The 55375-nt window shown below is 73.7% G+C and carries 52 protein-coding genes and 1 pseudogene (1 of these 53 only partly in view); 20 read left to right on the forward strand and 33 right to left on the reverse strand.

All coding sequences use genetic code 11. The annotated features are described in order from the left end of the window. The 3 genes in view from ABT403_RS05495 to ABT403_RS05505 are tightly spaced (at most 41 nt apart) and all read left to right on the forward strand, a layout consistent with a single transcriptional unit that may run on beyond the window. Positions 1-588 carry the 3' portion of a GNAT family N-acetyltransferase gene (locus ABT403_RS05495; RefSeq protein WP_344160087.1) on the forward strand. Its footprint begins 378 nt before the window's first position, so the window shows 588 of its 966 coding nt (coding positions 379-966); its start codon lies off the left edge, out of view; the stop codon is at positions 586-588. An 18-nt stretch (positions 589-606) separates the two neighbouring features. Beyond that, entirely contained in the window at positions 607-1371 is a 765-nt protein-coding gene (locus tag ABT403_RS05500) for a hypothetical protein (protein ID WP_344160084.1), read from the forward strand. A 41-nt stretch (positions 1372-1412) separates the two neighbouring features. Beyond that, complete coding sequence (locus tag ABT403_RS05505) at positions 1413-1958, forward strand: YcxB family protein (protein WP_344160081.1); 546 nt, start codon at positions 1413-1415, stop codon at positions 1956-1958. A gap of 7 nt (positions 1959-1965) precedes the next feature. On the opposite strand, the gene ABT403_RS05510 is transcribed toward ABT403_RS05505, so the two are convergent. Next, complete coding sequence (locus ABT403_RS05510; RefSeq protein ID WP_344160078.1) at positions 1966-2658, reverse strand: TetR/AcrR family transcriptional regulator; 693 nt, start codon at positions 2656-2658, stop codon at positions 1966-1968. Between the two features lie 157 nt (positions 2659-2815). Between ABT403_RS05510 and ABT403_RS05515 the strand changes: the two genes are divergently transcribed. Then, a complete protein-coding gene (locus ABT403_RS05515) occupies positions 2816-4228 on the forward strand; it encodes a DHA2 family efflux MFS transporter permease subunit (RefSeq protein WP_344160075.1) in 1413 nt (470 codons plus the stop codon). A gap of 6 nt (positions 4229-4234) precedes the next feature. Here ABT403_RS05515 and ABT403_RS05520 read toward each other — a convergent pair whose 3' ends face one another. The 6 genes from ABT403_RS05520 to ABT403_RS05545 all read right to left on the reverse strand — a co-directional run bounded on the left by ABT403_RS05520 (position 4235) and on the right by ABT403_RS05545 (position 9598). Beyond that, on the reverse strand, positions 4235-5359 hold the full coding sequence (locus ABT403_RS05520; protein ID WP_344160072.1) for a Vgb family protein: 1125 nt from the start codon (positions 5357-5359) through the stop codon (positions 4235-4237). A 156-nt stretch (positions 5360-5515) separates the two neighbouring features. Beyond that, the gene (locus ABT403_RS05525) at positions 5516-5929 is read right to left on the reverse strand and encodes a PPOX class F420-dependent oxidoreductase (RefSeq protein ID WP_344160069.1); all 414 of its coding nucleotides are present in this window, start codon (positions 5927-5929) and stop codon (positions 5516-5518) included. 73 nt (positions 5930-6002) lie between these two features. Beyond that, the gene (locus ABT403_RS05530) at positions 6003-7211 is read right to left on the reverse strand and encodes a DUF1266 domain-containing protein (protein ID WP_344160066.1); all 1209 of its coding nucleotides are present in this window, start codon (positions 7209-7211) and stop codon (positions 6003-6005) included. Positions 7212-7299: 88 nt separating this feature from the next. Beyond that, complete coding sequence (locus ABT403_RS05535) at positions 7300-8541, reverse strand: MFS transporter (RefSeq protein WP_344160063.1); 1242 nt, start codon at positions 8539-8541, stop codon at positions 7300-7302. A 52-nt stretch (positions 8542-8593) separates the two neighbouring features. Beyond that, positions 8594-9253: a hypothetical protein gene (locus ABT403_RS05540; RefSeq protein WP_344160061.1), complete on the reverse strand. Its 660-nt coding sequence runs from the start codon at positions 9251-9253 to the stop codon at positions 8594-8596. Between the two features lie 33 nt (positions 9254-9286). Further along, entirely contained in the window at positions 9287-9598 is a 312-nt protein-coding gene (locus ABT403_RS05545) for an antibiotic biosynthesis monooxygenase family protein (protein WP_344160058.1), read from the reverse strand. A gap of 145 nt (positions 9599-9743) precedes the next feature. On the opposite strand from ABT403_RS05545, the gene ABT403_RS05550 reads away from it, so the two are divergent. Continuing rightward, positions 9744-10958, forward strand: a complete 1215-nt coding sequence (locus tag ABT403_RS05550; RefSeq protein ID WP_344160055.1) for an FAD-dependent monooxygenase — start codon at positions 9744-9746, stop codon at positions 10956-10958. Between the two features lie 123 nt (positions 10959-11081). After that, a complete protein-coding gene (locus tag ABT403_RS05555) occupies positions 11082-12965 on the forward strand; it encodes a C1 family peptidase (protein ID WP_344160052.1) in 1884 nt (627 codons plus the stop codon). Positions 12966-13033: 68 nt separating this feature from the next. Here ABT403_RS05555 and ABT403_RS05560 read toward each other — a convergent pair whose 3' ends face one another. Next, positions 13034-14209 (reverse strand): DUF418 domain-containing protein, encoded by a 1176-nt coding sequence (locus ABT403_RS05560; protein WP_344160049.1) that lies wholly within the window; start codon positions 14207-14209, stop codon positions 13034-13036. 163 nt (positions 14210-14372) lie between these two features. Between ABT403_RS05560 and ABT403_RS05565 the strand changes: the two genes are divergently transcribed. Together ABT403_RS05565 and ABT403_RS05570 are read left to right on the forward strand one after the other, a co-directional pair. Next, on the forward strand, positions 14373-15038 hold the full coding sequence (locus tag ABT403_RS05565; RefSeq protein ID WP_344160046.1) for a GntR family transcriptional regulator: 666 nt from the start codon (positions 14373-14375) through the stop codon (positions 15036-15038). After that, the gene (locus ABT403_RS05570; RefSeq protein ID WP_344160043.1) at positions 15035-16414 is read left to right on the forward strand and encodes an MFS transporter; all 1380 of its coding nucleotides are present in this window, start codon (positions 15035-15037) and stop codon (positions 16412-16414) included. The genes ABT403_RS05565 and ABT403_RS05570 overlap by 4 nt, the downstream gene beginning before the upstream one ends. Before the next feature lie 119 nt (positions 16415-16533). Here ABT403_RS05570 and ABT403_RS05575 read toward each other — a convergent pair whose 3' ends face one another. Continuing rightward, complete coding sequence (locus ABT403_RS05575; protein ID WP_344160040.1) at positions 16534-17361, reverse strand: maleylpyruvate isomerase family mycothiol-dependent enzyme; 828 nt, start codon at positions 17359-17361, stop codon at positions 16534-16536. A gap of 139 nt (positions 17362-17500) precedes the next feature. On the opposite strand from ABT403_RS05575, the gene ABT403_RS05580 reads away from it, so the two are divergent. Continuing rightward, complete coding sequence (locus ABT403_RS05580) at positions 17501-18280, forward strand: carbon-nitrogen family hydrolase (RefSeq protein WP_344160037.1); 780 nt, start codon at positions 17501-17503, stop codon at positions 18278-18280. Positions 18281-18324: 44 nt separating this feature from the next. Here the strand turns inward: ABT403_RS05580 and ABT403_RS05585 are convergent, their stop codons facing one another. After that, the gene (locus ABT403_RS05585; RefSeq protein ID WP_344160034.1) at positions 18325-18840 is read right to left on the reverse strand and encodes an LURP-one-related/scramblase family protein; all 516 of its coding nucleotides are present in this window, start codon (positions 18838-18840) and stop codon (positions 18325-18327) included. Positions 18841-18871: 31 nt separating this feature from the next. Here ABT403_RS05585 and ABT403_RS05590 point away from each other — a divergent pair, with 31 nt between their 5' ends. Then, the gene (locus ABT403_RS05590) at positions 18872-19681 is read left to right on the forward strand and encodes an ATP-grasp domain-containing protein (RefSeq protein WP_344160031.1); all 810 of its coding nucleotides are present in this window, start codon (positions 18872-18874) and stop codon (positions 19679-19681) included. On the opposite strand, the gene ABT403_RS05595 is transcribed toward ABT403_RS05590, so the two are convergent. Beyond that, positions 19644-20792: an acyltransferase family protein gene (locus ABT403_RS05595; RefSeq protein WP_344160028.1), complete on the reverse strand. Its 1149-nt coding sequence runs from the start codon at positions 20790-20792 to the stop codon at positions 19644-19646. The genes ABT403_RS05590 and ABT403_RS05595 overlap by 38 nt on opposite strands. Before the next feature lie 35 nt (positions 20793-20827). After that, positions 20828-21535, reverse strand: coding sequence for a hypothetical protein (locus ABT403_RS05600; protein WP_344160025.1), 708 nt, complete (start codon positions 21533-21535; stop codon positions 20828-20830). A 277-nt stretch (positions 21536-21812) separates the two neighbouring features. On the opposite strand from ABT403_RS05600, the gene ABT403_RS05605 reads away from it, so the two are divergent. The 4 genes and pseudogenes from ABT403_RS05605 to ABT403_RS05620 all read left to right on the forward strand — a co-directional run bounded on the left by ABT403_RS05605 (position 21813) and on the right by ABT403_RS05620 (position 26131). Continuing rightward, a complete protein-coding gene (locus tag ABT403_RS05605) occupies positions 21813-23378 on the forward strand; it encodes a recombinase family protein (protein WP_344160022.1) in 1566 nt (521 codons plus the stop codon). Between the two features lie 72 nt (positions 23379-23450). After that, positions 23451-23798 (forward strand): annotated as a pseudogene (locus tag ABT403_RS05610) (Scr1 family TA system antitoxin-like transcriptional regulator); the annotation flags it as partial. A gap of 230 nt (positions 23799-24028) precedes the next feature. Further along, on the forward strand, positions 24029-24241 hold the full coding sequence (locus ABT403_RS05615) for a DUF7848 domain-containing protein (RefSeq protein WP_037921379.1): 213 nt from the start codon (positions 24029-24031) through the stop codon (positions 24239-24241). A gap of 54 nt (positions 24242-24295) precedes the next feature. Next, entirely contained in the window at positions 24296-26131 is a 1836-nt protein-coding gene (locus ABT403_RS05620; RefSeq protein WP_344160016.1) for an NHL domain-containing thioredoxin family protein, read from the forward strand. Between the two features lie 42 nt (positions 26132-26173). Here the strand turns inward: ABT403_RS05620 and ABT403_RS05625 are convergent, their stop codons facing one another. The 3 genes from ABT403_RS05625 to ABT403_RS05635 all read right to left on the reverse strand — a co-directional run bounded on the left by ABT403_RS05625 (position 26174) and on the right by ABT403_RS05635 (position 30283). Further along, positions 26174-27466 (reverse strand): M18 family aminopeptidase, encoded by a 1293-nt coding sequence (locus ABT403_RS05625; RefSeq protein WP_344160014.1) that lies wholly within the window; start codon positions 27464-27466, stop codon positions 26174-26176. A gap of 102 nt (positions 27467-27568) precedes the next feature. Then, positions 27569-28303 (reverse strand): hypothetical protein, encoded by a 735-nt coding sequence (locus tag ABT403_RS05630; RefSeq protein ID WP_344160011.1) that lies wholly within the window; start codon positions 28301-28303, stop codon positions 27569-27571. A 153-nt stretch (positions 28304-28456) separates the two neighbouring features. Further along, entirely contained in the window at positions 28457-30283 is a 1827-nt protein-coding gene (locus ABT403_RS05635; protein WP_344160841.1) for an acyl-CoA dehydrogenase, read from the reverse strand. A 176-nt stretch (positions 30284-30459) separates the two neighbouring features. On the opposite strand from ABT403_RS05635, the gene ABT403_RS05640 reads away from it, so the two are divergent. Beyond that, on the forward strand, positions 30460-30921 hold the full coding sequence (locus tag ABT403_RS05640) for an SseB family protein (protein WP_007265129.1): 462 nt from the start codon (positions 30460-30462) through the stop codon (positions 30919-30921). A gap of 119 nt (positions 30922-31040) precedes the next feature. Further along, positions 31041-32048 (forward strand): pirin family protein, encoded by a 1008-nt coding sequence (locus ABT403_RS05645; protein ID WP_344160005.1) that lies wholly within the window; start codon positions 31041-31043, stop codon positions 32046-32048. Here the strand turns inward: ABT403_RS05645 and ABT403_RS05650 are convergent. Both ABT403_RS05650 and ABT403_RS05655 read right to left on the reverse strand, forming a co-directional pair. Continuing rightward, on the reverse strand, positions 32045-33136 hold the full coding sequence (locus tag ABT403_RS05650) for an AI-2E family transporter (protein WP_344160002.1): 1092 nt from the start codon (positions 33134-33136) through the stop codon (positions 32045-32047). The two genes, ABT403_RS05645 and ABT403_RS05650, sit on opposite strands and share 4 nt — an antisense overlap. 36 nt (positions 33137-33172) lie before the next feature. Continuing rightward, on the reverse strand, positions 33173-35398 hold the full coding sequence (locus ABT403_RS05655) for a SpoIIE family protein phosphatase (RefSeq protein ID WP_344159999.1): 2226 nt from the start codon (positions 35396-35398) through the stop codon (positions 33173-33175). A 148-nt stretch (positions 35399-35546) separates the two neighbouring features. On the opposite strand from ABT403_RS05655, the gene aspS reads away from it, so the two are divergent. Beyond that, positions 35547-37364 (forward strand): aspartate--tRNA ligase, encoded by a 1818-nt coding sequence (gene aspS / locus ABT403_RS05660; protein WP_344159996.1) that lies wholly within the window; start codon positions 35547-35549, stop codon positions 37362-37364. Positions 37365-37458: 94 nt separating this feature from the next. On the opposite strand, the gene ABT403_RS05665 is transcribed toward aspS, so the two are convergent. The 5 genes from ABT403_RS05665 to ABT403_RS05685 all read right to left on the reverse strand — a co-directional run bounded on the left by ABT403_RS05665 (position 37459) and on the right by ABT403_RS05685 (position 44274). Next, positions 37459-39015 carry a VWA domain-containing protein gene (locus tag ABT403_RS05665; protein ID WP_344159993.1) on the reverse strand — a complete coding sequence of 519 codons (1557 nt, stop codon included), beginning with the start codon at positions 39013-39015 and terminating at the stop codon, positions 37459-37461. A gap of 311 nt (positions 39016-39326) precedes the next feature. Continuing rightward, on the reverse strand, positions 39327-40586 hold the full coding sequence (locus ABT403_RS05670) for a sensor histidine kinase (protein WP_344159990.1): 1260 nt from the start codon (positions 40584-40586) through the stop codon (positions 39327-39329). Further along, positions 40574-41290, reverse strand: a complete 717-nt coding sequence (locus ABT403_RS05675) for a hypothetical protein (protein WP_344159987.1) — start codon at positions 41288-41290, stop codon at positions 40574-40576. Before ABT403_RS05675 ends, ABT403_RS05670 begins: the two co-directional genes overlap by 13 nt. 87 nt (positions 41291-41377) lie before the next feature. Beyond that, positions 41378-43375, reverse strand: coding sequence for an FUSC family protein (locus ABT403_RS05680; protein WP_344159984.1), 1998 nt, complete (start codon positions 43373-43375; stop codon positions 41378-41380). A gap of 71 nt (positions 43376-43446) precedes the next feature. Continuing rightward, entirely contained in the window at positions 43447-44274 is an 828-nt protein-coding gene (locus ABT403_RS05685; protein WP_344159981.1) for a hypothetical protein, read from the reverse strand. A gap of 149 nt (positions 44275-44423) precedes the next feature. On the opposite strand from ABT403_RS05685, the gene ABT403_RS05690 reads away from it, so the two are divergent. Beyond that, the gene (locus ABT403_RS05690; protein ID WP_344159979.1) at positions 44424-44834 is read left to right on the forward strand and encodes a hypothetical protein; all 411 of its coding nucleotides are present in this window, start codon (positions 44424-44426) and stop codon (positions 44832-44834) included. Positions 44835-44952: 118 nt separating this feature from the next. On the opposite strand, the gene ABT403_RS05695 is transcribed toward ABT403_RS05690, so the two are convergent. From ABT403_RS05695 to ABT403_RS05725, 7 genes are all read right to left on the reverse strand, one after another. Beyond that, positions 44953-45141, reverse strand: coding sequence for a hypothetical protein (locus ABT403_RS05695; RefSeq protein WP_344159976.1), 189 nt, complete (start codon positions 45139-45141; stop codon positions 44953-44955). A 58-nt stretch (positions 45142-45199) separates the two neighbouring features. Further along, the gene (locus tag ABT403_RS05700) at positions 45200-45556 is read right to left on the reverse strand and encodes a hypothetical protein (protein ID WP_344159973.1); all 357 of its coding nucleotides are present in this window, start codon (positions 45554-45556) and stop codon (positions 45200-45202) included. Positions 45557-45668: 112 nt separating this feature from the next. Next, a complete protein-coding gene (locus ABT403_RS05705) occupies positions 45669-46256 on the reverse strand; it encodes a class F sortase (RefSeq protein ID WP_344159970.1) in 588 nt (195 codons plus the stop codon). Between the two features lie 223 nt (positions 46257-46479). Further along, the gene (locus ABT403_RS05710) at positions 46480-47511 is read right to left on the reverse strand and encodes a PucR family transcriptional regulator (RefSeq protein WP_344160839.1); all 1032 of its coding nucleotides are present in this window, start codon (positions 47509-47511) and stop codon (positions 46480-46482) included. A gap of 147 nt (positions 47512-47658) precedes the next feature. Further along, on the reverse strand, positions 47659-47904 hold the full coding sequence (locus ABT403_RS05715; protein WP_344159967.1) for a hypothetical protein: 246 nt from the start codon (positions 47902-47904) through the stop codon (positions 47659-47661). A 52-nt stretch (positions 47905-47956) separates the two neighbouring features. Next, complete coding sequence (locus ABT403_RS05720) at positions 47957-48709, reverse strand: CbtA family protein (RefSeq protein ID WP_344159965.1); 753 nt, start codon at positions 48707-48709, stop codon at positions 47957-47959. 41 nt (positions 48710-48750) lie between these two features. Next, complete coding sequence (locus ABT403_RS05725) at positions 48751-48966, reverse strand: CbtB domain-containing protein (protein ID WP_344159961.1); 216 nt, start codon at positions 48964-48966, stop codon at positions 48751-48753. Positions 48967-49206: 240 nt separating this feature from the next. Between ABT403_RS05725 and ABT403_RS05730 the strand changes: the two genes are divergently transcribed. Next, positions 49207-49662 (forward strand): histidine phosphatase family protein, encoded by a 456-nt coding sequence (locus tag ABT403_RS05730; RefSeq protein WP_344159958.1) that lies wholly within the window; start codon positions 49207-49209, stop codon positions 49660-49662. A 78-nt stretch (positions 49663-49740) separates the two neighbouring features. Here the strand turns inward: ABT403_RS05730 and pucL are convergent, their stop codons facing one another. Both pucL and ABT403_RS05740 read right to left on the reverse strand, forming a co-directional pair. Next, complete coding sequence (pucL, locus tag ABT403_RS05735; RefSeq protein WP_344159955.1) at positions 49741-50658, reverse strand: factor-independent urate hydroxylase; 918 nt, start codon at positions 50656-50658, stop codon at positions 49741-49743. A gap of 271 nt (positions 50659-50929) precedes the next feature. Beyond that, positions 50930-52279, reverse strand: coding sequence for an aspartate aminotransferase family protein (locus ABT403_RS05740; RefSeq protein WP_344159953.1), 1350 nt, complete (start codon positions 52277-52279; stop codon positions 50930-50932). A gap of 443 nt (positions 52280-52722) precedes the next feature. Between ABT403_RS05740 and ABT403_RS05745 the strand changes: the two genes are divergently transcribed. After that, positions 52723-53151 carry an ATP-binding protein gene (locus ABT403_RS05745; protein ID WP_344159950.1) on the forward strand — a complete coding sequence of 143 codons (429 nt, stop codon included), beginning with the start codon at positions 52723-52725 and terminating at the stop codon, positions 53149-53151. Between the two features lie 31 nt (positions 53152-53182). On the opposite strand, the gene ABT403_RS05750 is transcribed toward ABT403_RS05745, so the two are convergent. Continuing rightward, positions 53183-54082, reverse strand: coding sequence for a sigma-70 family RNA polymerase sigma factor (locus ABT403_RS05750; RefSeq protein WP_344159947.1), 900 nt, complete (start codon positions 54080-54082; stop codon positions 53183-53185). Positions 54083-54194: 112 nt separating this feature from the next. Beyond that, positions 54195-55175 (reverse strand): LuxR C-terminal-related transcriptional regulator, encoded by a 981-nt coding sequence (locus tag ABT403_RS05755; RefSeq protein WP_344159944.1) that lies wholly within the window; start codon positions 55173-55175, stop codon positions 54195-54197. Positions 55176-55375: the final 200 nt, after the last annotated feature.

Consider the following 55375-nt stretch of genomic DNA (forward strand, 5'->3'; position numbering starts at 1 on the left):
GCCTGGCGCCGGGAGGCCGCCGCACGGGCCGGCCTGACCCGGGGGATCGAGCGCCTGCGCTACGAGTGGACCCGCCCCCAGCTACCGCCGGGGGGACCCCCCACCGCCGGTACCGCCGCACCCACCGGCCGGCTCGTCTTCCGGGAGGGCACCGACGAGGAGTTCCTCGACGCCTTCGTCCGGCTCTCGCGCGGCAGCCTCGACCTGGCCACCCGCTACGAGCTGGAGACGATGACCGAGGAGGAACTCGCCCGCGAGGACCTCGCGTTCTACCGCGACTGCCCCGGCGAACGCTCCTGGTGGCGCCTGGCCCACCTGCCCGACGGCACCCTCGCCGGCATGGCGATCCCCTCGGCGACCCCCTACCACCGCAACGTCGGCTACCTGGGCGTGGTCCCCGAACAGCGCGGCAAGGGCCTGATCGACGAGATCCTCGCCGAGATCACCCGCTTCCACGCCGCCGGGGGCGCCGGGCGGATCACGGCCACCACCGACACCGTCAACCTCCCGATGGCCGCCGCCTTCGACCGCGCCGGCTACGAGGTCACCGGGATCCGCCTCGTCCTGGAGGCCCCGCCCGGGACGTGAGGCGGTAGCCTCCCGGCCATGCCCATCGCCGAGTTGCAGGTGTATTCCGTGGAGGAGGCCGACGGGACCGGCGGGGTGTGCCTCGTGCGGTGCGTCGGCGGCACGGCCCGGGCCGGGCAGGTGTTCGCGGCCGGGGAGTCGCGCCTGTGGCTGCGCGGGATAGAGCGGTACGGGAGCACGGTCGGCTCCTTCGGCGCCGGCCACACCGCCCGGGTGCGCCTCGCGGGTGCCGTGGTCGCGCTGCTCAGCCGTGGTCAGGTGCTGACCTCCGTACCGCCCGACGGGCACGGCCTCGCGGAGCTGGAGGCCTGGCTCGCCACCGTCCCGCCGCTCGCGGACGAACCCCTGCCGCGCACCCTGCGCTCCCTGGCCGTCGGCGGGATGCGGGACGAGCGGCTGCCGGACGCGGTCCGGCTGCGCTGGGGCCGGCTGGCCCTGACGGCGGTGCACCGCTGCGCGGCGGCGGAGGGGGCGCCCGCCCTGGTGCGGGGGATCGAGCTGGCCTCCGTACGGGCCTACCTGCTCCGGGAGTTCGGGCCCGGGCCGGGCGGTGACCCGGCCGTGCTGGGCCGGGAGGCGCTCGCGCTGATCGACCTCACCCCGGCCGAGGCGGCGGCCCGCGCCCGGGACTGGCGCGCGCTGCCCCGGGAGCGGATCCTGCACCTGCGGCGGATCAGGAACCTGCTGCGGTGGGCGGGTGCGGCCCGGCCCCACCTGGCGCCCGGGGATCCCCTCGCCGAGGCGTTGGAGGCCTGGTCACGGGTGGGCAGACGGTTACCCTGAGGCCTTTTCCAGCCACCGTGGCTCGTATACGCTCCGCTGCCATGCAGACAGGCGGGGACATCAGCGGCAGCACAGGCGCCACCACCACCACCATCGAATTCGTGTACGACCCCACACCGGAGGACTACCGGACGGCGTTCTGGCGCTTCCACTTCGGGACCTGGCCCGGCCGGGGCAGCCTCCTGACCGGGCCCGTCGTGGGCATCGGGCTGGGGAGCCTGATCTCCTGGCTGCGGGGCTTCTCGGCGAACGCCACGGCCTTCGTACTGGTCTCCGTGAGCCTGGCGCTGTGCGTGATCGTCCCCCGGCATGGCGCCCGCAAGGCGCGCGAGCAGTACGAGGACATGGAGGCGTACGGGACCTGCCGGACGACGGTCACCGAGGAGGGGCTGACCACGACCGGCGGCGAGCTGAGCAGCACCCTCGAATGGCGGGTGTTCCCGAGGTACTTCGAGACCGACGCCCTGTTCGTGATCATGACGAAGCAGACCGGGATCTTCTTCGCCCTGCCCAAGCGGGGCGCGCAGGACCCGGCCGACGTCGACCGGGTGCGCGAGGTCCTCGACCGGAACCTGAAGCGGCTGTGACGGCCCCTCAGCGGGCGCGGTAGGCGCGCAGGAAGGCGGCGGCGCCGCCCCGGACGAGGCGGTCGGTCTGCGCCTCCGGCAGGGGCAGCACCCCGTAGTGGGAGAGCTGGGCGACGGAGGTGGAGGTCAGCGCCGTGAACTGGGTGGCCGCCAGCTCCGCGTCGCCGTACAGGTCGAGCAGTCCGGCCCGTTCCAGGCCGGCCAGGGCGCCGGCGAGGGCGTCGGCGACCGGGGCGGGGCCCGCGGCCTTCCAGGCGGCCAGCACCTCGGGCGGCACGTGGTCGGCCTCGGCGTGGATGTGGCGCACGAGCGCGAAGTGGTCGGGGTGCTCCGTCATCACGTCGATCAGCGCCCGGGCCAGGGCGGCCAGGTCCCGTTCCAGGTCGTCGGGGTGTGGCGGGCGCGCGGGGTCCAGCAGGGCCCGGACGGTGGCCACGTGGGCGTCGCGGACCTCGCCCGAGCTCCAGGTGACGACGGCCCGGAAGAGCTCCGACTTGCCGCCGGGGAAGTGGTTGTAGAGCGTCCGCGTCGAGACGCCGGCCGCCGCGGCGAGGGCGTCGACGGAGGCGCGCGCGTACCCCTCGTGGCCGAAGACCGCGCAGGCGGCGCGGGCGAGGGCGATGCGCTTGGCCAGCTTCCGGGGCGGGAGCGGCGCGTCCGCCGTCCCCTCCGTCACGCGGCCCGGGGCCTGCCCGTCCATCACGCCTCCAGCGGCTCTTGAGTGACCCTCTACAACGGCCGTTGTGCGAATTACAACGGTCGTTGTACTTTACCGGAGGGCCGTAAAAACCAACCGCCTGGTCCGATTCTGAAAACAAACCGCACGGTCTGGTTTTCCGAGGGAGGGACGTGGCACGATGCCGACCGCACCCACCGCCGAGGACTCCCCGGCGGCGTTAGCGACCGCGCCCGGAGGGCTCGGGCGCATCCTCACCGTCGTGATCACCGGCGCCGTCATGTCGGTCCTCGACATGACCATCGTCAACGTGGCGCTCGGCAGGCTCTCCGAGTCCTTCGGCGCCCCGCTGGAGACCATCCAGTGGACCGCCACCGCCTACACCCTGGCCCTGGCCGCCGTCATCCCGGCGTCGGCCTGGGCGATGGGCCGGATCGGCGCCAAGCGCACCTACCTCACGGCCCTGTCCCTCTTCACCCTCGGCTCCCTGCTCGCCGCCTGCGCGTGGAGCGCCGGCAGCCTGATCGCCTTCCGCGCCGTCCAGGGGCTCGGCGGCGGACTGCTGATGCCGGTCGGCATGACGATGGTGATGCGGGCCGCCGACCGTGGCCGCCTCGGGCGGGCGATGGCCCTGCTGGGGCTGCCCGTGCTCGTCGGCCCGGTGGCCGGACCGGTCCTGGGCGGCTGGCTGGTCGACACCGCCTCCTGGCAGTGGATCTTCCTGGTCAACCTGCCCGTCGGAGCGGTCGCCCTGATACTCGCGGCGAAGCTGCTGCGCCCGGATTCCCCCCCGGGCGCCGCGGCTTCGCCGCGGCTCGACCTCCCCGGCCTGCTGAGCCTCTCCCCCGGCCTCGCGCTGCTCCTGTACGGGCTCTCCCGGGGCGGTGAGAGCGGCGAGTTCGGCTCCGCCGGGGTGCTGCTGCCCCTGCTGGGCGGCGCCGTCCTCGTCGCCGCCTTCGTCCGCCGCGCGCTGCGGGTGCCGGAGCCGCTGCTCGACCTGCGGCTGCTGCGCGACCGCACCTTCGCCGCCGCCGTCGCCACCCTCGCCCCGTTCACCTGCGGCTACTTCGGCTCGATGCTGCTGGCCCCGGTCTACTGGCAGCAGGTGCGCGGGATGAGCGCGAGTGCGGCGGGGCTGCTGGTGGCACCCGTCGGCCTCGTCGTCGGGGTGACCATGCAGATCGCCTCCCGGCGCGTGGACACGGTCTCCCCGCGCCGGCTGATCCCCGCCGGGGTGGCGGTGGCGGCCCTCGGCATGCTGCTCACCGGGCTGCGGGCGGGCACCCCCGGGGCGCCGGCCTGGCAGGTGGTGGGCTCGCTGATGGTGATGGGCGTCGGCGCCGGGATGGTGCTGATGCCGACGATGACCACCGCCGGCCGGGACCTGCCCGCCGCGCGCATGGCGGCGGCGAGCACGGCCCTCAGCATCAACTCCCAGCTGTGCGCCTCGGTCGGGACGGCCCTGACCTCCGTGGTCCTGGGCGCGTCGGGCACCGGCCCGGGCGGCTTCCGCACCGCGTACGCGGTGGCGGCGGGGCTGATCGCCCTGTCCCTCGCGGCCGCCCTGCGGCTGCCGGGGCGGCGGCGGGGGTAGGGCGGACTACCGCAGGCCCTTCTGCCGGAGCAGGCGTTCCAGGCCGGGGTTGAGGTGGCCGGGGCGGTGTCCGGCGGGCGCCGTCTGCCGGGCGGGGGCGGGGAGCGTCTTCGCTGGGGCCGGCAGGGTCGTGTGGCCGGAGCCCCGGCCCGGGAGGGCCTGGACGCGGCCGACGGCGCCGGCCAGCAGCTCGCCGAACCAGATGTTCCGGTCGGGCCCGGTGGTGATGTCGAACGGGACCTTGTCGGCCCCGCCCGGGACCGGGTACGTGGTGATCGCACCGCTCCGGGTGATCCGGCCGACGCGGCCCGCCTGGTCGGTGAACCACATGGCGCCGTCCGGGCCGCGGGTGATGTCGTAGACCAGGCTGTCGGCGGCCACCGGGAAGAGCTTGATCTCACCGTTGCGGCTGATCCGCCCGATCGCGTTCATCCCGCCCGCGGTGAACCAGACCCCGCCGGGTCCGGCCGCGATGCCGGAGGGGAACGAGAAGGCGTTGCCCAGCGGGTACTCCGTGATCTGCCCGGTCAGGCTGATCCGGCCGATCTTGCCGGCGGACTGCTCGGTGAACCACAGGGAGCCGTCGGCCGCGGTGGTGATGTAGTACGGGATGCTGTCCGGGGTGGGGACCGGGTACTCGGTCACCCGGCCGTCGGCCGTCATCCGCCCGATCGCGTTCGTCCCCGGCTCGGTGAACCACAGGGCGTGGTCGCCGCCCACCGCGATGCCCAGCGGGAAGCGGCCCGTACCGGGCAGGGGGTACTCGGTGATCGCGCCCTTCGTCGTGATCCGGCCGATCCTGTCGCCGAAGCCCTCGGTGAACCACAGGGCGCGGCCCGGGCCCGGGACGATGCTCTGGGGGAAGCTGTCCGGCGTCGGCAGCGGGTACTCGGTGACGGCGCCCTCACGCGTGACGCGGGCGATCCGGTTGACCCCGGACTCCGCGACCCACACGGCCCGGTCCGGGCCCGCCGTGAGGCCTGCGGGGAAGCTGTCGGGGGTGGTGAGGGGGAACTCCGTCACGTCCCCCACGTGCCCCGCCCCGGCCTGGGCCGGGGCGGTGGCGGCGGCTACGGCGAGCAGCGCGCCCAGGGACGCGGTGAGCAGCCCGCGCAGGCGTCGTCGGATCATCTTCGGCAGGTGCGGCATGGACCGGGGTCCCTCTCGGTGGGCGGCAAGCGGGAGTCGTATGACCACATATCAGCCCGCGCCCCGGGCCCGCCCCGACCGCCCGCGCGGCTCGCCCGCGAACCGCCCGCCTGCCGTACCGCCGTGCCGCCGCCCGGCCTACGCCTTGGCGGCGTTGCCGAGCACCTTGGACGGGGTGATGCGCAGGACCACCCGTACCGCCCCGTCGTCGGTGTTCCCGTACTCCTTGCCGGCGCCCGGCCCCAGGTACTCCTCGGCGATCCGCACGGCGACGGCCCGGCCGGTGTCCTCGCTGATGGTGGCGGTGCCGCGGATCTCGGCGTAGAGGTACGGGTTGGCCGGGTCGAAGACGGTCAGCCCGACCCGGCCGTCACGGGCCAGGTTCCGCTCCTTGCGGCGGCCGCGCTCGGTGGACACCAGCAGGTCACCGCCGTCCCGGGTCACCCAGACCACCGAACTCTGCGGGCTGCCGTCGGGGTTGAGGGTGGAGAGCACGGCGGGGTGGGGGGAGTCGAGCAGCTGTCGTACGGCGTCGTTCAGCGCAATCGTCATGCGGCCGAGGCTAGTCGGCCCGCGCCGGGTTCGGCAGGGTGCGGGGCGACGGCCGCCGACTACCAGAAGTCGCTCATCTCCAGGGGATGTTGAGGAACGGGCTGGCCGGGTCGGTGGTCAGCGTCAGGTGGGTGGCGAGGGAGGAGGCGTACCAGCTCCCGAACTCCTCCCCGTCGAAGTGCAGGCACCGCGCGAGCGCGTACCCGGCGGAGAACTCCGCCCACGAGCCGTACGTCCGCACGGCCTGCTCGCCCGCCCGGAGCACGGCGCGCTCCGCGTCCTGGACGGTGCAGTAGCGGGTGGCGACGCCCCAGCGGGCCATCTGGGAGGCCCGCCCGTAGTCCCACGCCGTGACCGAGCGGACCCAGCCGTCCTCGGGGAGCAGGCCGTCGGCACGGAAGCGCTGCTCGTAGCGGGTGATGCGGCCGATGAGCCGGCGGACCCCGGCTATCTCGCCCTCGACCTCGGCGGTGGGGCGCGGCTGCGCGACGGTGACCCCGTCGGGGGTCAGCCGCGGCTGGGCGGCCTGCTCGGCGCTGCGGCGCAGGCCGGCCTCGGCGGCGTGCCGCCAGTGCTCGACGTCGACCGGTCCGGCGAAGTCGGAGGCGAGGACGCGGCGCAGGCGGAGCGCGAACTCCCAGACGGGGCTGACGACCTCGGCCTCCAGCATCCGCTGGAGCAGGTCGAACCAGCCGGCGGCGTCGGTGACGTCCCACATCTCGCGCAGCCGCGCGCGCTCACGGGTGTAGCCGTCGCCGTGGTAGGCGAGGGCGTTCCAGAACTCCCCGTTGGAGACGGCCAGATGGGCTCCGACGGCCAGCCCCCGGGCCACCGGCCCGTGCAGCGGGCCACCGGTGTGCAGGGCGTGCACGGCGCCGGGGGCCAGACCCCAGGAGGGGGCGGCGTCCCAGTGGGCCCGCCAGCGTGCGAGGTCGGCGGGGGAGGTGGTGAGGTACGCCTCGACGGGGCTGCCGGGGTTCACGGCGAGGTGGGCGGGGTCCCGGGGGTCCCAGGCGTTGGCGAACCAGGCGAGGCTCTGGCGGAGGTAGACGGTGTGGGCGTCGGGAGCGGGCAGCATGCCCCGGGTGTAGACGGCGAGGGTGTTGTTCGCGGAGGGGTGGAAGCGGGCGGCGGAGGGGTCGGCGTCGATCTGTGCGCGGGGCTGCGGCAGGAACAGCTCGGCCCGGGCGAGGGCGTCCATGTAGCCGGGCCAGTCCCCGCGCGCCTTCGCCTCGTACAGCTCGCGCTCGATCACACTCGGCGCCGTCCACGACTCGTCCACACGGGGGACCCTATACGCCACCCCGCCGGCCCCGGCCGGGCCCCGGGAGGGCGCACCCGGCCGTACCGCTCCGCGCCCCCGGGGCGTGTCAGGCGCCCGGCTGCCGCGTGCGGCGGTTGACGTGGTGGACGGCCGGGACGCAGAGGTTGAGGGCGGCCGCCGCGGCGATCAGGGCGGCGCAGGCCAGGAGGACGGTGCGGCTGTCCCACGCGTGCGCCGCCAGGGCGGTGATGAGGTAGCCGAGGGGGATCGCCAGGCGTTCGCCGACGCCGTTGAACGCGCTCATGCGGCCCTGCTCCGCCTGCGGGACGTGCTGCTGGAAGGCGGTGCTCCAGGTGACGATCGCCAGGTCCAGGCCGATCCCCGCCAGCAGGGCGGCCGCCAGCACGAGGGGCAGGGGCAGGCCGGTGCCCAGGGCGGTCAGCGGGAGCGCCAGCGCACCCGACGCGGCGACCGCGACCGCCAGCAGGCGGTACGGCTTCCAGCGCAGGCACACCAGGGTTCCCGCGAGCAGCCCGCAGGAGAAGGCCGCCTGGATCAGGCCCCAGTCGCGGGCCCCGGAGTAGTGCCGGGCGGCGACCAGGGGGCCCAGGAGCTGGAAGCCGGCCAGCCAGGCCGCGACGAGGACCGTACCGGCGGCCGTGTACGTCCACAGCCAGGTACGGGACCGGAAGCCCGCCCAGCCGGCCCGCAGGTCGGCCAGGACCCCGTCGGCGGCGGCCGGCGGGGCCTCCAGGCGCAGGCCGAGGAGCAGGAACGCGGCCACGGCGAACGTGAACGCGTCCCAGGCCAGCGCCCAGGCGGCCCCGCTCGCGGCGACCACGATCCCGCCGGCGGCGGGGGCGAGCACCTTGACCACGTTGCCCGGAAGCCTCAGCAGCGCGTTGGCCCGCTGGAGGTGCTCCCGCGCGACGATCTGCGCCACGGCGCCCTGCGCCGCCGGGACGATGAAGGACGCGGCCGTGCCCGAGACGAGCCCGCAGGCGGCGATGGACGCCGTCGACGCCGCTCCCGTGGCCACGGTGACGGCGAGCGTCCCCTGCGCGGCGGCGGCGAGGAGGTTCCCGAGGAAGAGGATCCGGCTCCGGGAGAGGCGGTCCGCGTAGACGCCGCCCATGAGGAGGAAGGCGATCGTGGGGAGGGTGTTCGTGGCGAGGACGAGGCCGAGGGAGCCGGCCCCGCCGCCCCGCTCGATCACGGACCAGGCCAGTGCGAGCGGGGCCATCGCCGACCCTGCCGTCGAGATCAGGCTGGCCGAAACGAATCGCCGGAATGCGGCGTTCCGCCACGGTGTGACGGCGGTCGGCGGCGGTGCGGTGGCGCTCTTCACGGTCCCCCTCGGTATCGGCGAGGCGAGCACCCTAGTGCAGTCGCGCCGGGTCTCAGCGGCCGAGGGTGGCGCACCAGGCCAGGGTGGAGACGAGCTCGGCGCTGAACGCCTCGCACCGCGCGAGCGCCTCCCGTCCGGCGTCGGTGCCGGCCAGCTCCGCGCCCGGCGGCAGGCCGGCGGTGAGGTCGTGGCAGGCGTCCTCGACGGCGCGGTTGCGGGCCTCGTGGTAGCCGGTGCCGGCCGGTGCTGTCGCGAGGTACCGGGCGTGTGCGTGCGCGGCCGGGTGGTCCCACAGGACGTCCTCGACGATGCGGTCGAGCGAGCGGGACACCTCCCGGGCGAGGCGGACGGTCCGCTCGGTCTCCTCGGCGTACGGCTCCCGGGTGGCGGGCCATGCGTGCAGCCCGGCCAGGACCTCCAGCTGGACCGCCGCGACGACGCCCTCCGGCTCCCCCTCCGGGATGTCCGTGAGGAACGGCACGGGATCCGCCGTCGGCCCGTCGTACCCGGGGGTGAGCATTTCGCGGAAGACCGCTTCCGCGGCCGTCCGGTGGATCCCCCACGCGGGGTCGAGCCCGAGCATCAGCAGCGGCGCCCGCAGCCGCCACAGGGCCAGCAGGGCCGTGTGGCGTCGAGGGCCGGCGGCCATGGCCCCGCACCGCGCCGCGAGCCCGTCGCGGCCGTCCTCGTCCAGCTCCCCGGGTCCGTCCATGCGCCCGACCCTACGGCGGGCCGGCCCGGCCGGTCAGGCGGGGCCCACCTGGGCCGTGAGGTGCACCTTGACCTCGAACACCGCCAGGGCCGGCTCGGCGCCCGCGTCGCGCAGGAGGCGGGGGGCCGGGGCGCCGCCCGGGGCGGAGCGTACGGCTTCCAGGGCGGCCCGGTCCCGCCAGAGGGTCTGGATCCGCCAGTGTCCGTCGGGGCCGCCCAGCAGCTCCGTGCGTACCAGCCCGTCGGGCAGCGGGCGGGTCACCAGCTCCCGGTACGCCGCGACGAGGCCGGCCTCGCGCCCGGCGGCGACGACCCCGCTGACCTCGCTCAGCACCTGTCCGGTCATGGTCCTCATCTCCTCGCCCCCTTCCACGCTACGCGCGGGCCGGGCGTTCGGCGCGTGAGGCCGGATCCGTCGCGTCGGGCCGGGGTGGGCGTTCGCGTCAGTACGCTGGCCGGTCAGGGCAACTCGGCGGCGGGTGGAGGGTGTTATGCGGGGTGGCACGGTCGCGGTGGTCGGCGGGAGCATCGCCGGGTGTGCGTTCGCTTCGGCGGCGGTGCGGGCGGGGGCCGGGGAGGTCGTCGTACTCGAACGGACCGGCGGACGGCTCGCGGACCGGGGGGTCGGGCTGTGCGTCCACGACGACCGGGCCGCGGAGCTGGTGGCGGCCGGGGCGCTGCCCCCGGGCATCCCCGCGCACCGGCTGGAGCGGCGGCGGTGGGTGGTGCGGGACGCCTCGGCGGGGGCGGGCGGGCGGCTGATCTGGGAGCAGCCGTTCCCGTTCCACTCGTACCACTGGGGGCTGCTGTGGCGGGGGCTGCGGGAGGCCGTGCCGGGGGCGGTGGACTACCGGCAGGGCGTGGCCGTCGCGGGAGTGGAGGGCGCCGGAGACGGGGTCGACGTGAGGTTCGCGGACGGGGACACCGCGCGGTTCGACCTCGTGGTCGGGGCGGACGGGTACCGGTCGGTGGTGCGGGAGGCGGTGAGCCCGGGGGCGGCCCCGGACTACGCCGGGTACGTGTGCTGGCGGGGGAACTTCGACGCGGGGCTGCTGGACGGCCTGGAGGGGGCGCCGTCGCACCCCGGCTCCGTGACCACCGTGTGCTTCCCCGGGGGGAGTTGCGTCATCTACCGGATCCCCGGCCCTGCGGGGCCGCGGGTGAACTGGGTGCTGTACGCGGCGCCGCCGGCCGGCGGGGGGCTGCGGTTCGACGATCCGACGAGCTTTCCGCCCGGCGCGCTGGGGGAGGAACTCTCCGGTCACCTGCGGGCGTTGCTGGAGCGGGAGTTCCCGGAGTACTGGGGGCGGGCGCTGGCGCTGACGGCGCCCGCGGACACGTTCGTACAGCCCATCTACGACCTGGTGACCGAGCCCGCCGCGACGGGACGGCTGCTGCTGGCCGGTGACGCGGCGAGCGTGGTGCGGCCGCACAACACGAGCGGGGCGGCGAAGGCGCTCCAGGACGCTACCGCCTTCGGCGCGGCGTGGGGGCGGGCGGGGTCCTGGGAGGAGCTCGTCGCCGGCTACTGGGCGGCGCGGGGCGGGGCCGGCCGGGACCTGGTCGCGCTCGCGCGGCGGCTGGGGCGGGCGCAGGTGGAGCGGACGCCGCAGTGGGCGGAGATGAGCGCCGCCGACGTCGCGCGGTGGTGGGAGGAGCAGCTGGCGGGGGCCCCGGGGATCGGGGGCCAGGCCATGTCCTCGTAGGGACGGGCGGGGCCCGGGCGTACGACCCCCCGTGCGTCCGCGCGACCGTGCGGACACCCTTGACGGGGGTCGGCGGCGGGGAGACGCTCCCCGGGCTCACAACCGAGTGGCTGGGGGGCCGGGATGCCGGAGGAGTCTGTCCAGACGGTGGGGGAGCTGCGGGCGCTGCTCGCGGCGCGCGGGGCGCGGTGGTCGGTCAGTGAGCACCTCGCCGACGGGGACCCCCTGCCGAGGCCCTCGCTCGGCCTGGAGCCGGGGCTGAACCTGACGCCCGCCGCCGAGGCCGGGACGGTCGACCTGCGGGCGCTCGTGGGGCGGGAGAGCGGGAACCCCAACCTCAGCAGGCGCCGGGCCGCCAACGGGCTGCTGCCGGGGACGGCCCCCGGCGCGGGGCGGCCCGTGGCCGTGGACTGGCGGAGCCGGTGGGGGTGGCCCTGGCTGACCAAGGTCAAGGACCAGAACCCCTGCGAGTCCTGCTGGGCGTTCGGCGCGGCCGGGCTCGTCGAGTCGATGGCCCGCATCGAGCACGACGTCTGGGCCGCCCGCTCCGAGGGCGACGTCCACGACGGGCTGAAGGCGGCCTGCGGGCAGGGCGGGAACCCCGAGACGGCCCTCGACTGGGTCAGGGAGAACGGCGGCCTCGCCGACCCCGGCTGCTGGCCGTACGGCACCCCGCCGCCCGGTCTGCCCGCCGAGCGGCGCGAGGCCTGGCGGGCCGAGTACACGCCCGGCTGGGACCGTTCGGGCCGGACCGTCCGGATCACCGGCCACGTCCGCCTCGGCGACGTCGAACAGCAGAAGGTCTGGCTGGACACGGTCGGCCCGCTCACCGCCTGCTTCGACGTCTACGAGGACTTCTTCGCACTCGGCGCCGGGGTCTACCACCGCACCGCCGGCCGGCTCGCGGGCGGGCACTGCGTGCTGGTGGTCGGCTACGACGACGCGGCGGGCTGCTGGCTGTTCAAGAACTCCTGGGGCACCGGCCACCACGTCGGCGGCTACGGCCGGATCGCGTACGGCGAGGTCAACATCGACTACTGGGCCAAGTGCGGCCTGCACGGCACCGACGTCGACCCGTGGAGCAAACGCCGCCTGCACTCCGGCAGCGTCTACGAGAGCGGCAACGGCCGCGCCCACCGCAACTTCGAGATGGCCGCCACCACCGGCGGCGGCCGCCTCCGGCACTGGTGGCGCGAGGGCGACGCCCCCTTCGCCTGGACCCGCGCCGAGACCTTCGCCGGGGACGCCTCCGGCCAGCCCGCCTTCACCGGCACCACCTACAACCGGAACATGGAGACCCTGCACGTCACCACCGGCGGCCGGCTGCGCCACTGGTACTACGAGCAGGCCGTCGGCGTGTGGCGCGACGGCGGCGCCTTCGGTCCGGGCGACGCCGCCGTCGGCTCGACCCCGGCCTTCATCCAGAGCGACTACGGGCAGCCGGGCAACTTCGAGGTGGTCGTCCGCACCGCCGACGGCCGCCTCAACCACTGGTGGCGGATCAACGGCGCCCCCTGGACCTGGAACGACGGCGGCCGCTTCGGCTCCGGCATCGCCCACTACGGCCCCGCCCTCGTCCAGACCCGCGCCCGCACCCTCGACCTGGTCGCCGCCCGCACCGACGGCCGGATGCAGCTGTGGTGGCGCGACGACCCGAACGGCTTCGCCTGGAAGCCCGGGGAGGTCTTCGGCAGCGGGGCGACCTCGGCGCCCTGCTTGATCGAGGGCCAGTACGGGGCGGCCGACGAGGACATGGCCGGGAACTACGAACTGTGCGTGGCCGTCGCCGGCGGGCGGATCGAGCACTGGTGGCGGGGTAACGCCGCCGGCGCCCCCTGGACCCGCAGCGCCGTCTTCGGGCACGACGTGCTGGCCGTCACCGGGATGCTCCAGGGCAGCTTCGGGTTCAACCTGGAGGTCGTCGTCCTGCGCACCGACCGCCTGCTCCAGCACTACTGGCGCGACGGCGGGGGCTGGCACGAGGGGACGGTCATCGGCCCGGCCTGAGCCGTGAGGGAGGCAGCGGGTGGAGGTGCGCGACGTCGTGCTCGGCGCCGGCGAGTCCCGCGGGGCCGTCACCGGCGGGGCCTGAGCACCCGGTGCTGGAGGGCCTCCAGCGGACCCCGGTCGAAGCGGCGCAGCCACAGCCCCGACGCGGCCACCAGGGTCAGCGACACCGCCGCCCACAGGCCCATCACCCACCAGGGCCCGGAGCCGGCCATCCGCTCGGCGAGGCCGAGCCCGATCCCGTAGCAGAGCAGCACGCACAGCAGGTTCTGGCCGACGTAGCAGGACAGGGCGGTGCGCCCGACGGAGGCCAGTGCGCGGGCCCCGGGGACGGCGCCGCGGTCCAGCGCCCAGCCGATCAGGCCGGCGTAGCCGAGGGCGATCAGCGGGGCGAGGACGTAGCGGCCGAGGAGGAAGAAGTCGTCGCCGCCGAGGGCCGCGGCCGCGCCGAGCGGCAGGCCGAGGCCGAGCCCCCAGGCGGCCAGCCGGACCCGGATCCGGCGCCCGGCGGCGGTCGGGCCGAAGGCGCCGGCCCGGTACAGGCGGACACCGAGGAGGAAGAGGAAGACCAGCAGGCCGAAGGTGAAGACGGGCTCGACGCGCAGGGCGAGGGCGTGGTCGAGCCGGAAGCCGATCTGCTCGGCCCAGCCGCCGTGCGCGTACAGCCGGACCGCCTCCGGGTCGGGCGCCTGCGGCCCGGGGTCGGCGGTGAGCAGGCCGCCGAGGGTGACCAGGCCGATCAGGGTCAGGTGGAGTCCGCCCGCCACCCACATGACCACCCGCCGCACCCGCTCGGAGCGGGCCAGCAGCCAGGCCGTCAGCAGGGCCGTGACGGCGTACCCCATCAGCACGTCCCAGGCGAAGAGGAGGACGAAGTGGAAGGTCCCCTCCAGGAAGAGGAACGCGGCCCGCCGCGGGTAGCGGCCGGGCCACCGCTCGCCCCGGCGGGCGGCGGAGTCGTACTGGATGGCCAGGCCCACCCCGAACAGGACGGTCAGGAGGGAGAGGAACTTCCCGTCGGCGAGGAAGCGGAAGAGGGCCTCGGCGGCGGTGGCGGCCGAGGGGTCCGCGAGCGGGTCGGGCACGTGGAGACCGCCCTGGGCCACGCTCCACTCCGAGCCGGGGGAGGTGAAGATCCAGACGTTGGTCATGAGCGTGCCGAGGATGGCGGCGCCGCGCAGGACGTCGAGGAGCGGGAGCCGGGTCGCGGTCACCCCGGGGGCGACGAGGGTGGTGTGGGCCATTCCCTCAGCCTCCCGGCGGGCCGGGCCCGTCACGTCCTGCCGCCGGACGAAGCCGCGCTACATCCTTCGGCGGAGCGGCGGGTGTCCGCGTTCCGCAGCACGGGCGAGGTCCACATCCCGGACGGGAGGGCGCGTGTATCCCTCATGTATCTATCCTGTGCGCATGCCCGCCACCGCCCCGCCGCCCGCCGCCCCGTCCCCCACCGCCGCCGAACGCGTCTACCGGCACGTCAAGCAGAGCGTGCTCGACCGCCGTTACGAAGGCGGGGTGCTCCTCACCGAGGGCGAGCTCGCCCTGGCCGTCGGGGTCTCGCGGACCCCGGTCCGCGAGGCGCTGCTGCGGCTGGAGACCGAGGGGCTGCTGAAGCTGTACCCGAAGAAGGGCGCGCTGGTCCTGCCGGTCTCCGCGCAGGAGATCGCCGACGTGGTCGAAACCCGGCTGCTGGTGGAGGAGTTCACCGTCCGCAGGGCCGTCCCGGCGCCGCCCGCGCTGCTGGAGCGGCTCGCGGAGCTGCTGGAGGAGCTCCGGCGGTGCGCGGACCGGGGCGACCTCGCCGCGATGATGGCGGCCGACCGCTGCTTCCACGCCGAGATCGTCCGGCACGCCGGCAACCAGATCCTCTCCCGCCTCTACGACCAGCTCCGCGACCGCCAGCTGCGCATGGGCGTGGCCCTGCTGCACGCCCACCCCGACCGGGTCGAGCGCACCCTCGCCGAGCACGCCGAGATCCTGGACGCGCTGCGCGCCGGCGACCGGGAGGCCGCCGCCGCGGCCGTGCGCGGACACATCGGGCGGGTCGAGGCACTGGTGCGGGGGGCGGACCGATGAGCGCGCCGTCCGCGTCGTCGCCGTCGTCGTCCGCGTCCCCGTCCGGGATCCCGGCCCTCCAGGACCCGCCCGGCGGGCGGCGGGCCGTGGCCGTCTGGTCCATCGGCGTCGCCGTCTACTTCGTCGCGGTGATCTTCCGGACCAGCCTGGGCGTGGCCGGACTGGAGGCCGCCGACCGCTTCCACGTCAACGCCTCCGCCCTGTCGACGTTCTCCCTCCTCCAGCTCCTCGTCTACGCGGGCATGCAGGTCCCCGTGGGGCTGATGGTGGACCGCCTCGGCACCAAGAAGGTGCTGACGCTCGGCGCCGTCCTCTTCACCGCCGGCCAGATCGGCTTCGCGCTCTCGCCGACCTACGCGATGGCGCTGGCCGCCCGCGCCCTGCTCGGCTGCGGTGACGCGATGACCTTCATCTCCGTCCTGCGCCTCGGCACCCGCTGGTTCCCCGCCCGGCGCGGACCGCTGATGGCGCAGCTGGCCGGGCTGGTGGGGATGGCGGGGAACCTCGTCTCCACCCTCGTCCTCGCACCCGTCCTGCACGGCGCGGGCTGGGTGCCGGCCTTCGCGGGCAGCGCCGTGGCCGGGCTGGTCGTCCTGGTCCCGCTCACCCTGTTCCTGCGCGACCACCCCGAGGGCCACGCCCTGCCGCCCGCCGCCTCCGGGGGCGGCGGGTTCGTCCGCCGCCAGATACGCGACTCCTGGCGGGAGCCCGGCACCCGGCTGGGGCTGTGGGTGCACTTCACGACGCAGTTCCCGGCGATGGTGTTCCTGCTGCTGTGGGGCATGCCGTTCCTGGTCGAGGCACAGGGCCTGGACCGGACCGCCGCCGCCGGACTGCTCACCCTGATCGTCGCCGCGAACATGGGCTGGGGACTGGTCTACGGCCAGATCATCGGCCGCCGCCCGGCCGCCCGGCTCCCGCTGGCCCTGGGCACGGTCGCCGTGACCGCGCTGCTGTGGGCCTCCGTCCTGCTCCACCCGGGCGAGCACGCCCCGATGTGGCTGCTGGCCACGCTGTGCGTGGTCCTCGGCACCTGCGGGCCCGCCTCGATGATCGGCTTCGACTTCGCCCGCCCGGCCAACCCGGCCGAGCGGCAGGGCACCGCGTCCGGGATCACCAACATGGGCGGTTTCCTCGCCTCGATGACCACCCTGCTGTCGGTGGGCGTCCTGCTGGACGCCACCGGCGACGACTACCGGATCGCCTTCTCGTCGGTGTTCGTCGTCGAACTCCTCGGCCTCACCCAGATCCTCCGCCTCCGCGGCAAGGCCCTGGCCCGCGAGCGCGAACGCGAGCGCGAACGCCTCACCCCGCCGGCGCCCGCCCCCGCCCCCGGGGAAACCCCTCGCGAGCCCGCCCCGTCCGCACCGCGCTGACCCCCGCCGCCGCGCCACCGCCCGCACCGGGCGGCCCGGCAGCCGGGGGCCGGCCGGGCCGGCCCCGCAGCGCTCCGGCCGCCGCCCCCGGACCAGCGCGGCCGGGGTCTGACCCCGCTCTACGGCGTGACGGCGAAGCTGGCCAGGATGGCGTCCGCCAGCTCCGGGTCGCCGTCCACCTTCACCCGGTCCGCGACCGTGCGCGGCCGTACCCGGCCCGCCGCGAGGCGGACGTACGTCGGCCAGTCCAGGGAGAGGGACACCGCCGGGCCCAGCGAGGGCGTCGCGTCGAGGGTGGCGCGGCCCGCCGCGTCCACCCGCACCGTCCGCAGGAACTCCAGCTCTCCGTGCACGTCGAGCACGACCGCCGTGTTCGGCGGCGCGCCCGCGCCCTTCGCGACCACCTTCGGCAGCCCGGACAGCAGGATGTCCCGCGCCACGTGCGCACCCGGGGAGTCCCAGTTGCCCGGCGCGCCCAGCGCCGTCCGCAGGTCCTGCTCGTGGATCCACACGTCGAACGCCCGCAGCCGCAGCGAGAGTTCCAGGGGGATCTGGTCGCCCTGCGGTCCGCGCACCATCGTCGTGGCCGGATCCCGCTTGTCGCCGCGCAGCTGGCGCTGGCGCCGGATGACGGTGTACTCCAGCTCGGAGGTGATCTCCAGCGCGGTGTGGTGCCGGCGGACGTCGACCGGAACCTCCATGTAGCGGGTGAACTCGTTCACCACGTGCCGCAGATCGCGCGGCAGCGTGTGGATCGGCCGCGGGTCGCCGAGCTGCTCCAGCTCCATGCCGATGACGTGCGAGACCACGTCCCGCACGGACCAGCCCGGGCACGGCGTCGGCTGGTTCCACTGGCCCTCCGTCAGGGGGAGGACCAGCTCGGTTATCGCCTCGATCGAGTGTGTCCACGCGTCGACGTACGGCTCAAGACTGGGATGGACGGTCAACGGGACCCCTCGCTGGCTGTTCAGTGGCGCGTTGTGGACTATTCCCAAAACTACGCTGCCGATGAGCACCCCGACAGCGCTTTCGTGTGACGATCGTAGGCCTTGACTTGACCGGCTGACATGCCAGGACGGTGGTACTGTGCGCGCCTCGCTGATCCAAATCGCGGTGACCGACGGAGAGTCGGTGGCCTCCCGGCGGTCCCGGGCCGCCGAACTCGTCCGGGAGCAGGGCGACTCCGACCTCGTCGTGCTGCCCGAACTGTGGACGGTGGGCGCCTTCGCCTACGAGCAGTTCGAGACGGAGGCCGAGCCGCTTGACGGGCCGACGTACGAGGCCATGTCCAAGGCCGCCCGCGACGCCGGGGTCTGGCTGCACGCCGGCTCGGTCGTGGAGCGCGCGGGCGACGGCTCGCTCTACAACACCGCGCTCGTGCTCTCCCCGGCGGGCGAGCTCGCCGCGACCTACCGCAAGATCCACCGCTTCGGCTTCGACCAGGGCGAGGCCGTGCTGATGTCCGCCGGCGACTCGCTGACGACGGTGGCCCTGCCGGAGCAGACCCTGGGCCTCGCCACCTGCTACGACCTGCGCTTCCCCGAGCTGTTCCGCGGGCTCGTCGACGCCGGCGCCACCACGATGGTCGTCTCGGCCGGCTGGCCCGCCCGCCGGCGCGAGCACTGGACCCTGCTGAACCGGGCGCGGGCGGTGGAGGACCAGTCGTACGTCCTGGCCTGCGCGACCGCCGGCACCCACGCGGGCGTCGAGCAGTCCGGGCACAGCCTGGTGGTGGACCCGTGGGGCGAGGTCCTGGCGGAGGCGGGCCCGGGCGAGACCGTCCTGACGGTGGACCTGGACCCGGCGAAGGTGGCCGAGACCCGGGAGCAGTTCCCGGCCCTGAAGGACCGCACCCTGGGCCGCTGACGGCCGGGCCGGGGTCCGCCGCCGCCGGCGGACCCCGCCCCGGCTCACGTCCCGTCCTCCCGCTCCCGTTCCGCCATGCGGATCACGCACACCGCGACCGCGATCATCAGCGCCGCGTCCGCCTCCTCCCGGACCACGTCCACCGCGTACGTCTCGCGGATCCGGTACCACTGCCGGGAGATCAGCGCGAGCAGCTCGCCCTCGTACTCGACCTTGAACTCGCGGTCCAGGATCCGCCCGCTGACGTCCAGCTCCGTCCCCTCGGACATCGTCACGCGGAAGTGGTTGCGCAGCAGCGACAGCCGCTTGCGGCGGATCACCGCCAGCCGCTTCCCGTCCCGCTCCAGGGTCATCGCGTCGCGCAGCCCGGGCAGACCGAGCCCGCCGAAGAGCCGCTCCCGCAGGGTGATCAGGACCCGCCCGCCGGGATCCTCCAGCTCCAGGGTGTCGCGCAGCCGCAGCGCCTTCCCGTCGACGAGGAAGGCGTGCCGCCCGTCCTCGTCCTCGATCCAGTAGTCGTCCCCGATGGCCAGCATTTTGTCCCGAACGAGGTATTTCATGCGGAGATCGTTTCCCGGATAGGTTGCCGCCATGCCCCTTCTCTACGTGACCGACCTGGCGTACCCGGCGCGCGGCCGCCGCTACGGCGACGAGGACGTCCTCCTCACCTCCCGGCTGCGCGAGCACTTCCCGCTCGCCCTGTGCCACCCGCTGGACGCGCAGGCCCTGATGCCCGGCTTCGACGCGGTGATCGTCCGCAACAGCGGCCCCGTCCTGCACCACCGGGAGGCCCACGACTCCTTCCGCGCGGCCGCGCTCGCCACCGGCACCCGGGTCTACAACCCGCTGACCGGCCGCGGAGACATGGCGGGCAAGCAGTACCTCCTCGACCTGACGGCCGCCGGCCACCCGGTGATCCCGACCGTCGACGACCCGGCGGACCTCCACCTCCTGCCCGCGGCGGACACCTACGCCGTCAAGCCCCGGCAGGGCGCCGACTCCATAGGCCTGGCCTTCACCGCGACGCCCGCCACCCCGCCCGGCGAGTTCCTCATCCAGCCGCGCGTCGACTTCGCCTACGAGGTCTCCTTCTACTTCGTGGACGACGCCTTCCAGTACGCCCTCTACGCCCCGGACCCGGAGCGCCGCTGGGAACTGGTCCCGTACGAGCCCACGGCCGAGGACCTGGCCTTCGCCCGCCGCTTCATCGACTGGAACACCCTGGCGCACGGCATCCAGCGCGTGGACGCCTGCCGGGCGCCGTCGGGGGAGCTCCTGCTGGTGGAGCTGGAGGACCTCAACCCGTACCTCTCGCTGGAGCTGCTGCCGGCAGCGGTGCAGGATCGTTTCGTGGAGGCCCTGGTCAGCTCGCTGACGTCGTTCCTCGCCGCCGGGACCTGAGCAGCAGCCGCCGGCCGGGGACCTCCACCCAGGAGTGCAGGGCCCAGGCGAGGGCCAGCGACACGGAGAAGGCGGCGGCGAGGACGAGCGGGCCGCCGTTCGTCAGGCCCAGCTTCGGATGCCCGCCGAACAGGCTCTCGCCGGCCCGGATCACCAGGATGTGGACCATGTAGAAGGCGAAGGAGACCTCGCCGAGCCGGACGCTGAGCCGCCCCCGCCAGGGCGAGGGCTCGCCGCGCAGGTCCGCCTGCGCGGCGGCGGCGATGAGGGTGGTGTAGCCGACGATCGTGCACGCGGCCGCGTGGAAGGCGTAGTCGGTCTGGGAGCCGAGGAAGTACCCGCCCAGGGTCAGCGCCACCGCCACGGGCAGCCCGGGACCGCGCCAGCTGCCGGCCCGCACCAGCTCGGCGCAGGCCATCCCGAGCACGAACTCGGGGAGCCGGTAGAGCGGGAAGAAGTAGTCCGCCCAGATCGTCCCGTCGGGCAGCCCGCTGAGCTCCATCCAGGCGGGAACGGCCACCACGAGGGCCAGGCACACCCCGGCGACGACCGCGCTCCCCCGCCGTCCCAGGGCCCGCAGCGGCCGCACGAGCAGCGGGAACGCGAGGTAGAAGAAGGCCTCGGCGGCGAGCGACCAGCTGACGGGGTTGAGCCCCTGGAAGTACCGCACCTCGGGCACCCAGGACTGCACCAGCGCCAGATTGGCGGCGACCGGCCCGGCCGTCGGCTTCTCCCCGGCGCCCGGCAGCAACAGCAGCAGGAGCGCCGCGCCGGCCGTCACCAGGTGCAGCGGGTACACGCGCGCGAACCGGCGCCGCCAGAACCGTACGATCCCCCGCCCGGTGGGCGTCCGCGCGGTCGACCAGGCGAGCACGAAGCCGGAGAGCACGAAGAAGAACGAGACCCCGGTGTTCCCCGCCCCGAAGGCGGCGGCCACCAGCCCCTGCGAGCGCCCGCCGAAGTACTCCACGACGTAGACGTGGTAGAGGAACACCATCAGCGCGGCGGTCCACCGCAACCCGGTCAGCGAAGGCAGCCCGACGGGCCGCCCACCGTCACTCCCGCCCGCCTTCGCGCCTTCACTCCTGGATATGACCGCTGCCGTCGACATGCGCGGCAACGTAACACGCCCGTTTCCCCCGGCGGTCAGTCACCGACCTGGTGCTCCACGCGATGGCGGATGTACTCGTCCGGATGGGACCGGGCTATCGCCACGGCAGCGTCCACCAGGTCGTGCAGCTCGGGCGGCCAATCCGACTTCCGGAGCGACAGGCCCGGCAGGAGGCGGCGCCGGACGTCCAGGTGCTCGTTGCTCACGAACTCGCGGAGCGCGGTTTCGTACCACTCGGCCGCCACGGTCGGCGCGCCGTCGGGCTCCGCCGGAGCGGTGGCCGCGGGGTGCTCCGCCCGTACGGTGGGCATGCGCAGGGGCAGAGCCGACCAGTACCAGGCACTCGCCGCGCCCGCCCGTTCGAGGTCCGTGCCGGCCCGCAGGTATCCGAGCAGCGCGGCCTGCACCCGGCTGTGCCCGAACGCGTTCAGCGCCGGTTCGAGGAAATGGCGGTTGAAGCTCGGGTCGGGGTCGTGGACGGCCGCCTTGATCAGCGTCTGGAAGGACTCCTCGGAAAGGACCAGCTCCCGGCGGCAGGCCTTGTAGAGCGCCGTCCGGGCATGCTGCACCCAGGTTCGCTGATCGCCGGGCTGCGGCTCCTGAGCGACATCGAGCCCGAGGACCCGGACGACCTCCGCCACGCACCCGGCGAACACCTCCCTACGGTCCTCCACCGGCCCCGGCAGCGCCCTGAACCCCCGCGCCGTCTCGCCGCCAGGCGTCTCGTTCTCTTCCGTAGCCAACCTTCGGTCCCCCGTCGCAGGTCCTGCCGTACGCGTGTGATCCGGCGTTCATACCAGGATGGCAAGCTTGAAACATGAACGATGTTGCCCCGGAGCCCACCCCTGCTCCTGCGCCCCGCCGCCGTGCCCGTGTCCGTGCCCCGAGCTGATCGGCAAGGGCGGCTGGCTGAACACCGGCGGCAAGGAACTCACCCTCGCCGATCTCCGGGGACGCATTGTCATCCTCGATTTCTGGATTTCCTGAACCAATGTGCGCACTTCTCGCTAGCGTGGGGACGTGCACCAACACGCCACTGCTGACCTGTACTTGCGCCTGTCCCTGGACCGGGAGGGCAAGACCGCGATCGACCGCCAGGAAGCCGACTGCCGGGCGTGGGCGGAGCGCAACGGACTGACCGTCCGCAAGGTCCACATCGACCGTGGCCGTTCCGGTTACAAGAACGTCAGCCGCAAAGGGTTCGATGCGGCGATCACAGCAGCCACGGCCGGCGTCGTGGGCGTTCTGATCGTCTGGAAGCTCGACCGCCTGTCCCGCAAGGGCATCGGCGAGGTCGGCAAGGCGCTGGACGACATAGGCCGGGTCGGCGGACGGCTGGTCTCCGTCATGGACGGCCTCGACACGAAGAACGACAGCGCCCGGGTCACCATCGCGATGCTGGCGGAATTGGCGCGCAACGAGTCCCGCAACCTCGGGATGCGCGTCGGCAACGCCAAGCGGTACCTACGCCAGCGGGGCCAGTGGATCGGCGGGCAGCCGCCTTACGGGCTGCTGGTGGACGCGGAAACGAAGAAGCTCGTCCACGACCCCGAGACCGCCGTCTACGCCCGCCTGATCGCCGATGAGGCGCTATCCGGGAAGGCCCTCGTCCACATCGCCCGGCTGCTGAACGAGCACGGGGTGGAGTCTGTTCGTGGCGGCGAGTGGAACTCGTCCAGCGTCATGCAGCTCCTTCGCTCTCCGGCCTTCGCCGGTCTCATGCCGCAGACCGAGTACGAGGAGCAGCCGGACGGGACACGCAAGTACATGAACCGGGTCTCTCCCTACCGGGACCCGGAGACGCTGGAGACTGTGGGTATCGGTGAGGGGATCATCACGGTCGGGGAGCGTGAACTCATCCTCCGCCAGCTCGAAGCGCGCACGTTCCCTCTGGCGGGGAAGCGGCACGGTCACAAGCAAGGGAAGTCACTGCTCACCGGGATAGCGCGTTGCGGGCTCTGCGGGGCCCGGATGAGCAAGGCCGGCACGTCGTACCAGTGCTCCAGCCACCGTATGGGGCGAGGATGCTCAGGCGTATCGGCTCGGGTGGAGAGCATCGACGACTACGTGACCCGGGCATTCCTCTCACGCCTGCCGTCCCTGGAGCCCCAGGACCCGCTGCTCGCCGTGATCGCCGATCGCTGGGTGCAGAGGGAGGACCCGGAGGTTTTCGCGAAGCGGGACGCGATCGAGGCGGAGATCGCGGACGAAGGGGCTCGTCTGGCGGACCTGGAGGAGGCCAGGTACGTCCGTGGCGAGTTCATCGGCGCAGACGCGATCGACCGGTACTACCGGCTCGCCGGACGACTTCGTACCCGGATCGAGGGGCTGCGCGCGGATCTACTGCGGATGCCGACCCCTTCCGTGGACATCTCTCCTCTCCTGGACGCGGGCCTGCTGCGTGAAGCTTGGGAAGCCGACGATGCGGCCGGAAGGCGTGAACGCCTGGGCCTCGCAATCGATCGAGTGGAAGTCCGGCGAGGCAGGGTGGGCGTGAGGTTCGACGGCGACGAGCGCTGCCGGATCGTCTGGGCGACGAGAGGCGGTGCTGGGGAGGAGCCAGCGGGTGACGAAGTGACGGAATGACGGTCGAAGTCCATTACCTCCTTAAGAGATGTTCTGAGTCTCTATGGATGGAATAGAAGTAAACGTCATTCTGATCGGCGGTTTGCGTTCCTGGTTGAGGAATCGGTCTTGCGGAACGGGCTCGGTGGGGCAGAGGTACAGGAGGAACAGCTCTGCCACCTCCTCACGGTCGGCTCTTTGCCCAGCGTCAGCCTGGGCGTGGTCCCCACACGAACCGAACGCTCCCGGATGCCGGTGGAAGGGTTCTGGATCTTCGACACCGGACAGGTCAACGTCGAGCTGGTCTCGGGCTACCTCACGCTGACCCAGCCCAGTGAGGTTGCCGCTTACGCGGACACGTTCAGGGAGCTGGCTGACATGGCGGTCTACGGAGCGAAGGCCCGAGCGCTGATCACGAGCGTCATTCAGACCCTGCGGTGATAGCCGTGCAACCTCATGCAATCTCATGGGGAGTGCGACCTCGGCGTTCCTAGCGTGGTCACCATGCGGACGACACGAGATCGGGCCGTGAAGCCGATCACCTATGCACGGCCTTCTGCGCAGCGTCGAGAGGCCCGCCTCGAAGGCGACGGCTCCGTGGTCAGTGACTGCAACGTGGAGCTCCGGAATCACCCGCATCCCGGGGAGTCGATGTGAGCGTGAAAGCCGTGATGCGATACGTGAGCTACGTCATGCGCCGCCACCCATCGGCCGAGACCACGGCAACCGCGCGGTGCCTGAACCCGGACTGCCAGTGGACCTCCGAACCGACCGGGAACGCTGACGTGTGCACCGACATGTGCATACAGCACACCGGCCGGACCGGTCACATGACCTTCCTCCGGGAGTTCTCGGAAGTCGCCGTGGTGGAGCGGGTGCCCTGAGTCGCTTCGTACGGGCGTGATCCCGCCTTCACACGCGGATGGCAAGCTTGAAACATGAACGATGCTGCCTCGGCGCCCACCCCCGCGCCCGCGCCCCGCCGTGCCCGTGTCCGTGCCCCCGAGCTGATCGGCAAGGGTGGATGGATCAACACCGGCGGCAAAGATCTGAAGCTGGCCGACTTCCGAGGTCGCACATTGATCCTCGATTTTTGGACCTTCTGCTGCATCAACTGCCTGCACGTCCTCGACGAGCTGCGCGAGCTGGAGGAGAAGCACCGCGACACCGTGGTGATCATCGGCGTGCACTCGCCGAAGTTCGTACACGAGGCCGAGCACGCCGCCGTCGTCGACGCCGTCGAGCGGTACGAGGTGCACCACCCCGTGCTCGACGACCCCGAGCTCGCCACCTGGAAGCAGTACGCCGTGCGGGCCTGGCCCACGCTCGTCGTGATCGACCCCGAGGGGTACGTCGTCGCGCAGCACGCCGGTGAGGGGCACGCGCACGCCATCGAGCGGCTCGTCGAGGAGCTGGAGGCCGAGCACGGGGCCAAGGGGACGCTGCGGCGCGGGGACGGGCCCTACGTGGCGCCCGAGCCCGTCGCCACGGACCTGCGCTTCCCCGGCAAGGCGGTGCTCCTGCCCTCCGGAAACCTCCTCGTCTCCGACTCGACGCGGCACCAGCTCGTGGAGCTCGCCGCCGACGGGGAGACCGTCGTACGGCGGATCGGCAGCGGGGAGCGCGGCTTCGGGCCGGAGGCCTTCAGCGAGCCGCAGGGGCTGGCGCTGCTGCCCGACGGGCGGGTGGTGGTCGCCGACACCGTCAACCACGCGCTGCGCGTGTTCGACCCCGCCACGGGCGCGGTCGAGACCGTCGCCGGGACCGGGCGGCAGTGGTGGCAGGGGTCCCCGACCTCCGGGCCCGCCCTGGAGGTGGACCTGTCCTCGCCGTGGGACGTGGCCTGGTGGCAGGGCCGGGTGTGGATCGCCATGGCCGGTGTGCACCAGCTGTGGACGTGGGACCCGGAGGCCGGCACCGTCGGGGTCGCCGCCGGGACCACCAACGAGGGGCTGGTCGACGGGCCCGCCGCCGAGGCCTGGTTCGCCCAGCCGTCCGGCCTCGCGGCCGCCGGGGACCGGCTGTGGATCGCCGACTCCGAGACCAGTGCGCTGCGGTACGTGGAGCAGGAGGGGGAGGGGTACGCCGTGCGGTCCGCGGTAGGGACCGGGCTGTTCGACTTCGGGCACCGGGACGGTGACGCCGCCCAGGCCCTGCTCCAGCACCCGCTCGGGGTGACCGCCCTGCCGGACGGCTCGGTCGCGGTCTGCGACACGTACAACCACGCGCTGCGGCGCTTCGACCCGGCCACCGGCCAGGTCAGCACCCTCGCCACCGACCTGCGCGAGCCCAGCGACGCCGTGCTGGTGGGCGAGGACATCGTGGTCGTGGAGTCCGCCCGGCACCGGCTGACCCGGCTGCGGCTGCCGGAGGAGGCCGTACGGGTCGACGCGGTCGCCCACCGTACGCAGCGGGCCGCCACCGAGGTGGCGCCCGGCACGCTCCGCCTGGACGTGGTCTTCCAGGCCCCGGCGGGCCAGAAGCTGGACACCCGCTACGGGCCCTCCACCCGCCTGCTGGTCTCCTCGACCCCGCCGGAACTGCTCGCCGGCGGCGAGGGCGCCGGTACGGACCTGTTCCGGGACCTGGTGCTGAACCCCGACGTCACCGAAGGGGTCCTGCACGTCTCGGCGATGGCCGCGTCCTGCGACGACGACCCGGCGAACGAGTACCCCGCCTGCCACGTCCACCAGCAGGACTGGGGCGTCCCGGTCACCGTCACGTCCTCCGGCGCCGCCCGCCTGCCGCTGGTGCTGGCGGGCCTGGACGGCTGAGGACGCCCAGGCCGGTCCTTCCCGGGGGGTTCAGCCCCGGGCTCAGCCCTCCAGGAAGGCCAGCAGGGCGTTCGCCAGGAGGAACGGGTCGTCGGAGCCGCAGAGTTCGCGGGCCGAGTGCATCGACAGGATCGCCACGCCGATGTCGACCGTCTGGATGCCGTGGCGGGCCGCGGTGATCGGGCCGATCGTCGTGCCGCACGGCATCGAGTTGTTGGAGACGAACGTCTGCCACGGCACCCCGGCCCGCTCGCAGGCCGCGGCGAAGACCGCGCGGCCGCTGCCGTCCGTCGCGTAGCGCTGGTTGACGTTGACCTTCAGGATGGGGCCGCCGTTGGCCCGCGGGTGGTGCGAAGGGTCGTGGCGCTCGGCGTAGTTGGGGTGGACGGCGTGCCCGGTGTCCGAGGAGAGGCAGATGGTGCCGGCGAAGGCGCGGGCCTTGTCCTCGTACGAGCCGCCGCGCGAGAAGACTGAACGTTCCAGCACGTTGCCCAGGAGCGGGCCGTCGGCTCCGGTGTCGGACTGGGAGCCGTTCTCCTCGTGGTCGAAGGCGGCCAGCACCGGGATGTGGTCGAGTTTGCCGGACGTGGAGACCGCGGCGAGGGCCGCGACGCCCGCGTGCACCGACAGCAGGTTGTCCATGCGCGGGCCCGCGAGGAGTTCGCGGTCGCGGCCCAGGTAGGCGGGCGGCTCGATCGAGTGGACCATCAGGTCCCAGCCCGCCACCGAGCCCTGGGGCAGCCCCTCTTCCTCCTCCAGGAAGGCGATGAGGTCGCCCTCGCGGGCGTCGCCCAGGCCCCAGATCGGCTGCATGTGCCGCTGCTTGTCGAGCTTGAGGCCGTCGGAGTTGACCGAGCGGTCCAGGTGTACGGCGAGCTGCGGGACGCGCAGCAGCGGGCGGTCGACGTTGACCAGCCGGTCGGTGCCGTCGCGCAGCGAGAGCCGGCCCGCCAGGCCCAGGTCGCGGTCGAGCCAGGTGTTGAGCAGGGTGCCGCCGTAGATCTCCACGGCGACCTGCCGCCAGCCCTGGGAGCCCGTGTCCGGGAGGGGTTTGACGCGGAGGTTGGGGGAGTCGGTGTGCGCGCCGATGATGCGGAAGGGGGTGTGCGCGGACGCGCCCTCGGGCACGTACCAGGCGATGAGCGCGCCGCCGCGCAGGACGAACCGGCCGCCCGTGCCCGAGTCCCAGGCGTCCGATTCCGACAACTGCCTGAAGCCCGCCTTCTCCAGCCGCTCGGCCGCGTTGGCCACGGCGTGGTACGGCGACGGACTGGCCGTCAGGAAGGTCATCAGATCGTCGGTGTGGCCGCGGTCGAAGCGGGCGGGAGAGCTCATGTGGTTCACCTTAACGACGGTCGTGTTCGCCATGGCCGGACTGCGGCGGATAGCCGAGGGGTCGCCGGAGCGCGGGGTGCGTGGCCCGCGGTCCCGTCGTCCTCAGCCCGGGGGACGCTCGAATCGGCGCTGTAGCTGCCGGCGCTCGCCCCGCCGGATGCGCGGGAGCATCTCGGGGGTCTGCGGCGGGCGCTGAGCACGTCTTTTGCGTCCGGCGCAGAAGATACAGCCCTCACCGGGCGGGGCATCGGGGTCGATCGGCGCGCCGGGGTGTTCGGAGCACCCCGAGGCGTTGCGGGGCCGGGAGAGTTCGCGGGCCACGATGAACGCCCGGTGCAGGTCGTCCGCGAGGCGGATGAAGTCCTGGTCGGGGGAGCTCAGCGTGAGGTGGAAGCGCTGCTCGTCGATGCCGCGCAGGTGGCGCCGCAGCACGTCGAGGGTGTACGGGGGCCCGGGTACGGGGTAGCCCAGGCGGCGCTGCTCCACGGGGGCGGCGGGCGCGGCGGGGGGGCCGCCCCGCAGGCGGCGGCCGCGGCGGCGGCGGTCGTTGCAGATCAGGCAGCGGCCCCAGCCTTCGGGCGCCTCGGGGTCGAGGGCGCCGTTGGGGTGTTCGGGGCAGCCGGTGTAGCTCTTGGCGGGAGCCAGGCCGGCGGCCGTCTGGAAGGCGACGTAGAGGGCGTCGGCCACGGGGTCGTACTCGGCGGGGTGGGCCCCGTCGTAGAGGTCCTTGATCCGGTCGCCGAGCGCGCCCACGTTGGCCTGGAGCTCCTTGAGGGCGTACGGGCGCCCGGTGGGGACCGTGTACCCCCTGCCGCTGTGCTGCTCCTGTGGACTCATGCCTACGAGCGTCCCACGAACCACCGACAACCGGGGAACCCGGCCGTCGCACGGCCGGGTTTCCCGGGTCCGGACACACCGGCGGCCGGACCCTCGACAGGAGGGGTCCGGCCGCCGGTGCGTACGTACACCGCGTACAGCGTGGGGGCTGCCTTAGAAGGCGGCCTCGTCGAGCTCCATGAGGGAGTTGTCGACGGCCTCGGCCAGCGCGCGCTGGACCGAGACGCCCGGCAGGACCTGGGCGGCGAAGAACTTCGCGGCAGCGATCTTGCCGGTGTAGAAGGGCACGTCCTTGGCGGAGGCGCCCGCGAGCTTCTCGGCGGCCACGGCCGCGCCCTTGAGCAGCAGGTAGCCGACGACGACGTCGCCGGAGGCCATCAGCAGGCGGGTGGTGTTCTGGCCGACCTTGTAGATGTTCTTGACGTCCTCGCCGGTGGCGGTGAGGTCGACGATCATCTGGCCGACGATGGCCTCCAGGTCCACGGCGGCCTTGGCCAGCGCGTCGCGGGCCGGGGCCAGCTCCTCGCCGCCCACGCCCTCGGCGAGGAACTTCTTGATCGTCTCGGAGAGGACGTTCAGCGAGGCGCCCTGGTCGCGGACGATCTTGCGGAAGAAGAAGTCCTGGCCCTGGATGGCCGTGGTGCCCTCGTAGAGGGTGTCGATCTTGGCGTCCCGGATGTACTGCTCGATCGGGTATTCCTGGAGGTAACCGGAACCGCCGAAGATCTGCAGGGACTCGGAGAGCAGCGCGTACGACTTCTCCGAGCCGTAGCCCTTCACGATCGGCAGGAGCAGGTCGTTGAGGCCGATCTCGGCGGAGGCGTCCTCGCCGGCGGCCTCCTTGAGCTGGATCGCGTCCTGGACGGAGGCGGTGTACAGCACGAGGGCGCGCATGCCCTCGGCGTACGCCTTCTGCGTCATGAGCGAGCGGCGCACGTCGGGGTGGTGCGTGATGGTGACCTTGGGTGCGGTCTTGTCCATGAAGTTGGCCAGGTCCGGGCCCTGCACGCGCTCCTTGGCGTACTCCAGCGCGTTGAGGTAGCCGGTGGAGAGGGTGGCGATCGCCTTCGTGCCGACCATCATGCGGGCGAACTCGATGATCATGAACATCTGGCGGATGCCGTCGTGCTTGTCGCCGATCAGCCAGCCCTTGGCGGGGTGCTGGTCGCCGAAGGTCATCTCGCACGTGTTGGAGGCCTTGAGGCCCATCTTGTGCTCGACGTTCGTCGCGTAGACGCCGTTGCGCTCGCCCAGCTCGCCGGTCTCCCAGTCGAAGTGGAACTTCGGGACGAGGAAGAGGGACAGGCCCTTGGTGCCCGGGCCGTGGCCCTCGGGGCGGGCGAGGACGTAGTGGAGGATGTTCTCCTCCATGTCGTGCTCACCGGAGGTGATGAAGCGCTTCACGCCCTCGATGTGCCAGGAGCCGTCCTCCTGCTGGATGGCCTTGGTGCGGCCGGCGCCGACGTCCGAGCCGGCGTCGGGCTCGGTCAGGACCATGGTGGAGCCCCAGCGCTTCTCGACCGCGATCTGGGCGATCTTCTTCTGCGCCTCGTTGCCCTCGGCGTGCAGGATGCCGGCGAACGCCGGGCCGGAGGAGTACATCCAGACGGCCGGGTTCGAGCCGAGCAGCAGCTCCGCGTAGGCCCAGATCAGGGAGCGCGGGGAGGTGGTGCCGCCGATCTCCTCGGGCAGGCCCAGGCGCCAGTACTCCGAGTCCATGAAGGCCTCGTAGGACTTCTTGAAGGAGGCCGGGACCGGGGCGGTGTTGGTGGCCGGGTCGAAGACCGGGGGGTTGCGGTCGGCGTCCGCGAAGGACTCCGCCAGCTCGTTCTCGGCGAGGCGGGTCAGCTCGGACAGGATGCTCTTGGCGGTCTCGGTGTCCATCTCGCCGAACGGGCCGGTGCCGTACAGCTTTTCGCGGCCGAGCACCTCGAAGAGGTTGAACTCGATGTCGCGGAGATTCGACTTGTAGTGCCCCATGGCGACGGCTCCGTTAAGGCTCGGGGAGACAGGTTCCTCGTACATACCAATCGGTAACCTCATGATGCTACCCACCGGTAATAAGACGCAACCCTTCTGCGGCGACTGTGACCAGCGTCAACCGGGTTCCGCTGGAGGGTGCCTGGGGGCGGGGGCCGCTCGGTAGGCTTCGGCTCATGTACGGCTACGACCAGAACGTGAGCGCGGGGCAGCAGCAGTACGCCGCCCCGCAGCAGATGGCCGGCGGGTACGGCGAACAGCCGCTCTACCCCGAGCCCTCGCCGCCGTCGCTCGCCGACGCGGTCCGGGCCTTCACCACCGGGTCGCTGTCCGCCGAGGACTTCCAGCAGATCTTCGCGACCTCGAAGGTCTACTGCCCGCGCGGCGACACCCCCGGGTTCCTGGCCCTGCACAACACGCAGCAGCCCGTCATCCCGATGTTCACCACGCTCAAGGAGCTCCGCCGGTACGCCGGCAAGGAGTCCAAGTACTTCGTGATCACCGGCGCCGAGGTGATCGACCTGCTGCCGACCGGGTACGGCTTCGTCCTCGACATGGAGGGCGACCACCGGATGGTCTTCGACGCGAAGGCGGTCGAGCAGATGGTCGACTTCGCGATGCGCCGCATGTACGGCTGAGCCGCGCCGAGGAAACGCCGCCGCACCCCCCGGGAATGCTCCCGGGGGGTGCGCTGTTCTGTGCGGGTGGCAGGAAGTTCGAGATTCAACTAAACTCGACGCAGAAGGAGGTCCTGACCATGCCCGCAGTGACCGTTGAGAACCCGCTCGCGCTGCCGCGCGTCATCGCCCCCGCCGGAGGCGCCCAGGCCAGGCCCGTACTGGGCGTGGTCGACGCCCCCTCCGGTTTCGAGGGCGAAGGCTTCCCGGTGCGGCGTGCCTTCGCGGGGATCAAGTACGAGTACCTCGACCCGTTCATCATGATGGACCAGATGGGCGAGGTGGACTACGCGGCCGGTGAGCCCAAGGGCACGCCCTGGCACCCGCACCGCGGCTTCGAGACCGTCACCTACATCATCGACGGCACCTTCATCCACCGTGACTCGCACGGCGGCGGCGGAGTCATCACCAACGGCGACACGCAGTGGATGACGGCGGGCTCGGGCCTCCTGCACATCGAGACCCCGCCCGAGGAACTCGTCATGTCCGGCGGCCTCTTCCACGGCCTCCAGCTGTGGGTGAACCTGCCCGCCAAGGACAAGATGCTCGCGCCGAAGTACCAGGACATCCGCGGCGGCACCGTGAAGCTGCTCGCCTCGCAGGACGGCGGCGCCCTGATCCGCCTGATCGCGGGCGACCTGGAGGGCCACGCCGGTCCCGGCGCCACCCACACGCCGATCACGATGATCCACCTGACCGTCAGCCCCGGCGCCGAGGTCACGCTGCCCTGGCGGGCCGACTTCAACGCCCTGGCGTACGGTCTCGCGGGCAGCGGGGCGGCCGGCGCCGAACGCCGCCCGTTCACGATGGGCCAGACCGTGGTCTTCGGCTCCGGCGACGGGCTGACGATCCGGGCGGACGCCGCGCAGGACTCGCGCAGCGAGAACTTCGAGGTGGTCGTCCTCGGCGGACTCCCCATCCGCGAGCCGATGGCGCACTACGGGCCGTTCGTCATGAACAGCCACGCGGAGCTCCAGCAGGCCTTCGACGACTTCCAGGCGGGCCGCCTGGGCGTCATCCCCAGCACCGACGTGACCGGCCTCGGCCACCGCGGCGCCGGACAGGCGGATCCCGAGGAGACGGCCTAGCCGTCCCCCGCCGCCGCGGGGCCCCCGGGCCCCGTGGCGGGGGACCCGTACCGGGTCCGCAGCTCCGACAGGACCCCGAACGCGGCCGCCGTCAGTGGTACCGCGAGCAGCATCCCGAGGATCCCGGCGACGCTCGCCCCGGCGGTGAGCGCCAGCAGCACCGCCGCCGGGTGCATCTGCACCGTCCGGCTCTGGATCAGGGGCTGGAGCACGTGGCCCTCCAGCACCTGGACGGCCAGCACCACGCCCAGCGCCCACAGCCCGATGACCCACCCCCGGTCGGCGAGGGCCACCAGCACGGCGACGGCGCCCGAGATGAAGGCGCCCAGGTACGGGACGTACGCGCCGACGAACACCAGCGCGCCCAGTCCCACCGCCCCCGGCACCCGCAGCACCAGCAGCCCCACGGTGATGCAGACGGCGTCGATCGCGGCGATGAAGGTGGTGCCCCGCATGAACCCCTCGACGGCCTGGTAGGCGCGGCGCGCGATGGCCTCCACGGTGTCCCCGGCCGAACGGGGGGCCAGGGAGCGCAGGGCGCCGGCCGCCCGGTGGGAGTCCCGCAGGAAGAAGAAGATCAGCAGCAGCGCCAGGAGCGCCGTCGCGAGCATCTCCCCGACCACGCTGATCCCGCTGATCACCCCGGAGGCGGCCGTCCCGCCGAACTTGGCGAGCAGCTCCTTGGCATTGGCCGCCAGGTCCTGGAGCGAGGTCCCGGCCGCCCCGAAGTGCTCGGCCAGGCTCTCCCCGGCCCGTTTGAGGGCGCCCACGATCTGGTCACCGGTCTCGATCAGCGCCGCCACCACCACGTACGTCGCCCCGCCGACCACCGCCACCACCGCCAGGCAGGTCAGCGCGGCGGCCAGCGAACGGTTCAGCCGCATCCGGACCAGCCACCGGTGCAGCGGCCCCAGCAGGGCCGTGCCGAGCAGGGCCAGCAGCACCGGGGTGACGGCGGTCTTGAAGACCACGCAGAGCCACACGCCGACGGCGGCCACACCCGTCACCAGCAGGACGACGGCGCACCAGGCGGCCAGCCGCCGCACCGGATCGGGCAGCAGGGACGTGCGCGGGGCCGGTGCGGGCATGGCCGGACCGCCTTTCGGATGCCGGGCGCCGGGCGGTCAGGGAGCGGGCCGGGGGGATTCCCGGTCCTCGTCACCGTCCGGCTTGGACCGTTCGTACAGCTCGAACCAGATCGACTTGCCCTCGCCACGCGGATCCACACCCCAGGTGTCGGCGAGCATCTCCATCAGCAGGACGCCGCGCCCGCTGGAGGCCATCTCCCCCGGGTGGCGCTTGTGCGGCAGCTCGTCGCTCCCGTCGGCCACCTCCACGCGCAGCCGCCGCGTACCCGGCTCGCCCGCCGCCTCGGCGACCAGCAGCGCGTCACCGTCCGTGTGGACCAGCACGTTCGTCACCATCTCGGAGACCATCAGCACCGCCGAGTCCACCTGCTCCGGGTCCGCCCAGTCGTGCAGCAGCTCCCGGACCTGCCGGCGGGCCCCCGCGATCCGGGCCGGCTCGGCCTGGGCCACGGTCAGCATCGTGCGCCGCACGGGCCGTACGGGATGCGCCGCGACGGTTCCGCAGCCGCAGCTCGGGCCCTCCCGGCACAGCAGCACCACGGCTATGTCGTCCTCGCGGCGGTCGGCCAGCGGGCCGGTGGTGTGGTGCGAGGACGGCCCGTGCACGGCCTGGACCAGCATGTCCGCGAGGCGCTCCAGATGGTTGTCCCCGTCCGCGCCGGCGCCCTCGGCGGGCCGGTCGTGCGCGTCCGACTCCAGGATCGCCCGCAGCCGCGCCCAGCCCGTGTCCAGGTCGTGCCCGCCGGTCTCGATCAGCCCGTCCGTGCACAGCATCAGCGTCTCGCCGGGCTCCAGGGCGAAACGGGTCGTGGGGTAGTCGGTGTCGGGGACGATGCCGAGCGGCAGCCCGCCGGCGGTCGGCCGCATCAGCACCGTCCCGTCGGCCATCCGGACCACCGGGTCGGGGTGCCCGGCCCGGGCGATCTCCAGCGTCCCGGTCCCCGGGTCGCACTCCACGTACAGGCAGGTCGCGAAGCGCGGGCTGCCGAAGTCGGCGTCGGGACCGGAGTCCGCGCCGGAGTCCTCGTCCGGGCCGGGCGCCGAGCACAGCCCGGCCAGGAAGCGGGAGGCCCGCGAGAGCACCGCGTCCGGCCGGTGGCCCTCGGAGGCATAGGCCCGTACGGCGATCCGGAGCTGGCCCATCAGCCCGGCGGCCCGTACGTCGTGCCCCTGGACGTCCCCGATGACCAGGGCGAACCGGCCCGAGGGCAGCGGGATCACGTCGTACCAGTCGCCGCCCACCTGGAGCCCGCCGCCGGTGGGGACGTAGCGGGCGGCGATGGTCATGCCGGGGATCTCGGGGCCGAGCTGGGGCATCATCGACCGCTGCAGACCGGTGGTGAGCTCCCGCTCGGACTCGGCCACCCCGGCCCGCTGGAGGGCCTGGGCGAGCATCCGGGCCACCGTCGTCAGCACCGACCGCTCGTCCGGCGAGAACGTCACCGGGTGCTTGAACGCGGCCATCCACGCCCCCATGGTCCGCCCGGCCACGATCAGCGGCAGGAAGGCCCAGGAGGACCGCCCGAAGCCCCGGGCCAGCGGCCAGGTGACCGGGAAGCGCCGCTTGTACTCCTCCGGCGTCGGGAGGTAGATCGCCCGCCCGGTCCGGACGACCTCGGCCGCCGGATAGTCCGTGTCGAGGGCCATCTCCGCGAAGGGCCCCTCGTCGCCGGGCGCGTGCCCGTGGTGCCCGATCACCGACAGCCGCTCGCCCTCCATCCCGAAGACGGCCAGCCCGTCCGGGCTGAACCCAGGCATCGACAGCGAGGCCGCCACCCGCAGCACCTCGGCCGTGGAGCGCGCCTCGGCCAGCGCCCGGCCGGCGTCCAGCAGGAAGGCCTCCCGCGAGCGCCGCCAGTCGCCGGTGATCGGGGTGTGCGCGGCCGTGGTGCCGGGCTGCGGTTCGGCGATCTCCTGGATGGTGCCGATCAGCTCGTAGTCCACCCGGCCGTCGGCGGTCCGGTTCTCCAGCGGCTTGGAGCGGCTGCGGACGGTGCGCAGCACCCGCCCGTCCTCGTCCATGATCCGCAGCCGGGCCTCCGCGAGGGTGCCCTCGGCCACGGCGAGGTTGACGATGCCGTTGATCTCGTTCCAGTCCACCGGGTGGAAGCGCGCGCGGGCCGCGGCCTCGGGCAGGACGACGGGCTCCGCGGGCAGCCCGAGCAGCCGGGCGGCCTCGCCGTCGAGGGTGACCGTTCCGGAAGCGTTGTCCCACCGCCACAGGCCGGTCGCGATGGCGGCCAGGACGTCCTCGGTGCGCACCCGGCCATCTTTACAGGTCACCCGGGCCGGGCGCCCGTCCGGCGCCCGCTCCCGCCGCCCCACCGGGCGCGCCCGGTGGCCGCCGCTCCCGGACGGTAACCTTGGGACGGTTGAGTCCACCTGGAAATCGCGTAGAACTGGATGACTGATGCATCGGTACAGGTCCCACACGTGCGGCGAGCTTCGTGCCTCCGACGTCGCATCCGACGTCCGGCTGAGCGGCTGGGTGCACAATCGTCGAGACCTGGGCGGCATCCTCTTCATCGATCTGCGTGACCACTACGGCATCACGCAGCTCGTGGCCCGCCCGGGCACCGCGGCGAACGAGGCCCTCAGCAGCGTCACGAAGGAGACCGTCGTCCGCGTCGACGGCAAGGTCGTCTCCCGCGGCGCCGACAACGTGAACCCCGAGCTCGCCACCGGCGAGGTCGAGGTCGAGGTCTCCGAGGTCGAGGTGCTGGGCGCCTCCGCCCCGCTGCCCTTCACGATCAACACCGACGACGGTGTGAACGAGGAGCGGCGCCTGGAGTACCGCTTCCTCGACCTGCGCCGCGAGCGCATGCACCGCAACATCATGCTGCGCTCGGCCGTGATCGCCTCGATCCGCTCGAAGATGGTGGCCCTCGGTTTCAACGAGATGGCGACCCCGATCCTCACCGCGACCTCCCCCGAGGGCGCCCGTGACTTCGTCGTCCCGTCCCGCCTGAACCCGGGCAAGTTCTACGCCCTGCCGCAGGCCCCGCAGCAGTTCAAGCAGCTGCTGATGATCTCCGGCTTCGACCGGTACTTCCAGATCGCGCCCTGCTTCCGCGACGAGGACGCCCGCGCCGACCGTTCGCCGGGCGAGTTCTACCAGCTCGACGTGGAGATGTCCTTCGTCGAGCAGGAGGACGTCTTCCAGCCGATCGAGAAGCTGATGACCGAGCTCTTCACCGAGTTCGGCAACGGCCGCGAGGTCACCTCGCCGTTCCCGCGGATCCCGTTCCGCGAGTCGATGCTGAAGTACGGCAACGACAAGCCCGACCTGCGCGCCAAGCTGGAGCTCGTCGACATCACCGACGTCTTCGAGGGCTCGGAGTTCAAGGCGTTCGCCGGCAAGCACGTGCGTGCGCTGGCCGTGCCGGACACCGCCGACCAGCCGCGCAAGTTCTTCGACGGCCTCGGCGACTACGCGGTCTCGCTGGGCGCGAAGGGCCTGGCCTGGGTGCGCGTCGGCGAGGACGGTTCGCTGACCGGCCCGATCGCCAAGTTCCTCACCGAGGACAACGTCAAGGTCCTCACCGAGCGTCTGGGCCTGGCCGCCGGGCACGCCGTGTTCTTCGGCGCCGGCGAGTTCGACGAGGTCTCCAAGATCATGGGCCCGGTCCGGGTCGAGGCCGCCAAGCGCGCCGGCCACTTCGAGGAGAACGTCTTCCGCTTCTGCTGGATCGTCGACTTCCCGATGTACGAGAAGGACGAGGAGACCGGCAAGATCGACTTCTCCCACAACCCGTTCTCCATGCCGCAGGGCGGCATGAAGGACCTGGAGGAGAAGGACCCGCTCGACATCCTCGCCTGGCAGTACGACATCGTCTGCAACGGCATCGAGCTGTCCTCGGGCGCCATCCGCAACCACGAGCCCGAGGTCATGCTGAAGGCCTTCGAGATCGCCGGTTACGAGGCCGAGACCGTCGAGCGCGAGTTCGCGGGCATGCTGCGCGCGTTCCGCCTCGGCGCCCCGCCGCACGGTGGCATCGCCCCGGGCGTGGACCGCATCGTGATGCTGCTGGCCGACGAGCCGAACATCCGCGAGACCATCGCCTTCCCGCTGAACGGCAACGCCCAGGACCTGATGATGGGCGCGCCGACGGTGCTGGAGGAGAGCCGCCTGCGCGAGCTGAACATCGCCCTGCGCAAGCCGGTCGAGACGAAGGCCGCGGACGCGAAGCCGGTCGCCGAGGCCGTCCACCCGGACGCCGCGCGGTAACGCTGCCGCTCTCGTAGCGGGAAGGGCCCGGGATCCTCGCGGATCCCGGGCCCTTCGTGTTGTGCGTCGGCCGTTGGCCGTCTGCCGTCTGCCGTCAGAACCGGTCGAGGAGGCCCTTGAGGAGGGCGGACGAGGTCAGTTCGGCGGGAGCGGGGCCGGCGTGGAAGAAGCCGGCGTTCTCGGCGTCCAGCTTGCGCAGGAAGTCGAAGGCCTTCGCGTCGTGGTCGCCGAACGCGACGAACTGCCAGTGGACGCCCGGGGCGGTGGCGGCGGCGTCCGCGATCGCCTGGCGGGCGGGGCGGACGTTGTCGGGCGCGCCGTCCGTCTGGAAGACGACCAGGGCCGGGCCCTCGCCGCCGTCCTTCTGGTACCGCTCGACGACGGCCTCGACGGCCACGTGGTAGCTGGTGCGGCCCATCCGGCCGAGCTCGGCGTGCCGGGCCTCGACCCAGGCCCCGTCGTGGCCGTCGAGGGTCAGTTCGGCGGTGCCGTCGAGTTCGGTGGAGAAGAACACCGTGTGCACGGTGGCCTCCTCGTCCAGGTGCGCGGCGAGCGCGAGGACGTGGTCGGCGAGGTACTGGGCGCTGCCGTCCTTGTAGAACCCGCGCATGGAGCCGGAGCGGTCCAGGACGAGGTACACCTTGGCCCGCGCCCCGGCCTTCCCCTTGGCCCGCAGCACCTGCCCGGCGGCCTTGTACGCCGCCCCGACGGCCCCGGCCTTGCGCCGCACCGCGGAGGCGGGGAAGGCGGGCCCGGCCTCGGCGGCCTCCGGCTCCGCTCCGACGCCGGTCTCCGCTTCCGCTTCGATGCCGGTGTCGGGTTCCGCTTCGACCTCGCTCTCGGCTTCCGCTTCCGGCTCGGCGGCGGCCGCCACCCGCGCCGGCTCGGCCTGGGCGGCGAGGGGCTCGGGGTCGGCGTCCGCCTGGAGTTCGGGCTGCGGCTCCGGCTCCGGCTGGGGCTCGGGCTCGGCCTGGGCGGCGAGGGGCTCGGGCGCCGCGTCCGGCTGCGGCTCCGGGGCGGCCTGCGGCGCGGGGGCCTCCTCCGCCTCGGGGGCCTCGGTTTCGGCCTCGGCGGCCAGGGGCTCGGAGGCTTCGGCCTCGGCGGCCTCCTCCGGCTGCGCCTCGGGCTCGGCGTCGGCCGGCTCGGCTTCGGCCTCCGGGGCGGGCTCGGTGGCCGCCTCGGGCTCCGCTTCCGCGGCCGCCTCCGGGGCGGCCTCGGGCTCGGCCTCGGCCTCGGCGGCCACCGGCTCGGGGGCGGTCGCCTCCTCGGGCTCGGGCTCGGTGGCCACCGGCTCGGCCTCCACGGCGGCGGCCGGCTCGGCCGGGGGCCGCTGCGGCTCGACGGCCGGCTCGGGGGCCACCGGCTCGGGGGTGGTCGGGCCCGTGGGGCCCGAGGGGCGGCGGGCTTCCGGGACCGTGGGGTCGGTGGTGGTGGCGGGGGCGGTGAGCAGGGTGCCCGCCTCGCGGTCGCGCGGCGCGGACTGCGGCGGGACCGTCGGGTTGTCGAAGGACGCCGCCACCAAGTCGGCCGCCGCGTCCAGGGGAGTGCGCTCGGCCTGGTTGGGAACGGCCGCCGCTGGGGCGTCCGACGTCTCGGGGACCGGCTCCGCAGTCCTTCCGAACACCTTGCGCAACAAGCTCCGAATACCCATGGGCCAGGCCTTTCGCATGAGTGCGTGCGTCATTTGTCCGTGCTGCGCGGTTGATCCCTGCCCAGAGTGGACACGTAAGGTTATCGGCCCCTTGGCTGGAACGACGGCAGGGGCGCCCTTCGTGGTGCCCGTCCTACCACCCAACCCGGCCGCCCGCACGAACTGGCCCCCCGCCGTGCCGGGTTCATCCACCGTTCATCCCCGCGCCGCCGCATCGGCGCAGCCCGCCGCCTGCCGTCGTGGCAGACGAGGAGCCCCAGTTGTCCGTCCGGCGGTGTTTCACGTGAAACGTCCGCCGGTCCGCCCGGGCGTCAACTCCCCTCCGGCAGCCGCCCCACCGGGAGCCGGAGCGTGGTGAGGGCGCCGCCGTCGGGGGCGTTGGAGAAGCCCAGGGCGATCTCCAGGACGGCCGCCTGACCCACCGCGATCGTCAGGCCCAGGCCGTGGCCGCGGCCGCGCCCCGGGTCTCCCGTGCGGAACCGCTGGGGGCCCTGTTCGATCAGCTCGGCGGGGTAGCCGGAGCCGTGGTCGTGGATCACCACCACCGGGCCGTCCACCGTCACCTCCACCGGCGGCCGGCCGTGCTTATGGGCGTTGACCAGGAGGTTGACCAGGATCCGCTCCAGGCGCCGCCGGTCGGTGAGCACCACCACGTCCCGGACCACCCGCACCTCGGCGGCGAGCCGGGAGCCGGCGACGGCCCGCCGGACGGCCCGGCCCAGCTCCACCTGGGCCAGGTCGGCCCGTTCGACGCCCGAGTCCAGCCGGGAGATCTCCAGCAGGTCCTCGGTGAGCAGGTGCAGGGCCCGCAGCCGGTCCTCAATCATCTCCTTGGGCCGGCCCTCCGGAAGCAGCGCGGCGGCGGCCAGCGAGCCCGTCAGCGGGGTGCGCAGCTCGTGCGCCACGTCGGCGGTGAACCGCTTCTCCGCCTCCAGCCGTTCCTGGAGCGAGGCGGCCATCGAGTCCAGGGCCCTCGCGACGTCCCGCACCTCGTCGCGGGAGCGGTGGGTGCCGGGGGCGTCGTCGCCGGCGGGGAAGCCGACCCGGGCGTCCAGGTCCCCCGCGCTGATCCGGCGGGCGACGGCGGCCGTGGCCGTGAGGCTGCGGCTGATCCGGTTGGCGAGGAACAGGCCGGCCAGGGCCACCACTCCGGCCGCGAGCGCGGAGGAGGCGAGGATCGCGGTGTCCAGGTCCCGGAGCCGGGCGCGGGTGTTCTCGTACGGGATCCAGACCGCGAGGGCCTGCCGGTCGGCGGGTGCCGCCCCCCACATGACGGGCTTGCCCTGGTAGGTGCCGACCATGGTGCCGGTACGGCCACGGGCGACGAGGTCGCGCAGGGGGCCGGGGAGGCCGGGCGGGTCGAGGGCGGCGTGGACGTCCCCGTGCGCGGTGCCGTACTCGTAGTGGCCGAGGGCGTGCTCCAGCTCCCGGTCGACGTCCTTGCGGACCTCCCCGACCACCTGGCGGGCGACGACGTTGTGCACGGCGATGCCCAGGGCGGCGGCGACCGTGCAGCACACCAGGGTGGTGGTCAGGGCGATCTTCCAGCGCAGGCTGTTCAGCGCGCGCATCGCTGCCGGTCCTCGCCCAGCGGGACGTCGGTGAGGGTGGGGCAGTCGTCGAGGGTGAGCTGCGACAGGCTCATGCTCTTGGCGTTGGGGTCCCAGACGTAGTCGGAGACGGAGATGTAGACCGGGTTCGAGGTCGGCTCGCGGACCGCCAGGTGCTCGGCGGCCACCTCCACGCCCTCCAGGACCCCGCGCCGGGAGAGGATGCGGGCGATCCTGCCGTCGTCCTGCACGGTGTAGACGCGCAGTTCGGAGACGCGGCCGTCCACGTCCAGCGCGGTGATCAGCTCCTCCCGGCCGTTGCCGGTGAGGTCGTGCAGGACGGCGGGCCGCACCGGGCAGTTCGGGCCGCCGTCCACAGCCTGTGTGCACAGCGCGAGCCGCTGGACGGCCCGGGGGTCGACGAGGCGGCCCGTGCCGCCGTCCTCGGCGGTGGCGGAGGTGATGTCGGCCCGGATGACGGCCAGGGCGTCCACCCCGCGCATGCTCAGCCCCGGCACCTTGGGCAGGCCGGGGACCACGGCCGCCGCACCCGGCTGCTGTCCCGGGCTCGGCGGGTCGGGGAAGTAGCCCTTCCACAGGGTGGTGGGGGCGTGGACCGTGCCCCGGTCGCCCTGGTCCGCCAGGCCCTCCGCGTCGGCGCAGCCCGTGGCCGCCGCCAGGAGGGCGACGACGACTGCCAGGGCCCGGGGGCGGCGGGTGCGCATGTACCGATGCTGCCCCGCCCGGCCCGGCGCGGCCCGGCCCGCGGGGCGTTCGGGGGACCGACCGGTTCCGGCCGCGCGGCGGGACGGTCAGCCGCCCGGCTGGGAGATCGCCCGGGCGGCGGCCACCTCCTGGTGGAGGGGGGCCAAGACGCCCGCCTCGTCGGCCCCCGGGGGGACCTCGACGCGGACCAGGGTCACGCTGCTGCGGATGCCCTCCGCCAGTTCGCGGAGCTGGCCCGCGATCCGGGCCACCTCGGACGGCGGCGGGGCGGAGGCCCCGTGGTTGACGCGGACCCGGGCCGCCGTGGTGGCGTCCACGATCCGTTCCACGGCCACCACCAGCGGCCACCAGGCGGCGGCCCGGGCGCCCGTCGGCGGTGGCTCGGTCAGGGCCCGCTGGAACTCGCTGCGCACACCCGACAGGTCGCGGTAGATCCGGCGCCGGGCCTGGAGCCGGGACTGCCGGGCCGCCCGTAGCTCCGCCTCGTCCGCGACCGGGGCGAAGGCCCGCTCCACGTAGCGGGCGGCGTCGTCGACGGCGTCGGCGAGCCGGTCCCCGATCCGGGTGTGCCAGCTCTCGGGCCACAGCAGGTAGCCGGCGACCAGGGTGATGGCGCAGCCGATCAGGCTGTCCAGCAGCCGGGGCCGGATGAGGTCGAAGCCCTGGTGGTTGAGGAGGTCCGAGAGCAGCAGGATCACCGGGGTGATGGCCGCGGTCTGGAAGACGTATCCCTTCGCGGAGAACGCCGGGATGAGCGCGGCGAGCACCACCATCACCGGCACGTCCCACCAGCCGCGCGGCACCTCCGCCAGCACGGCGGCCGCCAGCACCAGCCCCGCCGCCGTCCCCAGGGCGCGCAGCACCGCGCGGGAGAACACCGAGCCGAAGTCCGGCTTGAGGACGAAGGTGACCGTCAGCGCCACCCAGTACGAGCGCTCCACCTCGATCAGGGAGACCAGCGACTGGGCCAGGCCGATGCACAGGGCCAGCCGGAGCCCGTAGCGCCAGGAGGCCTCGGACAGCATCATGTCGCGCACCACCCGCCCGGCCCGTACGCGCAGCGCGGCGGGCCGGCCGAGGCGGTCGTCGACGTTGTACGGGTCCGGCTCCGCGAGGTGCACGATCTTCGCGGCGTGCCGCAGGGCGGCGTCCACGGCCCGCTCCGACGGGCTGTGCGGTGCGGGCAGGTCGAGGACGGGTGTCCCGGTGCGGCCCTCCTCGACGGCGGCGGCCAGGTCCCGTACCGCCGCCGGGACCTGCGGCGGCAGCGGACGGCCGCGCAGGTGGGCGGCGGGCGCGGCCTCCACCAGCGGGATCAGCACGTTCAGCTGGGCGAGCACCCGCACCAGCGTGGGGCTGCGCCCGTGCACCCGGGCCCGGCGCCCCAGGACGAGGTCGTAGGCCTGGTTGAGGGCGTGGGTGACCTGCTGCCGGCGTTCGTCGTACACGTCCGCGGGTCCGCCCGCGGCCTCCAGGGCGTCGGCCACGGCCCGGTAGACGGACGCGACGGCGGCCCGTTCGGGCTGCCGTCGGCGCAACGGCCAGCCCAGCAGGGTGAGCAGCAGGACGAACAGGCCGCCGGCGGCCAGCAGCAGCGGAGCCGTCCACCAGGGTTCGGGCATCGGCAGCCCGGCGCCGACCACGGCGTTGAGCAGGAACACCAGTCCGCAGGCGGAGGCGATCGTGCCGATCGAGGAGATCATCCCGGAGACCAGGGCGATCAGGGTGAGGACGGCGACCGCGACCCAGCCGCGGCCGTAGACCAGGGTGCCCAGGGCCACCCCGATCGCGCCCAGGAGCTGGGGGAGGGCGATGTTCAGGATCCGCATCCGGTAGGCGTCGGCGGTGTCGCCGATCACCCCCGACAGGGCGCCCATGGAGGCGAGCGCCCCGTACTCGGGCTCGTCCAGGGCGAAGCCGACGGCGATCGGGACCGACAGCGCGATCCCGGCGCGGGCCACCGCGGCCCAGGGGACGGGTGCGCCGCTCGGCCGCAGTCCCGCGAGCAGCCAGGAGGGGGGAGCCAGGGGGTGGGCCCGTGGCGGGTCGGGCGGTATGTGCCCGGTACGTCGTTCGGTGGTCATTCCGCTTCCGTGTCACCGCTCGCGAATCGGTTCTTCTGGGGCGTTCTGCGGAGGATGGGTATGTTCCGAGCTTATGGGGTGCGGCGCAGCCGGCCCGTCAGCCATGCGGTGAGCGCGGTCGCCAGTCCGATGGCGAGGACCACCCAGGTGGTGGTCCGCAGGAACGCGGTGAGCGCGTCGTACACCGCCCCGGCGGCGGCCCGGTCGACGTCGGCGGGAAGGTCGTCGAGGGTCAGCCGGCGGCACACGTCGACGGCGACCCCCAGCAGCACGGCCCCCGTCGCGATGCCGAGACCGGTGGCCAGCACGGCGCGGCGGCGGCGCACGGCGACGGCCACCGCCGCCCCGGCGAGCAGCACGGTCAGCACGGGCAGCCACACCCCGGCGATCTGGAGCACGCGGAACCCCTTCCGGAGCGCACCGAGGTCGTCGTACTCCATGACCTCCACGGACAGGTGGGTCTCGGGGATGCGGTCGGCGAAGGGCACCCCGTCGGCCACCAGCTCCCCCTTGACCGCGGCGATCACCGGGGCGAGGTCGATGGTGACGGCGTCCCCGTGGCCGGTGGTGAGCGCGTCGAGGAAGGCGGTGTGGGCGGCCCGGTTGGCGGCGTCCCAGGCCGTCCGGTAGGCGGGGGTCCCGGCGAAGGAGCGCAGGGCCTCGCCGATCAGGGCGTCCACCCCGCCCTGGAAGGGGCCCGCGTCGATCTGCCCGGACAGGGCGCGGGTGGCCTGGGTGACGACCACCCCCTGGACGGCGGGGTTCGTGGCGAGGGGGGCCATGGCGGCGGTGTAGCCGTCGGCGTCACCCAGTCGGCGGTCGGCCCAGTACGCGACCGCGCTCGCGGGCACGAGGAGGGCCACGAGCACGATGAGGGCCGCCGACAGGAAGGTGCGCACGTCACCAGGGAAGGCGGGGGCGGGCCCCGGCGCCAGCCCGGTTGCTGCGTACGGGGAGCGGTGGCGTCCGGGTCGACCCGGACGGGTGATCCACTTGCCGCCCCGGGGCGGCGGGTGTGCCCTGGAGGCTGGAAGAGAGGAGCCCCGCCATGGCACACGCGGCCCCCACCGCCCCCCGGCGGCACCGCCCGATGGCGTCGGCGCACGCACACGACATCAGCAAGAGCGCCCTCGCCCGCCCGCTGCTGCTCGGCCTCGTCTACGGGGTCTGGGCGGCCTTCATCAAGCGCCAGATGGGCCCGGTCGACGCGGGCAACGTCTTCTACGGAATCCTGTGCGGCGTCATCTTCGCCGGCATCATGTTCGCCCTGGCCCGGGTCGGCCCGCGCCTCAAGCGGGAGGTGCACGCGGCCGCGTACGGGGTCTTCATCGGCATCGCCGTCGGCTATCTGCACAGCCTCACCAACCAGTCCGTGCTCCGCGCCACCGTCGTCGGCCTGTTCTCCGGGCTGGGCGTGGGGATCGTCGCCTTCTACCGGTACTACACGCGGGAGGACTGAACCCCGCGCACCGGCCGTGGCGCCGGTTCCCGCGCCCCGTCACCGGGGGCACGGGAACCCGCGCCGCCTCATGGCGGGACCGGGCCGCCTGCGCGGCCCGGCCCTGCGCGTCCGGGTCCTAGGCCGCCGGGCCGGCGGGGCGCCGCTGCGGCTCGGCGGCGGACACGGGCGCGGTCTCCGGGGCCTCGGGGGCGGTCTCGCGGGCCGGGATGCGCGGTGCGGGCCGGTCCTCGCGGGCCGCGGGGGAGAAGCGGGCCGCCTCCGCGCGGATCATGGCGTTCAGGGCGGCGTACGGGTCGACGGGCATGACGGAACCTCACGGTGGTCCAGGGTGTGTGTGGGGGGAGTTCTGCCGCTCGGTCCCCTCAGCAGCGCAGGACCACACTCCGGACCGCACGCGCGCACACGGCCGCCGAGGCCGGGCCGCCCTGGGCCACACGGGTGGAATCACCCGCGTGTTTCACGTGAAACACCCCCGACGGCAGTCCGCGCGGCGCGGGCGCCGCGCGCACGACCGTCCGTACGTCCGCCCGGGCATCGGGGTCCGCAGCCGGATCAGACTGCCCCTCGGCGGGATCGGCCGGGGCGGACGAGGCGGCACGGGGATCGGCGCCCGCGGTGGCGGCCGCCGCCGGACCGGCGCCGAACAGGCACAGCAGGGCGACGCAGGCCACCGTCAGGGCCCGCGCCAGCACCGACCGCGCGTACCGCGCACCGCTCATGAGGCTTCCCTGCCCCGCCGCGCCCGGCGGCTCCCCGGCCGCCCCCGAGAAGCCCCCGACCGGAGGACGAAGACACCCCCCTCGGCTGACGTTCCGGACGGTCGCACCGGGCTCAGCCGGTGCGCAGCGGCCCGGTCAGCCGCGCGAGGACGGAGGTCTCACCGCTGACCAGCCGCAGCCGTGCCCGCCCGCCCCGGTCGGGCGCGGTGACCCCGTACGGGGAGACCCGCTCGACGGTGAACACGGCCGTACGGTGGTCCGCGCGCGGGATCTCCACGGTGCGGCCGCGCCGCAGTTCGGCCAGCGGGAGCCCGTTGCCGGTGACCACGGCGGTCCCGGCCGACCCGGGGGCCGGTCCGGCGGCGTCCCAGCCGGCCGCGTCCTCTCCCGCCGGGGCCCCTTCGGCCAGCGGGAGGTCCACCCCCAGGCTGGGGATCCGCAGCCGCAGCGGACGCGAGGCGCGCAGCGGACCGGCCGCTCCGGTCCGGCTCCGGCGGGCCGGGGTGTGGGAGTGGGTGCCGGAGTGCTCCAGTTCGCGCACGAGCCGGCGGTGGCCGGACAGGCCCAGCGCGCGCGAGGGCAGTGCGTCGGCGATGCCCGAGGTGCCCGGCTCCGCGCCCTCTCCGCCGTGCAACAGGCCGAGGCCGGTACAGAGCAGAGTGACCGTCAGCGCGGCGACCGCCCACGGGGCGCGGGACATGGCATTCCTCCTGGGCCGGCTCGGGCGGCCGGTCCTGGGAGCGTGGCCCACCGCCGACGGGACGGCACGTCGACGGGGTACGTCAGTTGACGGTGCGTCATCGGTGTGTCGGGGGACACGGGGGAGTCTTCGCAGATGGCGGTGGGGGTGAAGGCCGTGGCGAAAGCGGGGGGCGGTGCCTCCGAAAGGGTGAAGGGCTGCTCCCCGGCCGGGCGGATCCCGGCTACGGCAGTGGGTCGGCGGGCCAGTTCAGGAGGCGGGCGCCGAGGGTGGCCGTCTGGAGGGTGTAGCGGGCGGGCGGGTCGGTGGGGTCGTGGGACGTCAGGCTGTGGATGCGCTCCAGCCGGTACGTCAGCGCCCGTACGCTCAGGCCCAGTCTGCGGGCCGCCTCCGCCGCCACGCAGCCGGCGTCGAAGTAGGCGGTCAGTGTCTCCAGCAGGGGTACGGCTCCGCCGCGTCCGGCCCGCAGGGGGCCGAGCACGGTCAGGACCAGGTCGGCCAGGGCGGCCCGGTCCCGGGTCAGCAGCGGGAAGACCAGCAGGTCGGCGGCGCGCAGCAGCGGTCCCTCCAGGCCGAGCCGGTCCGCGAGGCAGAGGGCGCCCAGCGCCTCCTCGTACGAGGCGGCCACCCCGGCCGTGCCGGGGTGCGGCCGTCCGACCGCGACGAGCCCGTCCGGCCCGGAGAGGGCCCGGGCCCGGCGCGCGAAGTCGGCCAGGACCCCGTCCCCGTCCCCGTCACCTTCGCCTTCGCCGGAGGCCGTGACGCAGACCAGCCGTCCCTCCTTGGCGGCGAGCAGCACCGCCCCGTCCAGCTCCCGCTCCAGCCGCCGGACCTGCGGGCTCCCGTCCGTGTAGGGGGCCGTGGCGCGGGCGACGGCCACCGTGTGGCTCCCGTCCGGGCGCAGCCCGCGTCCGGCGGCGCGCTCGGCGAGCCGGCCGGGGTCGCCACGGCCGAGGAGGAGGTCGTCGACGAACTCGCGGCGGGCCGCCTCCTCCTGCCGCACCGCCGGCCGCCAGGCCCGCTCGTACCCCTCGGCGAAGGCGTCGACGGCCTGCTCCGAGGCGTGGTCCACGGCGGCCGTCACGGGGGCCGGCACGGACCGGCCGCCGAGCGCGGCCCGGGCGGCGGCGAGGTGGGCGCCGACCAGGGCGCCGAGCCCGTACCCGGCGCCGGCGGCCCGCTCGCCGAGCTCGCGGCGGTCGTCGAGTTCCTCACGCGCGGGCCTGCGGCCGGTGGCCGCGACCTCCCGGAGCATGGTCACGTACCCGGTCAGGTACTCCTCGGGTATCTCCCGCCCCGCCGCCGTCACACCGGCCCCCGATCCGCTCGAAAAGCCCCATTCTTCCTCGCCGGGAGGGCTGTTCGGCGGTGGGGGCGTTCCGGGGCGGGGCGGTGGGCGGCCTCAGAGCACCACGAACACGATCGCCGCCGCCCCCATGAGGGCGGCGGCGAGGTGCATCGCGGGGTGGCCGTAGTCCCCGTACCAGAGCTGGCGGGCCAGTCCGCCGAGGGCGGCGAGGGCGGTGATGACGCCGATCTGGGCGAAGAGGGGGACGGCCGTGAACGGAGCCAGGCTCAGCAGCACCGAGTTCAGCCAGAAGGGTGCGGCGCCGGTCCAGCCCCGCCATTCCCGGATCGCGGACTGCATGTCCCGGCTCCCACCCTCCGCACCCGGCGCGTCCGCAACCGGAGTGCCTCGCTCAACTCGTCGGCTGTACAGCCTCCTTGGGAGCGGCGGCCGGGGCAATAGCGCGTTCGGCTAGAAAACCGAAGGCCAGGCCGAAAGTCGCCCACACCGTCGCCTGGATGGCCAGGGAGGCGAGCCGGAACTGCCAGATCAGCGCCGCCGGGAAGTCCTCCGGCACCTCGTTGATCCCCGGCAGCACCGCGTAGGAGACGGCGACGGCCGCCACGAAGGCGAGCGCGGCGATGACCGAGGCGTTCCAGTTCCCCAGGCGCGGCGCCAGCCGCCGCCCCAGGATCAGGGCGCCCGAGGCCAGCAGCACGCTCAGGGCGATCATCAGCAGGTAGAGGGTGGTCCGCCGGACGACCGTGCCGGGGTCGCCCACCGCGGGCGGATTGGCGGGGTACTTGAGGAACGGCACCAGCGCGATGGTGACGAACAGCCCGCCGCTGACCAGCGCCGCCGTGGCCCGGGGGCCGAAGCGGCCGATACGGCCGAGGGCGAAGCAGAACACGAGCGCGGCGATACCGCCGAGCGCGAGCCCGTAGAGCAGGGTGCCGGTACCGAGACCGGCCGTGGCCTGGAGGGCCCGGCTGACCGGGGCGGCCTCGGCGTGGTCGTGCGCGGCCTCGCCGGCCTCCTCGATGGCGATCGCCGCGTCCACCTTGGACTCGCCGAGCACATACGCGACGAGGAAGGCGGCGACGCCCGCGAGCAGGCCGGCCAGCATGCCCCGGACCAGCAGGGCCCGGGGGGAGATGGTGTTCACGTGGGAGCTCCTTGCGTGATCGGCAGGGGATCAGCAGGAGGTCAGTGGCAGGGGAACCCGAGCAGGTGGCGGCCGTCGTGCATCCACTCGTGGACGTTCTCGCCCTGGAAGATCGCGGCGGCGCCCTGCTCGACGCCGACGAGGTACAGCAGGAACAGGGTCACGACGGCGGCGAAGGCGGCCCAGGGGGCCAGCGCGGAGAGCGAGATGGGGGCTACGGCGACAGGGGCCGAAGCGGGCACGGCGGAGTGGGCCATGGCAGAACCTCCAGGGGAACACGCGTCCCGGTCAGTGGTGCTCTCGTCGAAGGGGGACGGGTCTGACTTCCCTCCCCCGTCGCCGCGGGAGGTTCACAGTGGCGCGACCGTGCCGGATTCTCACCGGTACTTCCGTCATACCTTCTTCATGTCGTCCGTGACGGTAGCGCGCTCCTGGCTTGAACACCACGGCGTGTGGCGGCCGTCTCACGCCCTGGGCGCGCGCTTTACGCTCTTTTTATGCCCCTGACTCCTCCGGTGCGCCTGCACCTGACCACGCCCCCGCTCGACGAGGCCGCCCGCCAGGGGCGGTTCGCGCACGCGCGGCCCTGCCCGGGACACGAGGGCCTGGCCGGGCCGGACATGGGGGACTGGGCGGGCCGCACCCTGGACGAGGTCGCCGCCGAGGACCCGGAGGCGGTCCGGCGCTGGCTGACGGACCCGGAGTTCGCCCCGCCCGGCGGCGGGGAGCCGGTGGCCGCGCTGATCACCCGTACGGGGGAGTACCTGGCGGGGCTGGAGCCCGGCCGGCACGACGCGGTGGTCGCGCAGGCCGTCGTACGGGCGGCGGTGGTGGCCGCCCTGGAACTGCCGGCGGCGGCCTTCTGGCGGCTCGACGTCCGCCCCGGCACCGTCACCGCCCTCAGCGGCCGCGCCGGCCGCTGGAACCTGCTGGTCGGGCAGGACCCGGTATGAGAAACGGGGCCCCGGCATGAGGAACGGCCCGGACCCCGCGACGCGGTCCGGGCCGAATCCGGCCGGAGCGAACGGGCGTTACGCCACGATCCAGTCGGAGGTGGCGATCACCGGCTGGACGCCGTCACGGTGGACGGTGCCCTCGATCAGGCCGTACATCCGGTCCGCCGCGAAGTAGACCTCGTTGTCGTTCTTGAGGCCGAAGGGCTCCAGGTCGACGAGGAAGTGGTGCTTGTTGGGGAGGTTGAGGCGCACCTCGTTGACCTTGGGGCAGTTGTCGAGCACGCGCTCGGCCATCTGGTTCAGGGTCTGCTGGAGCGAGTAGGAGTACGTCTCCGCGAAGGCCTCCAGCATGTGCTTACGGACCTTCTTGTACGACTGGTCCCAGTCGTAGCCGGCGTCGTCGGCGGCCAGCGCCGACTGCGCCCAGCGGGCGGTGACCTTGGTGGCCAGGATGCGGTCGTACGCCTCCTGGAGGGTCGTGTACTTGTCCTTGATGAAGCCGTGGAACTCGGAGTTGGTCGAGTTCATCACGGTCAGGTCCTTCAGGCCCGAGATGACCTGCAGGCCGGTGGTCTCGCTGTAGGTGATCTGCGCGGTGCGCACCTCCTGGCCCTTGCGGACGAAGGAGTGCTGCTCCTTGCGCGTCGGGACGGGGATCCGCTCCCAGGCGAACTCCTCGATCCGGATCTGCGCCTCGCGGATCGGGGCCTGGGAGGAGACGAAGTGCTTGGCGAGCAGGATGCCGAAGGCCTCGGGCGAGGCGATGCCGTGCTCCTTGCCGAAGGCGTACACCGTGTTCTTGGTGGTGTCGGTGGGCAGGCAGTTGGCGTTGTCACCGGTGAGGTGGACGTCGCGGAACTCGCCGCGCAGGGCGACCGAGACGTTCAGGTCGCGGATCTCGGCCCAGGAGCCGTCGCTGCCCTTGCGGGTCACCACGACGATGCGGTTCTCGGCCTTGCCGTACTGGTTCTGGCCCAGGACGTGCTTGCTCATGCTGTCTTCCTTCGGGTACTCGGGAACACGGAGTCCGTTGATCTGGATCCCGTACGCCCGGCGTCCAGCGCCCGTCCCCCGAGGAGGACGTCCCGCTCCCCGCCGTTCGGCCCCGGAGGACCGCCCCGGGACTGACGTGCATCCCGGTCCGTAGGTGCTGAGTCGTACTGAAGTACTGACGGGATTGCACCATGTGTACGGGGGGTTAACCACCGCACGGAACCTCCGAACACCGGCGCCCGGGGCTTGGGCGACCCCACAAGCGCGCAGGTCAGGCCATGTGCGCGTCCGCGACGGCGAGGGCCTCGTCCAGGATCTCCAGCCCCTTGGCCACGTCCTCGGCCGAGATGTTGCAGGGCGGGGCGACGTGGATCCGGTTGCCGGCGAGGAGGGGCCACAGGCCGCCCTTCTTCAGGGCCGCGCCGAAGGCCGCCATGGGCGCGTTGTCGGCGCCGGAGGCGTTGTACGGGACGAGCGGCTCGCGCGTGGCCGCGTCCCGTACGAGCTCCAGCGCCCAGAAGGTGCCCAGGCCCCTGACCTCGCCGACGCAGGGGTGGCGCTCGGCGAGGGCGCGCAGGCCCGGGCCCAGCAGCTCGGCGCCGGTGCGGGCGGACTGCTCGACGACGCCCTCCTCCTCCATCACGTTGATCGTGGCGACGGCGGCGGCGCAGGCCAGGACGTGCCCGGAGTAGGTCAGCCCGCCCGGGTAGGGGCGGCGGGCGAAGGTCTCGGCGATGGCGCCGGAGATGGCGACGCCGCCGAGCGGCACGTAACCGCTGGTGACGCCCTTGGCGAAGCAGAGGAGGTCGGGGGTGACGCCCCAGTTCTCGGCGGCGAACCAGGTGCCGGTGCGGCCGAATCCGACCATGACCTCGTCGAGGATGAACACGATGCCGTGGCGGTCGCAGATCTCGCGGACGCCGGCCAGGTAGCCGGCCGGGGGCACGAGCACGCCGGGGGCGCCGCCGACCGTCTCCAGGATGATCGCCGCGATGGACTGCGGGCCCTCGAAGACGACCGTGTCCTCCAGGTGGCGCAGGGCGCGCTCGCACTCCTCTGTCTCGTTGCCGGCGTAGAAGGGCGAGCGGTAGGGGAAGGGCCCCCAGAAGTGCACGACGCCGGCGGTCGCGGTGTCGTTGCCGAAGCGGCGGGCGTCACCGGTGAGGTTGATCGCGGTCGTGGTGGCGCCGTGGTACGAGCGGTACGCGGACATCACCTTGGGCCGGCCGGTGTGCAGCCGGGCCATGCGGACGGCGTTCTCGACGGCCTCGGCGCCGGCGTTGGTGAAGAAGATCTTGTCGAGGTCGCCGGGGGTGCGCTCGGCGATCAGGCGGGCCGCCTCGGAGCGGACGTCCACGGCGAAGCCGGGTGCGACGGTACAGAGCTTGCCGGCCTGCTCCGCGATGGCGGCGGCCACCTTGGGGTGCTGGTAGCCGATGTTCGTGTAGACGAGCGCGCTGGAGAAGTCGAGATAGCGGTTGCCCTCGTAGTCCCAGAAGTACGATCCCTCGGCCCCCGCGACGGCGAGCGGGTCGATGAGCTCCTGGGCCGACCAGGAATGGAAGACGTGCTTCCGGTCGGCGTCTTTCACGGTACGGAGGGCCTCGGCATCTGCGTTCATATAGCGAGGGTAGTTGTCCAGGATGTGGACAACGGGACACCTCGGTGGCGGGGCGGACGGTGGCGGGGCGGGGGAGGACTTGACGGATCGGGCCGCTCCTCCTCGACGGTGTGCGAACGGCCCGATTAGCGTCCCCCCGATCGGCCGCTCCACGGGGGAGAACGGCCGAAAACCCCTGGTGGGGGCCGTACGCTGACCTTCGGGACCCCGCTTGGAAGGCGGCGGCAGGCCCCCGCCGGGCCCCCTCCGGGACCTCTCCAGGGCCTCTCCGGCACCTCTCCGGCACCCTTTCCGGGCGGCGCGCTGCGCGCTGCCGGCGGGGCTCCGGCGCTCTTCCGGGGCGGCTGTGGCGGCCTGGTGGCCGAATCCGAGGGATTTGTCCATCCTGGTCGGGGGTAGGTGCGGCGCCGAGGGAGCGGGTGGGCCGAGACGGGAGTGCGCCGGTGGCGGAACAGACGCGGAGGCTGGTCCTGGGCGGAGCCACGGCGGGCGTCGTCACACGGTGCCGGGACTTCACTCGCAGGGCCCTCGCCGACTGGCGGTGGGCGCCGGGCAGCGAGGCCGAGGAGGACGTGCTCCTGCTGGTCTCGGAGCTGGTCACCAACGCGTGCCTGCACGCCGGGGGCCCGCGGGAGCTGGTGCTCCGCTACGGCCCGGGCGGGCGGCTGCGGGTCGAGGTCTCGGACGACAGCCCCGAGCCGCCGCGGCCCCGCGCGGTGCAGGACCGCTCCCGTCCCGGGGGCCACGGCCTGGTCCTCCTGAACGTGCTGGCGCAGAGCTGGGGGTCGGCCCCCCTGCCCGGCTCCCACCCGGGCAAGACCGTCTGGCTGGAGGTCCCCTTCCCCCTCCCGGAGTCCGAGCCGGAGCCGTAACCGGAGCCGGAGCCGGAGCCGGGCGCCGCCGTCACAGCTCCGGCACCGCGCTGAGGTCCAGGCGGGCCAGGCGGGCGGGGTCGGTGAGGATGTCCAGGGCGGTGATCAGGCCGCCCCGCACCGTGAAGGCCATGACCGACGCCGGACGCCCGTCGGCGTCCAGCGCGAGCACCCCCGGGGTGCCGTTGACCAGCACCGCGCGGCCGCCCCGCGCGAAGCGGGCGTAGGTGATCGCCTGGGAGGCGACCTCCCGGGCCCCGCGCAGCAGCGCGCTCGGCAGCAGGGCGCCGCCGTCGGAGCGGGCCGTGATGCCGGGGTCGAGGACGGCGACGAGGGCCTCGAGGTCACCGCCCCGGGCGGCCGCGAGGAAGGCGTCGACGACCTGCCGCAGCCGGGACGGGTCGGTCTCCGGGGCCGGCCCGGCGCCCTGGACGCGGCGCCGGGCGCGGCTGGCGAGCTGACGGGTGGCGGCCGTCGACTTCTCGACCAGCGGGGCGATCTCGTCGAAGGGCACGGCGAACAGGTCGTGCAGGACGAAGGCCAGCCGCTCGGCGGGGGCGAGGGTCTCCAGTACGACCATCAGCGCGATGCCGACCGAGTCGGCGAGCAGGACCTCCTGCTCGGGGTCGATCCGGTCGGGTCCGCTCACCAGCGGATCCGGCAGCCGGACGGGGGCGTCCGCGTCGTCGAGGGAGTCCTCGCGCCGGACGGCGCGCGAGCGCAGCATGTCCAGGCACACCCGGCCCACGACGGTGGTCAGCCAGCCGCCCAGGTTCTCCACGGCGCCGGCGTCGGAGCGGTTCAGCCTGAACCAGGCCTCCTGTACCGCGTCCTCGGCGTCGCTGAGCGAGCCCAGCATCCGGTAGCCCACCGCCCGCAGATGGGGGCGGTGCTCGTCGAACCGCCGTGCCAGCTCGTCCTTCTCGTTCACCCGTCACGCCCCCGTAGTGATCTCCGGATCCCCCGATCGACGCTAACGAGACCCGCTCGCACGGCACACCGGGACGGCCGAGTTCGTCAGGTCGTCACACCCATGCGCGCCGTCACACCCATTCGCGCCGGGCCGCGCGCAGGCCCGCCTCGAAGCGGCTGCTCGCGCCGAGACGTTTCATCAGCTCCGCCATCATCCGGCGGACGGTCCGCAGGGACAGGCCCAGCCGGCGGCCGGCGGCCTCGTCGGTGAGCCCGGTGCCCAGCAGGCGCAGCAGCTCCTTCTCCTGGCGGGTCAGGCCCTCCTCGTCGCGGTCCTGGCGGGTGCCCAGCGGCACGGCCGACTCCCAGACCCGGTCGAACAGCCCGGCCAGGCCGACGACCACGCCCGGCTCGGCCAGCTGCACCGCGCCCTTGCGGGTGTTCTCCGGGTCGGCCGGGACGATGACCGTCCTGCGGTCGAAGAGGAGCATGCGCACCGGCAGCGAGGGCGCGGTGCGCACCTCCCCGCCCAGGTCGGTGAGCCACTCCGCGTACTCGGTGGTGACCGCGTCGTTGCGGACGCTGTCCAGGTAGACCGTGCGCATCCGGACGCCGCGTTCGAGGAGGGCGCGGTCGAGCGGCTTGCTGGCGGCGAGGCTCGCCCGGGACTGCGCCCCGCCGGGGTTGAAGGTCAGGCACTCGGAGACGGCCTCGGCGGAGAGCTCCCGGATCCGCTCCTGCACCGCCTCGACGCCGAGGAACCGCTGGGCGACGGGCTGGGTCCGGCCGGCGTAGAGCTCGCTGTAGGTGCCGACCAGCTCGGCCATCCCGGCCTCGCAGCGGGCCACGGCCTCCTGCCTGCCGGCCAGTTCCCGCTTGCGTTCGTTGAGCAGGTCCCGCAGGCCCAGCGCGGGGTCGGCGGGCCGCAGTCCGCCGCTCGCGTCCGACCGGTGCAGGAGCCGCAGGGCGGTCAGCCTCTCCACCGCCGCCTGCGCTTCGGCCGGCGTGATGCCGAGCCGGTCCGCGATCTCCCGGGTGCCCCAGTCCCGGTTGGCCAGCAGGAGCCCGTACACGTCCGCCGTTCGCGCGTCCAGCCCCAGGGGCTCCAGCATGGCCGTTCCTTCGGTCCCCCGCCGCCCCCTCCGGACGGGGCCGCGCCGATACGGTCCAACCTATGAGACGCCGCAGGTGGACGGCTACTTCGGGGCCTTGCGGGGCGTGGGGCTGGCACCGAGCTGCCACGGGGTCCTTCCTGCCAGCGGATCCGCTTCCGCCCGGGGCCCGGCGTCGCGCAGGCTGGACGTCCGTGGTC

It is taken from the genome of Streptomyces sp. NPDC000075, assembly GCF_040301925.1.
GTDB lineage: Bacteria > Actinomycetota > Actinomycetes > Streptomycetales > Streptomycetaceae > Streptomyces > Streptomyces polychromogenes.

Coding starts and splice junctions, on each gene's coding strand:
- ABT403_RS05500 (WP_344160084.1), top strand. CDS start 607: ATGCCCATCGCCGAGTTGCAGGTGTATTCCGTGGAGGAGGCCGACGGG.
- ABT403_RS05505 (WP_344160081.1), top strand. CDS start 1,413: ATGCAGACAGGCGGGGACATCAGCGGCAGCACAGGCGCCACCACCACC.
- ABT403_RS05510 (WP_344160078.1), bottom strand. CDS start 2,658: ATGGACGGGCAGGCCCCGGGCCGCGTGACGGAGGGGACGGCGGACGCG.
- ABT403_RS05515 (WP_344160075.1), top strand. CDS start 2,816: ATGCCGACCGCACCCACCGCCGAGGACTCCCCGGCGGCGTTAGCGACC.
- ABT403_RS05520 (WP_344160072.1), bottom strand. CDS start 5,359: ATGATCCGACGACGCCTGCGCGGGCTGCTCACCGCGTCCCTGGGCGCG.
- ABT403_RS05525 (WP_344160069.1), bottom strand. CDS start 5,929: ATGACGATTGCGCTGAACGACGCCGTACGACAGCTGCTCGACTCCCCC.
- ABT403_RS05540 (WP_344160061.1), bottom strand. CDS start 9,253: ATGGACGGACCCGGGGAGCTGGACGAGGACGGCCGCGACGGGCTCGCG.
- ABT403_RS05545 (WP_344160058.1), bottom strand. CDS start 9,598: ATGACCGGACAGGTGCTGAGCGAGGTCAGCGGGGTCGTCGCCGCCGGG.
- ABT403_RS05550 (WP_344160055.1), top strand. CDS start 9,744: ATGCGGGGTGGCACGGTCGCGGTGGTCGGCGGGAGCATCGCCGGGTGT.
- ABT403_RS05555 (WP_344160052.1), top strand. CDS start 11,082: ATGCCGGAGGAGTCTGTCCAGACGGTGGGGGAGCTGCGGGCGCTGCTC.
- ABT403_RS05560 (WP_344160049.1), bottom strand. CDS start 14,209: ATGGCCCACACCACCCTCGTCGCCCCCGGGGTGACCGCGACCCGGCTC.
- ABT403_RS05565 (WP_344160046.1), top strand. CDS start 14,373: ATGCCCGCCACCGCCCCGCCGCCCGCCGCCCCGTCCCCCACCGCCGCC.
- ABT403_RS05570 (WP_344160043.1), top strand. CDS start 15,035: ATGAGCGCGCCGTCCGCGTCGTCGCCGTCGTCGTCCGCGTCCCCGTCC.
- ABT403_RS05585 (WP_344160034.1), bottom strand. CDS start 18,840: ATGAAATACCTCGTTCGGGACAAAATGCTGGCCATCGGGGACGACTAC.
- ABT403_RS05590 (WP_344160031.1), top strand. CDS start 18,872: ATGCCCCTTCTCTACGTGACCGACCTGGCGTACCCGGCGCGCGGCCGC.
- ABT403_RS05595 (WP_344160028.1), bottom strand. CDS start 20,792: ATGTCGACGGCAGCGGTCATATCCAGGAGTGAAGGCGCGAAGGCGGGC.
- ABT403_RS05615 (WP_037921379.1), top strand. CDS start 24,029: ATGCGATACGTGAGCTACGTCATGCGCCGCCACCCATCGGCCGAGACC.
- ABT403_RS05620 (WP_344160016.1), top strand. CDS start 24,296: ATGAACGATGCTGCCTCGGCGCCCACCCCCGCGCCCGCGCCCCGCCGT.
- ABT403_RS05625 (WP_344160014.1), bottom strand. CDS start 27,466: ATGAGCTCTCCCGCCCGCTTCGACCGCGGCCACACCGACGATCTGATG.
- ABT403_RS05630 (WP_344160011.1), bottom strand. CDS start 28,303: ATGAGTCCACAGGAGCAGCACAGCGGCAGGGGGTACACGGTCCCCACC.
- ABT403_RS05635 (WP_344160841.1), bottom strand. CDS start 30,283: ATGGGGCACTACAAGTCGAATCTCCGCGACATCGAGTTCAACCTCTTC.
- ABT403_RS05640 (WP_007265129.1), top strand. CDS start 30,460: ATGTACGGCTACGACCAGAACGTGAGCGCGGGGCAGCAGCAGTACGCC.
- ABT403_RS05645 (WP_344160005.1), top strand. CDS start 31,041: ATGCCCGCAGTGACCGTTGAGAACCCGCTCGCGCTGCCGCGCGTCATC.
- ABT403_RS05650 (WP_344160002.1), bottom strand. CDS start 33,136: ATGCCCGCACCGGCCCCGCGCACGTCCCTGCTGCCCGATCCGGTGCGG.
- aspS (WP_344159996.1), top strand. CDS start 35,547: ATGCATCGGTACAGGTCCCACACGTGCGGCGAGCTTCGTGCCTCCGAC.
- ABT403_RS05665 (WP_344159993.1), bottom strand. CDS start 39,015: ATGGGTATTCGGAGCTTGTTGCGCAAGGTGTTCGGAAGGACTGCGGAG.
- ABT403_RS05670 (WP_344159990.1), bottom strand. CDS start 40,586: ATGCGCGCGCTGAACAGCCTGCGCTGGAAGATCGCCCTGACCACCACC.
- ABT403_RS05675 (WP_344159987.1), bottom strand. CDS start 41,290: ATGCGCACCCGCCGCCCCCGGGCCCTGGCAGTCGTCGTCGCCCTCCTG.
- ABT403_RS05680 (WP_344159984.1), bottom strand. CDS start 43,375: ATGACCACCGAACGACGTACCGGGCACATACCGCCCGACCCGCCACGG.
- ABT403_RS05690 (WP_344159979.1), top strand. CDS start 44,424: ATGGCACACGCGGCCCCCACCGCCCCCCGGCGGCACCGCCCGATGGCG.
- ABT403_RS05695 (WP_344159976.1), bottom strand. CDS start 45,141: ATGCCCGTCGACCCGTACGCCGCCCTGAACGCCATGATCCGCGCGGAG.
- ABT403_RS05700 (WP_344159973.1), bottom strand. CDS start 45,556: ATGAGCGGTGCGCGGTACGCGCGGTCGGTGCTGGCGCGGGCCCTGACG.
- ABT403_RS05705 (WP_344159970.1), bottom strand. CDS start 46,256: ATGTCCCGCGCCCCGTGGGCGGTCGCCGCGCTGACGGTCACTCTGCTC.
- ABT403_RS05710 (WP_344160839.1), bottom strand. CDS start 47,511: ATGCTCCGGGAGGTCGCGGCCACCGGCCGCAGGCCCGCGCGTGAGGAA.
- ABT403_RS05715 (WP_344159967.1), bottom strand. CDS start 47,904: ATGCAGTCCGCGATCCGGGAATGGCGGGGCTGGACCGGCGCCGCACCC.
- ABT403_RS05725 (WP_344159961.1), bottom strand. CDS start 48,966: ATGGCCCACTCCGCCGTGCCCGCTTCGGCCCCTGTCGCCGTAGCCCCC.
- ABT403_RS05730 (WP_344159958.1), top strand. CDS start 49,207: ATGCCCCTGACTCCTCCGGTGCGCCTGCACCTGACCACGCCCCCGCTC.
- pucL (WP_344159955.1), bottom strand. CDS start 50,658: ATGAGCAAGCACGTCCTGGGCCAGAACCAGTACGGCAAGGCCGAGAAC.
- ABT403_RS05740 (WP_344159953.1), bottom strand. CDS start 52,279: ATGAACGCAGATGCCGAGGCCCTCCGTACCGTGAAAGACGCCGACCGG.
- ABT403_RS05755 (WP_344159944.1), bottom strand. CDS start 55,175: ATGCTGGAGCCCCTGGGGCTGGACGCGCGAACGGCGGACGTGTACGGG.